Source organism: Rhodospirillales bacterium (genome assembly GCA_014323865.1).
Classification (GTDB): Bacteria; Pseudomonadota; Alphaproteobacteria; order SP197; family SP197; genus SP197.
This window is the reverse complement of the sequence record JACONG010000018.1, coordinates 57,672-115,342: the sequence shown is the minus strand read 5'-3', so window position 1 is coordinate 115,342 and position 57,671 is coordinate 57,672. Positions and strand designations below refer to the sequence as shown.

The window sequence follows — 57,671 nt, the reverse complement described above, 5'->3', positions numbered from 1 at the left end:
GGTCTGCTGACCGTCGATGTCGACAGCGGCGCCGTCGAGGCCTTGCTCGATCCCGCCCCCTACCAGCCGCGCAAGCGGCCCAAGGCGAAGCAACGCCTTCTGGGCGAGTTCCAGCGCCGGGTCGGCGATCCCACCGTGGGCGGCGGCCGCGGCCGCCCGATCATGACCGCCTACCGCCAGGACGCGCTGCGCTGTGCGGTCGAACTCTCACGGAACGGGCCGACCAGCCCGAAGGCACTGAAGGGCGCGACCGGCGTCGACCGCGCAGCATCGATCCTGCAGCGCGACGTCTATGGCTGGTTCGAACGGATCGAGCGCGGCGTTTACGTCGTCACACCCAAGGGCAAGGAGGCGCTCGCGACCTTCGCGGATGCTGTCGCTGCGATCGAGGCTGTAGCGCCGGTCGATGCCGCGGATCGAGGTCAAGACGTCACCTCCGGCGTGGCGTCCCGGGTGGCCGGCCTTGACGCTGCATCATGACTGCGATGGTTGAGGTAACGCTCGACGATCGCGCCGAAACGGAACGCGGAGAGCCGGAACAGAGATAGACCGCGAGAACCATGGCGAGCAGGCCTGGGAACGTCAGACCCGACCCATCCGAAGACGAGGCCAGGCACCGAGTCGGCGATTCAGTGGAACTTCGAGGACTGGATCGGATGTCCGGCAAGCAAACGCGTGCGCTCAATGAAACTCTCGCCGTAGCGAGGCCTGGCTCGGCCGTCACGCCACTCAGCCAGACAACCCTCCCGTACGATCTGCGTTCCACCACATATGACAACAACGCTGACCGAATGACAGTCTCGAAACACCGGCCCTTGGCCACGGGAACGTTGCACAGAAATTAGGCAAATGATGCCAATACTGTCACCCTATATTCATTTTATTTCTTATATCTTACACACAACTATATAAAATTCCTGAATTCTTGATAAATCGCCAACTTGGCACATATCCTGCTCATTGGCCTACGTGTTCAAAGGACGTGCGCCATGAAAAAGATCGAGGCCGTGATCAAACCGTTCAAGCTGGACGAGGTGAAGGAGGCGCTTCACGAGGTCGGGCTGCAGGGGCTGACAGTGACAGAAGCCAAGGGTTTCGGCCGTCAGAAGGGCCACACCGAGCTCTACCGCGGCGCCGAGTATGTCGTCGACTTCCTGCCCAAGGTGAAGATCGAACTGGTGGTGGACGACAACCTGGTCGACCGCGCCGTCCAGGCGATTGAGGACGCCGCACGAACGGGCCGCATTGGCGACGGCAAGATCTTCATCATCCCCGTCGAGGATGCGATCCGCATTCGCACCGGCGAGCGCGGACCGGACGCCGTTTGACGAATCATATCAACGACCTACCCCCCCCTCAACCCTGACTCAAGAGGAGAACCAACGTGTCGGACGCCGAAACCATTCTGAAGAAGATCAAGGACGAGGACATTCCCTACGTCGACCTGCGCTTCACCGACGCAAAGGGCAAGTGGCAGCACCTGACCATGGCGCAGCGCATGATCGACGAGGACATGTTTACCGACGGCATCATGTTCGATGGCTCTTCCATCGCCGGTTGGAAGGCGATCAACGAGTCCGACATGACGCTGATGCCCGATCCCACGTCTATCACCATGGACCCGTTCGAGCCGCAGCCGACACTGATCATCAACTGCGATATTCTCGAGCCCTCGACCGGCCAGGCCTACGAGCGCGACCCGCGTTCGCTCGCCAAGCGCGCCGAGGCCTATCTGCAGTACGCCGGCATCGGCGACACCGCCTACTTCGGCCCGGAGCTCGAGTTCTTCGTCTTCGACAGCGTGCGTTTCTCCACCGAGGCGCATTCGATGGGCTACCACCTTGACAGCGAGGAAGGCCCCTACAACGACGGCACGCACCATGACGACGGCAACCTGGCCCACCGTCCGCGCGCCAAGGGTGGATACTTCCCGGTTGCCCCGGTCGACACCGGCTCGGAACTGCGCTCGGAGATGCTGACCACCATGGCGGCCATGGGCATTCCGATCGACAAGCACCACCACGAGGTGGCACCGGCCCAGCACGAGCTCGGTATGACCTTCGACACGCTGCTGGCGTGCGCCGACAACGTGCAGGCCTACAAATACGTCGTGCACCGCATCGCGCAGAGCTACGGCAAGACGGCGACCTTCATGCCGAAGCCCGTCATGTTCGACAACGGCTCTGGCATGCACACCCACCAGTCGATCTGGAAGGACGGCAAGCCGCTCTTCGCCGGCAACGGCTATGCGGATCTGTCGGAGACCGCGCTGTTCTACATCGGCGGCATCATCAAGCATGCCAAGGCGCTGAACGCCTTCACCAACGCCTCGACCAACAGCTACAAGCGTCTGGTGCCGGGCTACGAGGCTCCGGTGCTGCTGGCCTACAGCTCGCGCAACCGTTCGGCCTCGTGCCGTATTCCGTTCGCGGCCTCGCCCAACGGCAAGCGTGTCGAGGTCCGTTTCCCCGATCCCACGGCCAACCCCTACCTCGCCTTCGCGGCCATGCTGATGGCCGGTCTCGATGGTATCGAGAACAAGATCCATCCGGGCGATGCCATGGACAAGAATCTTTACGACCTGCCGCCCGAGGAGCTGCAGGATATCCCGACCGTCTGCGCGAGCCTGCGCGAGGCGCTCGAGAACCTGGAAGCCGACAACGACTTCCTCAAGAAGGGCGAGGTCTTCAACGCCGAGATCCTGAGCGGCTACATGGAGCTCAAGTGGGAGGAAGTCTCGACCTTCGAGACCACCACCCATCCGATCGAGTTCGACATGTACTACAGCGTCTGACACTCAGGCCCAGACCGTTACAAGGAGCGCGCCGGCGACAACGTCGGCGCGCTTTCTTGTCGGCCCACCTCGCCATAGGTTGAACTTGTCAGCCCACCAAGAAAACATACGGCGATGAACCATGGGTTGGTCGAACAAACGCCGATTGCATCATTTTGGTGATAACGGGCCTTGTCGCCGCGCGTCAGACGATCGGCGGGTCACTTACGCTTTTCACTGCCGAGGCAGACCGCGACTGGAAGGCCGGTTCGATTGGTTGGACCTCGGGAGATACGCCCTACCAGGCTACGACATTCGCGAGAGCAACGGGAACGGGGGGTATGTTGCTTTCTGCGCCTATGCCCTTGCTGAGAACGACAATGTTTCCCACTCGACCGCCACAAGAATGTTCGATCTGAGCAATATCGAACTTGATGGGACATGCGTTTCCAGTGCGAGCTTCATCCGGGTTCACTCCATGTCGGTCGGATGGGACAGAACGGTGAACTGCGTTCAGAGCATGATCGCCTGGACCGCATTCCGGCGCGACGCCGACGTTCCTCTTGTCGGCCGACGGGGATAGAGTGCTGCAGGTGCCATCCCCGGCACGATCCGACACCAGCATCCGAGCAAGTATGACCATCGGTTCGACGAGCCCGACCCGTAACCTCACCCCCGCCCAGCGCACGCGGGGCCTTGCAGCTGTCCTGATCGGCATGGGCGTGATCGGTGTGAACGTCGGCCTTTTCAACCCGCTGATCGCGCTCAATCTCGAAGCTCAGGGCATCTCGACCACGTTCAACGGCATCAACGCGGCCATGCCCTATGTGGCGGCGATCATCTTCGCCCCACTGGTGCCGATCCTGACGCGGCGCATGAGCCTGCTGAGCGTGATCTTCATCTCCGGAGCCCTGGATATCGCGGTGATCCTGGCGTTCACGCTGTCGGACAACAGCTGGGTCTGGCTGGCCCTGCGATTCCTGATGGGGATTGGTATGCTGTTCCACTGGGTCGGTACCGAGATCTGGGTCAATGCGGCGGTGACCGACGCAAACCGCGGCAAGATTGTGGGTCTCAACGGCGCGCTGTTCTCGGCCGGCATGATCTGCGGCCCGCTTGTACTGGGGCAGGTCGGCACGGCCGGCAACCTGCCCTTCTACATCAGCGCCATGCTCGTTGCGGCCGCGATGTCACCTTTGCTGCTGGCCTTCGGCACCGCGCCCGATGCCGGCAGTTCCCACAAGACCACGCTGTTCGCCGCCATCCGCAAGGCACCGACGCCGATGCTGGGGGCCTTTGTAGAGGGCGTGCTCTTTGTCGCGTTGTTCGTGCAGTTGCCGGTCTATGGCGTGCGCAGCGGCATGATCGAGGCCGACGCGGTCAGTCTGCTGTCGGCGCTGGTGATCGGCGGCACCATCGCACCCGTCGGAATCGGCTGGCTGGCCGACCGGCTAGACCGGCGCCTGCTGCTGGTGGCATGCGGCGGGGTGTGCCTGACAACGATCCTTCTGCTCCCCCTTGTGTTCCACAACACGTGGCTGACCTGGGCGCTGCTGATCGTCTGGGGCGGTGCGGGCAGCGGTTTCTACACCGTGGGGCTGGTCCGCCTGGGCGAACTCTTCGGACCCGCCCAGCTCGGCCCGGCAACGGCGGCCTTCGTCATGACAACCCATATCGGCAGCATGACGGGCCCTGTACTGGCGGGCATCGGCATGGACCTGCTCGATCCTGATGGCTTCATCGTCGCCATGGCGGCATGCGCCGTGGTGTTCGTCGTGTTCGGGACCTGGCGCTACCGCAACGTTTCCGATGCGGCGCGGACGCGGGATTCCGCAACCGACGACCGATCGAGGACCGCCAACTGAGGCACGCCGGGACGATCGGCGGCTGCCACGCTTTTACCAGGCGCCCGGGTTCCCCGGCGTATCGTCGGATGCAGGATCTACCAATTGCCGGTAGACAAGGCTCATCAGCGCAACGACTACGGAAAACAACAGGATCAACACGGTGGTCGAGACGAAGCTGACGACGAGTTCGATCAACATGCCGTAGTTGGCAGCCACGATCGAGGTAACGATCCCGATCATCAGGAACTCGAAGACGATGATCGGTCCCAGCACCAGGAACAGGGCGGCGGCCGCGGTGAAGCCGTTGCCCTGCGTCGCCTGCCAGCTCATGGCGAGATCAGGGCCCTTGCCGAGCGCGATCGACGGGAACACCAGCATGCTGCGCGCCACGATCAGCGTCGCCGCGACCGGTGCCACGATCACCGCAAAGAGTTGAAATCCGCCGCCCCCGCCCTGAGACAACGCAACCGGTGCGAGACTGAGGCCCATGATGAGGCACATGGCGAAGAACACGCCGGTCACGCCGTAGAGACATTCGCGCGGGCCGAAGCGGAGATAGGCCCGTCGATCGGCAAAGGTCTCGCCGAGCAGGATCGCGCGATGCCACGCCACACCCACCATGGCGTGAACCAGGCCCGCACCGAGCGCCAGAAGCATCACCGTCGCCACAAAGCCCGGGGCAACCTGCTGCTCCGCGGATTCGAGAGATACCTCGGGTGCATCGAGCGAGACGATGCGTCCGAGCACGACCAGCGCCAGCACCGCGACCCAGGAGAAACGCAGAACCGTCTCGCTTTGACGGAACGTCAACGCGTAGGCCTGGATCGCGAGCGCGACGGGCTGCAAGCGTGTGCGGCGGGACGTGTGGTCTTCCATGATCGTGGAGGCCTAACACAGCGTGTTCGCATATGGCGACCCGGTTTTCTCAAACCGGATCCCCGCGCATTTCGACATCGCGCCGGGCGTGGATCAGGCCGAGCATCGCGGCAAGGACGACACGGGCAATGACGGCCACGGAGGCAAGCCACGTCCTCCAGACCGGAAGGGCCGTCATCGACCGGATTCGGGCAAGTGAGACGTTCCTTCGACCCGCAATAATACTGCGGGCCTGTCACACTCAAAGCCCATCATCTGTTTGCGATGCGGCGTTTGTTCCCCCTATAGTCCGCACGGCGATGGACGATCTTTTCGACACCCCTTCAGGCGCAAAACCGGGCTATACGGCGCGCGACATCGAGGTCCTGGAGGGCCTTGAGCCGGTGCGCCGGCGCCCTGCCATGTACATCGGCGGAACCGATGAGGGTGGCCTTCACCACCTCTTCGCCGAGGTCCTCGACAACGCCATGGACGAGGCCGTCGCGGGCCAAGCCAACCGCATCGAGGTCAGGCTTGAGGCGGACGGCACCTGCACCGTTGCCGACAACGGCCGTGGCATTCCGACCGACCCGCATCCGAAGAACAGGAAACTCTCCGCACTCGAGGTGATTCTCACCACACTGCATGCGGGCGGCAAGTTCTCGGGCAAGGTCTACGCCACCTCGGGTGGTCTTCACGGCGTGGGCGTCAGCGTCGTCAACGCGCTGTCGGATGTGCTGACCGTCGAGGTGGCACGTGACAAGGCCCTGTTCCGCCAGACCTACGCACGGGGGAAGCCCACGTCGAAGCTGAAGCAGGTCAGCAAGGTGTCGAACCGGCGCGGCACGACCGTCAGCTTCCATCCCGATCCCGAGATCTTCGGCGCTGACGCCCGGATGCGACCCGCACGCCTGTTCCGCATGACGCGTTCGAAGGCCTACCTCTATCGCGGCGTTGAGATCCGCTGGTCGTGCGACACCGCGCTGATCAGGGACGAGACGCCGGCCGAGGCGGTCTTCCACTTTCCCGGCGGCCTGGGCGACTTCCTCTCCGCCGTGGTCGAGAAGCGCCCCACGGCGAATCCCAAGCCGTTCCTGGGCTCGGCGGCGCTGGCCGACGAGACCGGCAGGGTCGAATGGGCAATCACGTGGCCCTATGACGGCGAAGGCTACATCTCGACCTATTGCAACACCGTGCCCACACCCGAGGGTGGAACCCATGAAAACGGCCTGCGCAACGCACTGACCAAGGCTCTGCGCGCCTATGGCGAGCGGGTCGGCGTGAAAAAGGCCGACAAGCTCTCGGCCGACGACGTGACAGGCGGCGCTGTGATCCTGCTGTCGGCCTTCATCCGGGACCCTCAGTTCCAGGGCCAGACCAAGGAAAAGCTGGTCAACGCGGACGTGAACCGCCTGGTCGACCAGGCCATCCGCGACCATGCCGACCACTTTCTGACCGGCGATCCCGAGGGCGCCAACGACCTGCTTCAGCTCGCCATCGAACGGCTGGAGGAACGCCGGCGCAAGAAGGCCGAGAAAGAGGTCAAGCGAAAAGCACCCGCGCGCAAGCTGCGCCTGCCCGGCAAGCTGGCCGACTGCACGCGCTCAGGCTCGGCCGGCACGGAGATCTTTCTCGTCGAGGGCGACTCGGCCGGCGGTTCGGCCAAGCAGGCACGCAGCCGCGAGACCCAGGCCGTGCTGCCCCTGCGCGGCAAGATCCTGAACGTCGCGAGCGCGTCTGACGACAGGAAGCGCGCGAACCAGGAACTGCAGGACCTGATGCAGGCGCTGGGCTGCACACCCGGCAAGGGTTACCGCGGCGACGACCTGCGCTACGACCGCGTGGTCATCATGACCGACGCCGATGTCGACGGCGCACATATCGCATCGCTACTCATGACCTATTTCTATCGCGAGATGCCGGAGCTGATCCGCAACGGCCATCTCTATCTCGCCGTGCCTCCGCTCTACCGCCTGGCGCGCGCCGGCGACGTGGTCTACGCGCGCGACGACCCCCACAAGGATGCGCTCCTGAAGGAGCACTTCAAGGGAGCGAAGGTGGAGATCAGCCGGTTCAAGGGCTTGGGCGAGATGCCGGTGGCGCAGCTCAGGGAAACCACCATGGACCCTGCGACGCGCACCATGCTGCGCGTCGAGATCCCCGAGGATGGCGAACGCGAGACGCTCAAGCGGGTCGAGAGCCTGATGGGCCGCAAGCCGGAGTTGCGCTTCAAGTTCATCCAGGAACACGCCGGCGAAGTCACCGACCTCGATATCTAGATCTGGTCGCCGACAATCGGCGACCGGCGAAGCGAGTCCGTCTCCAGAACCCGGAAGGTTCGGGTTGGCGCGGCATCGGGCGCTTCCCCAGTTGCCCTTGGCAGTGCCATCCGTGTTTTCCGGGGCGACCTCCTCCTCGTCGAACCAGCGGTCATCGCAGTGATCGCGCGCATCTCGCCATTGTTTGACTTGCAGGTGCGCCCGGGACCCAACATATCGCGGTCATGAGAGCCGCAATCCTGAGCCTGTGCACCCTGCTGCTTGCCGCATGCGCGACGGCGCTGAACGGCGTGACGGTGCGCAATGTCCAATACTACTCGCTCTACTCTCCGGAACTTCTGCGCTATGCCGCCGAGGGCCGGGACATGCCGCTGAGGCTGATCTCGAACGGGTCCGATGCGGAGATCGCCGGCCAGACTGCAATGGTCGAACAGGCGTTGCACGACATCCCGTGGCTTCCCTTCGGCCGGCTGACCGCCACACCAGACGGTTCGGAGCGGGGCAATTTCCACATCGCCGTCGTGATCGACGCCCCGGTTCAGGTCGACGACAGGGCCTGCTGCTCGGGTGATGTCGACCGCGAAACACTGGGCCCGATCGACGGCAAATCCCACGTGGTGATCACGTTCTGCAACGACGATCGGCCGATCAGCAGCGCCCGCGGCGTGGTTGCAGCCATCACAACGCCAACGGCACCGCAGCTTGGTATCGCGACGACGGCCGCGGCAAACAAGGCCTTTCCGCGTGTCGACCCGAACCGTCCGAACCGCTCGGTGCCGGAATTCCTTGTCCCTTGAACCCTGCGCGAAACGGCACGCCGGATTGACGATTCGGGTGCCAAACGGTATCTAGCCCGCACACCGGAGGCGAGACACGACACCTGTGACGCGATCGGCGCGTCGGAAGCCTTGACCACGTATGACATTCGAAGACTTGGGCCTGAGCCCGGAGGTCCTGGCGGCGATCGAACTCGCCGGTTACCGGGAACCCACCCCCATCCAACTGCAAGCCATTCCCGTCGCACTGCAGGGTCGCGATCTGCTGGGCTGCGCACAGACAGGCACCGGCAAGACGGCGGCCTTCGTGCTGCCCATGATCGACATCCTGACCGGCGGCAAGGCCAAGGCGCGCATGCCGCGTGCGCTGATCCTGTCGCCGACGCGTGAGCTGGCGCAGCAGACCCTCGAAAACTTCGGGATCTACGCCCAGCACACCGATCTGGCCGCAGCACTTCTGATCGGCGGCAACAACATGCGCCAGCAGGAACAGGCGCTGAGCGGCAACATCGACATCCTGATCGCCACCCCGGGCCGCCTGCTCGACATGGTCGAGCGTGGCAAGCTCCTGATGATGGGCGTGAAGCACCTCGTGATCGACGAGGCCGACCGCATGCTCGACATGGGCTTCATCCCCGACGTCGAGAAGATTTGCTCGCTTCTGCCGCCGCTGCGCCACACGCTGATGTTCTCGGCAACGATGCCCAAAGAGGTGCGCAAGCTCGCCGACCGCTTCCTGCACAATCCCAGGGAAGTCACGGTCGCCCCGCCCGCCTCACCCGCCGAAACGGTGGAGCAGTGGCTGGTCGCCGTCGGCAACGAACGTGACAAGGGCCGCGCCCTGCGCGAGCTGCTGAGTCATGAGAGCGTGACAAGCTCAATGATCTTCGCCAACCGCAAGAAGGACGTCGACAGCCTGCACCGCTCGCTCAAGCGCCACGGCCTCAACGCAGTCCGGATGCAGGGCGACATGGCACAGCCCGAACGCGAGGTGGCGCTGGCCGCTTTCAAGGACGGCGATGCCAATATGCTGGTGTGCACCGACGTGGCGGGGCGCGGCATCGACGTCTTCGGCGTCAGTCATGTCTTCTGCTTCGATGTCCCGGTCAACGCCGAGGACTATGTGCACCGCATCGGCCGTACGGGCCGGGCCGGCCATCGCGGCCGCGCCTATGTCTTCGCCACGCCCGAGGACGCGAAGCCGCTGCAGGCCGTCACCAACCTGATCAAGCGCGACCTGCCCATGGCCAGGTTCGAGGGCGTGAAGACGGTCAGCATCCCGGGCATCGCCACGGCCGCACCGGCGGCACCCGAGCCCGCGGCTGAGGACACACCGGACACGCCCGACGTCGCAGAGCTGTCGGCGGCCGAGGACAAGCCCAGGCGCAGCCGGCGACGCCGCGGCGGCAAGTCCGCCGACAAGGCGAAATCCGAGGAGACGACGGACGCCAAGCCCACCAGGAAAGCCGGGAAGTCCGACAAGGACAAGGTCCGTCCCGACCGTATACCGTTCGGCGAAGGCCCCTACGTGCCGGCCTTCCTTCTGCGTCCGACCTTTACCGAACAGGACGCCGATGCACGCTGACCTGATGAAAGGACGTTGACCATGCCTCGTGGCGACTCGATTCGCGATGCCCTGAACCAGGGTCGCAAGCTGCTGGGCGGCTGGGTCAACATGGAAAGCCCGATCGCGACCGAGATCATGGCGGGCGCAGGCTTCGACCTGATCATGATCGACCAGGAGCATGGCCCCGGCGACGCCATGACCGCGATCGGCCAGCAGCAGGCGATCCGCGCCGGCGGCGACAGCGCGGCCTTCCTTCGGGTCCCGGCCAACGACATCAACGTCGTCAAGAAAGCGCTCGACACCGGCGTCGATGGCCTGATGGTACCGATGGTCGAGACCGCCGAGGATGCGAAAGCCGTGGCCGACGCCTGCCTTTTGCCCCCGCTTGGATTGCGTGGCGTGGCACCTGGCAATGTGCGTGCGGCGCGCTACGGCTACGAGAAGGACCACTTCGTCGCGACCAGGGGCCGGGACATCTTTGTGATGACGCAGGTGGAGACTGCCCACACGGTGGACAATCTCGAAGCGATCGGCGCGATCGACGGCATCGACATGCTCTTCATCGGCCGCAACGACCTTTCGAGCTCGATTGGCAGGCTGGACGACCAGACATCGGCGGAAGCCGTCGACCTTCTGGAAACAGCCGAGCGCAAGATCAAGGCATCGGGCCGCTGGCTCGGCGGCATTCCAGCCGACCACGACGATGCCGCCGCCATGCTTGCGCGCGGCTACGACATGGTGCTCGCTGCCTCGGACCACGCCCTGGTGCGTGACGGCGCGCTTGCGTGCGTCAACGCTCTCAAGGATCGCTGAGCCGTGGCGACGTTCGCTTCGATCGAGAAGCGTGCCCTGAAACGCACCGGAGGCGCAGACAAGCTCGAGGCCCTCATGCCCGTGCCGAAAACGGCAGACGAGCTGACCGCGATGAGCGACGACCGCTATCTCTCCGACATGTGCCGGCGCGTGTTCCGCGCCGGCCTCAAGTACTCCATGGTCGACAACAAGTGGCCGGCCTTCGAGGAGGTCTTCCACGGCTTCGTCCCCGGACGCATCACGCTGATGGACGACGAGGAGATGGAAGCCTGCATGTCGAACACGGCGATCATCCGCCACTGGGCGAAGATCAGTTCCGTGCGCGCGAATGCCGCCGCAATGCAGCAGGTCATCCGGGACCACGGCAGCTTCGGCCGGTGGCTGGCCGACTGGCCCGGCGACGATGTCATGGGCCTGTGGGATCGGCTGGCGAAGGACTTCAAACAGCTCGGCGGCAACTCCGCCCCCTACTTCCTGCGCATGGTCGGCAAGGACACCTTCGTCCTCACCGGCGACGTCGTTCAGGGGCTGATCGACAACGGTGTCGTCGCGAAGAAGCCGACCGCCAGGGGCGACAGGAAGAAGGCCCGGGACGCCTTCAACGCCTGGTCCCGGGAGAGCGATCGCCCGCTCTGCCAGATCTCCCGTATCCTCGCGCTCTCCGTCGACTGACCGTGGCACGGATCACATCGTTCGATCATGCGAGCTTCGCCGTCGCCGACATCGACCGCGCGGTCTCCATGACCGATCCCGAAGGGCATCACCGTCGAGCTGGTCGAGGATCCGGCCGGCCAACCCTCAGGACAGCCGGCGGCAGATCCGGCACTTGGCAAGATAACTCTCCGCTGACACCCCGACATCCGGGAAGCGATTGCCGACGGACTGGAAGCCCCCGGACTTTGAGGGCATCGTGGCGACAACGCCGGGACAGGAGCAAGCATCATGTCGGTGACGATCTACCACAACCCGCGCTGCAGCAAATCGCGCCAGACCCTGGCGCTGCTGGAGGAGCGCGGCATCGCACCTGATGTCGTGCTCTATCTGGAAACACCGCCCGATGCCGCGACCTTGGACGGTCTGTTGACCGCGCTCGACATGGAACCGCGCGATCTCATGCGAAAGAAGGAAGAGCCCTACAAAGCACTGGGCCTGGCCGAAGACGGCAAGTCGCGCGACGACCTGATCGCCGCAATGGCGGCCAATCCAATCCTGATCGAGCGCCCGATCGTGACCAAAGGCGGCAAGGCTGCGCTGGGACGCCCGCCCGGGAACGTTCTCGACATCCTCTGAGTCAACATTTCGTGCATCATATCCGGTGACATTGATCACTGGCGGACCACAATCGAAAGATCGGCCACCTCTCAACGCTTGTTTCACGACAGGTTTCACGCGGCGTGGAGCTCGATCCCGATGGTTTCGCCGAGGCCTGCCTGAAGCCCGGCGACAGAAGCGTCTGCGAGGAAGACGAGGCCCGCGCCGGGGTGATTTCCGTCAAGTCGATGCTGTGACGCGACGCTCGCGCCAAGAGATGTAAATCCCGCTCGCCACGATGATGGCGATGCCGAGCCAGCTCCAGGCATCGGGGAAGTCTCCGAACACCGTAAGTCCGATGATCGTCGCCGCGACGATCTCGAAGTAGCCGAAGGGCGCCAGGAGCGAGGCCGGGGCGTGGGTATAGGCGCGGATAATCATGAAATGCCCGAGCGCCGACACCGCGCCGAGCGCGACCAGCAGCAGCCAGACCCCGGGATCGGGCATGCGCCAGTCGAGCGCCACCACGAACGACAGCGCCACGGCCGCGACGAGGCCTTGCAGGAAAATCGTCATGGTCGCGTCGGTGCTGAGTGCCACGCGGCGGGTGAGCAGGATGTAGAAGGCAAAGGCGATGCTGCCCGCGATCGAGAAGATCGCGCCGGCCTCAAGCCCGCCGAAGTCGGGCTTGATGACGAAGAGCGTGCCCGGAAAGCCGACGATGCAGGCGACCCAGCGACGCCAGCCGGCCCGCTCGCCCAGCATCAACGGCGCGACCGCGGTGACGACGAAGGGATAGACGAAGAAGATCGCGATGGCGTCAGCCAGCGGCATGCGGGCGAAGGCCATGAAGATCAGAAAGGTCGAGGTGGCGTGCAGCAGGCTGCGGGCCGCCTGTGCGGGCAGGTCGGTCGGACGCAACAGCGCACGACCGTGTTTGCGCCAGGCGAAGGGAAAGGTCAGCAGGGTCTGGAAGACATAACGTGCCCAGACGATCTGGAGAACGGAATAGCCGATGCCGGAGAGATACTTCGCCATCCCGTCGACGCCCGACAGGATCGAGACGGCCGGCAGCAACAGAACAAGCGCGGCCCCGAGCCCGCTGCGCGGCAGCGCCATCGGTTTCAGCTGTCGTGCTTCATGGTCTTGCGCACGAAGTCGAGCAGGCTGATGACGGCATGGTTGCGCAGACGGTTGCGGTCGCCGGACAGCGCCACAGTCGTCGCGTGCTCGCCGGATCCGTGAACCATGCCGAGGCAGACCGAGCCCTGCACCGCCTCGTCGGCCTCAACTGGCGCGACCGCGGCGATACCGAGGTCTGTGCCGAAGCGCTGGCGCGCCTTGCCCGCCGCGATCACGGCACGGACCTCGCACGGCCCCTCCTCCGTGACCGCACCGGCCACGATGGAGCCCCGAAACACGGCCATCTCCGGATCGCTCAAGGTCATGCGCGAGGCCAGCACGCCACCGGTCAGGCTCTCGTGGGCGGCGAGGCGCCAGCCACGCCGCCGTGCCTCGGCCAGCACGACAGTCTCCATCGTGTCGTCATCGACCGCGAAGAGATGATCGCCGACGATCCCGCGAACCAGGGCCTCCTCCTGATCGAGCAAGACGAACGCAGAGGCTTCGTCATCGGTCTTGGCGGTAACGCGGACCTTGATGCCTTCGATACCGCTGGCCTGGAAGGCGAGCGTCGGATTGCCCAGGGTATCGAGTTCGGTGAAACGGGCATCCATCATCCCGGCGAGGCCGGATTCGCTCAGCCCCCAGGTCTTCAGCACGCGACTGCGGATGACGGCAGCGGCACCCCTGCGGCGCTGCAGATCGGGCAGGATCGTGCCCAGCATCATCTCCTTCATCTCATGGGGTACACCGGGAACGGCATAGATCACCTTCTCACCCACGGGGCAGACCATGCCCGGCGCCGTGCCGGGCATCTCGGCGATCACGGCGGCACCTTCGGGAATGTCGGCCTGACGACGGTTGTTGTCGGTCATCTCGCGGCTGCGCTCGTCGAACATGGCCTTGATGCGTGCCACGATCCCTTCGTCGCGCACCAGCCTGACGCCCATGATGGCGGCGATGACATCACGGGTGATGTCGTCCTGGGTGGGGCCCAGCCCACCGCAGCAGATCACGGCATCGCTGCGCTCCAGCGCCTGACGCAAGGTCGCCTCCATCCGGGCGAAGTTGTCGCCGACCCTGGTCTGGTAAAGCGAATCGATACCGGCAAGCGCGAGCTGCTCGCCGATCCAGGACGAATTGCTGTCCACGATCTGGCCGAGCAACAGTTCGGTCCCGATCGCCACGACCTCACAACGCATGAAACCCCCGGAAGACAGTCGAAAGCCCGTATGGCACAGCGACGAATTGGTGCAAGCTTCGGTGCACCAACGATACGGGAGCGCCCATGGCCGAATTCTCCATCGAACCCCTGCATTCCGATTTCGGCGTGCGCATTCGCGGCATCGATCTCGGCGTGCCGCTGTCGCCCGAGAGCCTTGCGGCCGTGCGCGGCGCCATCGACAGCCACTCCTTCCTGGTCTTCCCCGACCAGAGCCTGAACGACGACACACAGCTCGCCTTCACGCGTCAGCTGGGCGAACCGGAGGTCGAGCACGTGAAGTTCGGGCGCGACGGCGTGGTTGACTACTTCGGCACCATCGGCAACATCGGCGACGACGGCAGTCAGCAGGGCAACGACCACGAGATGACAAAGTTCGGGCGCGGCAACGAGATGTGGCACTCCGACTCGTCGTTCCGCGAGATCCCGACCTTCGTCACGATCACCTATGCCTACGAGGTGCCCGACGAAGGCGGCGAGACGGAGTTCGTGAGCTGCCGCGCATCCTACGAACGCCTGTCCGACGAAACCCGGACCCGGATCGGCGATCTCACCGTGATCCACGACTACGTCTTCTCGCGCAGCAAGGTTGCACCGGTGAAGGCCTCGCTCGCCGCCTCGCTGCCGCCGATCGAGCAGAGACTTGTGCGCACCAATCCGGCCAACGGGCGCAGGAGCCACTACACGGGATCGCATGCGCGCGAGATCGTCGGCTGGTCGATGGAAGAAAGCCGGCAGCTGATCGACGACCTCAACGACCGGGCGACCCGCCCCGGGAACATCGTGCAGCACCGCTGGTCGCCGGGCGACCTGGTGATCTGGGACAACCGCTGCCTGCTGCACCGTGGTCGGCCCTATGACGCCGACCGCTACCGTCGCTACATGCGCCAGAACCGTGTCTGTGGCACCGGCCGGACGCTCGATGAATAGCGCCTGGAGCAGGTTTCAGACCGGTCAGAACCTGCCGATCGTGCGGTTCGGTTCCGCTGTTGCAACCGGTCGCAGCCTGTGCCCTGTGGAGGCTGGCCAGGTCGGTCTCGCTGCCGTCCCCGGTGGCCTTGATGACGGCGCGCCAGAGGCGACCGTCCTTTTCCAGGAAACCGGCCGGTCGCCGGCCTCGTACAGCGCGCCGTCACAGGGATAAGAACGCGCCCCGAACAGGCCTCGTTCGCGACAGCGCCGCGATAACATGGCGACGAAATCATCCGGAAGCATCGGACAATCAGACCTCAGCCGCGCGCTGCCGCAGCACGAACTTCTGAATCTTGCCGGTCGAGGTCTTGGGCAAGTCGGTGAAGACGACGCAGCGCGGGCATTTGAAGCTCGCGAGATTATCCCGGCAGAACGCGATGATCTCCTCGGCGCTCACCTCTTCGCCGGGACGCAGGGTGACGAAGGCGCAGGGGGTCTCGCCCCATGTCTCGTCGGGTTTGGCGACGACGGCGGCCTCGGCCACCGCCGGGTGTCTGTAGAGCACGCCCTCGACCTCGATGGTCGAGATGTTCTCGCCGCCGGAGATGATGATGTCCTTCGAGCGGTCCTTGATCTCAATGTAACCGTCGTCGTGCCAGACGGCGAGATCGCCGGAATGGAACCAGCCACCCTCGAACGAGCGCTCCGTGGTCGGCCCGTTCTTGAGGTAGCCCGCCATGGTGATGTTCCCGCGCATCATGATCTCACCCATGGTCTTGCCGTCCTGCGGCACCGGCTCAAGCGTCTGGGGATCGGCAATCATCAGGCCTTCCTGAACGACATAGGTGACCCCCTGCCGGGCCTTCACAGCGGACTTCTCGTCGGACGGCAGGTCGTCCCACTCCGGCTTCCAGGCGCAGACGGTGGCCGGGCCGTAGACTTCCGTGAGGCCATAGACATGCGTGACCTCGACGCCTCGGGCTTCCATGCGCTCGAGCACGGCCGCGGGCGGGGCGGCACCGGCGGTCATCATCCTTACCGGATGCCTGATCGCATCCCACAGCGCGTCGCCGCCGGTCATCATCATGTTCATCACGATCGGCGCGCCGCAGAGGTGAGTGACCTCGTGCTCGCCAATGGCCGAGAGGATGGCATCGGCCGTGAGGGCGCGCAGGCAGACATGGGTGCCGGCCATTGCCGTGACGGTCCAGGGGAAACACCAGCCGTTGCAGTGGAACATCGGCAGGGTCCAGAGGTAGACCGGGTAATGCGGCATCGCCCAGGTGACGATGTTGCCGAGTCCGTTCATGTAGGCGCCACGGTGGTGATAGACGACACCCTTGGGGTCGCCCGTGGTGCCCGAGGTGTAGTTGAGCGCGATGGCCTGCCACTCGTCGGCCGGCCCGCCGAAATGGGCCTTCGGTTCGCCCTCGGCGAGCAGGTCTTCGTAGGTCATCTCGCCGATCAGACGACCTGCGCCATCGGCCTGGGGATCGTCGATATCGACGACCAGCGGAGGGTTCTCCACACCCTTGAGGGCCTCGTCGATGACATCGGCGAAGGTGCGGTCGGTGATCAGAACCCTGGCTTCACCGTGGTTGAGAATGAAGGCGATAGCCTTGGCGTCGAGCCTTATGTTCAGCGAATTCAGCACACCATCCATCATCGGCACGCCGAAGCTCGCCTCCAGAAACTCCGGCACGTTGGGGGCCATGATGGCGATCGTGTCGCCCTTGCCGTAGCCGCGCTTCTGCAGGGCCGATGCCAGCCTGCGGCAGCGCTCGGCGGTCTCGCTCCAGCTACGGCGCAGGGGACCGTGGATCACGGCGGTGCGTTCGGGATGGACCGCCGCGGTGCGATTGAGGAAGGAAACGGGTGAGAGCGGAACATGGTTCGCCGGGTTCGGGCCCAGGCCCTGCTCGTAAATCCTGGTCACGGCATCCCTCCTCTTGAACGCATGCCGAATGTTCCCGATCGCGCGACGGATTTCCACTGTTGCCGCACCTGTTATGGTGCCGCCATGCGTATCACCACTCCCGATCGTCGTCCCGGTAGATGCCGAGCAAACGACGCCGCTCGTGAAAGCGTTCGGTGTTGGCAATCACATCCGGGCTGGCATCGGCGATCACGAAGGTGATCAGCGTTTCCAGCAACGCACCGGCCGCCACCGCTGACGTGAAGAACTGCGGCGTGCCGGTCTGCACGACAAAGCCGTGTTCGCTGCCGGCCACAACAGGTGACGCCGGGCTGTCGGAGATACCGATCACCGTGACACCCTGTTCGCGGGCCAGGGCAACGGCATCCAGGATCTCGGCGCGATAGGGCTTGAAGGTCATCGCCAGAACGACATCGTCGGAACCGGCCCGCGACACGTCATCAATGGCGAGGCTGCCGTGGCGCGGGATGGCAATCACGTTGTCGAGCGCCATGTCGGCGAGATAGGCGAAGTTGTGCGCCAGCGTATGGTTGATGCCCACGCCCAGCACATAGGTGTGCGACGCCGCCACGATGGCATCGGCCGCAGCCTTCACATGCTCCGGATCGGTCGCGGCGAAACTCTGCTCGATGTTCGCGATGATGCTTGCCGCCACCTCGGCGTAGAGCCCGCCCAGCGCACCGCGTTCCGAGAGCGACTGAAGCCAGCGTGCCCGGTCGGGAAAGGCTACGGCACCGCGCCGGATTTCCTGACGGAAGGGTTCGCGAAAATCGTCGTAGCCCTCGAAGCCGAAGTTGCGCACAAGCCGCACCAGCGTGTTCGGCTTGACCCGCGCGGCACCGGCGAGCTCGCGCATGGAACTGACACCCACATCGTTGGGGTTTTCCAGAACATAGGCGGCTGCTTTCCGCGTTTCCGGCGTGAGGTCGGTCAGGCCGTCGGCCATCGCCGCCAGGACGGTCTGGGGATCGCCGCGCCGCTTGTTTGGTATGATTGTTTGATTCATGATTGACGAACGTACATTTGTACCATAACGCTTCGCAACAGATTTCGACTCGCGCGAAGGAGCCCTGTTGTGGCGACCTCTCTTCCCGGAACCGCCCGCGTTGTCATCGTGGGCGGCGGCGTCATGGGCTGCGGCCTTGCCTATCATCTGGCTCACGAAGGCTGGACCGACGTGGTCCTGCTCGAAAAGGCGGAGCTGACATCGGGTTCGACCTGGCATGCTGCCGGTCAGATCACGCACTCGACCTCGAGCTTCACGCTGGGCAAGTGCGTCGACTACAACATCAGGCTCTATTCGGGTGCGCTCGAAAAAGAGACCGGTCATTCGGTGACCTGGCACGGCTGCGGCTCATTCCGCCTAGCCTACACCGTGGACGAGATGGACTGGCTGCGCCAGACGCTGTCGGTCGGCGCGGCGCTCGGTTTCCCGATCGAGCTGGTCGGCAGGGAGCGCATCGCCGAACTCCATCCCTTCTACAATCTCGATGGCGTGCTGGGTGCGCTCCACACGCCCGAAGACGGCCATGTCGACCCCTCGGGTGTCACCCAGGCGATGGCGGCCGGTGCGCGCCAGCGCGGCGTGAAGATCATCCGTCGCTGCCGGGCGACCGACATCAGGCGGCAGGCCAACGGCGAATGGAAGGTCTCGACCGGGCAGGGCGACATCCTGTGCGAGCATGTCGTGAATGCCGGGGGCACCTATGCCCGCCAGATGGGCGAGTGGAGCGGCCTGCAGCTGCCGATGACCTCGATGACCCATCATTACTTCGTCACCGACACGGTGCCGGAGTTCAGGGAACTCGACCATGAGCTTCCCGTCGTGCGCGACGACAAGCTTGTCTCGGGCTACATCCGCATGGAGCAGAAATCGGGCCTGATCGGAATCTACGAGAAGGAGAACCCGAACACGGTGTGGCTCGACCACTGCCCGTGGGAGGCCGAGAACGAGCTGTTCGAGGCCGACTACGAGCGCATCATGCCCTGGCTTGAGAATGCCATGGGCCGCATGCCGATTTTCTCGGAGCTCGGCATCAGGCGTGAGGTGCACGGCGCGATCTCCCATCCGCCCGACGGCAACCCGCTGATCGGCCCGGCGCCGGGCGCGAAGAACTACTGGTGTTGCTGCGGCACCCAGATCGGCATCGGCTGGGGCCCCGGACTTTCCCGCGAACTGGCGCGCTGGATGGTGCACGGCGCTGCCGACCTCTCGATGCGCGACTACGATCCGCGACGTTTCGGTGACTATGCCGACAAGGACTGGCAGGTGATCAAGGCGAAGGAGGACTACTGCCTGCGCCACGAAATCCCCTTCCCCCACTTCAACCGCCTGGCTGGCCGCCCCGTGAAACCCTCCCCGCTCTACGAACGTCTGAAGGAGAAGGGTGCGGTCTACGAAGAGGTCTTCGGCCACGAACGTCCGCGCTGGTTCGCGCGCGACGGCGTCGCCCGGGAGGACCGTTACTCGTTCCGCCGCAACGTGGTGCACGACATGATCGCCGCCGAGGTGAAGGCCGTGCGCGAAGGTGTCGGCATCATGGATATCTCGGCCTTCACCAAGATTGAGGTTGCCGGCCCCGACGCCGAGGCCTTTCTCGACCGCCTGGTGGCCAACCGCCTGCCGCGCAGGATCGGCGGTATCGCGCTGACGCACATGCTGAACCGGCGTGGCCGGATCGAACTGGAGCTGACGGTGGTGCGACTGGCCGGCGACCGCTTCTACCTGGTCTGCGCCGCCTTCTTTGAGCAGCGCCTTCTGGACCACCTTGCGAACCATCGCGAGGGGGAGGACGTGGGGGTCATCGACCGCTCGACGGCGTGGTCGGCGATCGCGCTGCAGGGCCCGAAATCGCGCGAGGTACTGGCGGCCAACACCGACGCCGGTCTCGACAACGCGTCGTTCCGCTGGCTGACCGCCCGCGAGATCACCGTTGCGGGGCATCCGATATGGGCCTTGCGCATGTCCTATGCCGGTGAACTGGGCTGGGAAATCCACGGCCCGCGCGAGGCGATGCTGGCTGTCTACGACGCGCTCTGGGCCTCGGGCGAAGCCCATGGCGTGGCCGACTACGGCAGTTTCGCGATGAACGCCATGCGCATGGAAAAGGGCTTCAAGGGTGCCGGCGAACTGACCAACGAGGTGACCCTGCCGGAAGCCGACGTGATGCGCTTCGTGAAGCTCGACAAGGGCGAGTTCGTCGGCAAGGTCCGGACCGAAGCCAGCGCGGCCGCCAACCGCCTGCCCTGGGTCTGCGCCTATCTCGAGATCGAACCCGACGGCGACACGGACGGCCATGGCGGCGAGGCGGTCCAGCTTGGCGGCAGGACGGTGGGTACGACAAGCTCGATCGCCTTCGGTCACACCGTGGGCAAGATTCTGGCCTTCGCCTATGTGCAGCCCGAAGCGGCCGAACCCGGCACCGAGCTCGATGTCGTGATCATGGGCAAACCACGCAGGGCTCGCGTTCTGGCGGAACCGGCATACGATCCCGCAAGCACCCTGCCCCGCACCGACGCCTGACAAGGAGGCCCCGATGGTGAACGTGAAACCGCAACTGGAAAGCTGGCGGGAGCGCGCCAGGCAGGTCCTGCCCGCCGGCGGCTTCGGCAACTTCGATCCCGGTATCGTGATCCGCGAGGGCAAGGGCGCCCGCGTCCGCGACGAGGACGGCAACGAGTTCATCGACTATCTGATCGGTTCGGGTCCGATGCTGCTGGGTCACGGCCACCCCGAGGTCGTCGAGGCGTCGATCGAGCAGATTCACCGGGGCATGACCTTCTTCGCGACCAACGCGACCGGCATCAAGCTGGCCGAGGAGATTTGCACCGCGGTGGCCTGTGCCGAGCATGTGCGTTTCGTCAGCACCGGCGGCGAGGCCGATATGTATGCGATCCGGCTGGCGCGCGCCCATACCGGCCGCGACAAGATCGTGAAGTTCGAGGGCGGCTACCACGGCATGTCGGCCGAGGCACAGATGAGCCTGGCGCCCCAGACCATGGTCAACTTCCCCCAACCGGTGCCTGACTCCGCCGGCATTCCCGAGACGGTGCGCGACGCGGTTCTCGTCGCGCCGTTCAATGATCCCGACTTCATTCGCCCGTTGCTCGACGAACACGGTGACGAGATCGCAGCGGTGATCGTGGAGCCCTTGCAGCGTCTGATTCCGCCCGCACCGGGCTATCTCGAATGCCTGCGCGAGGAGACGGCGAAACACGGCATCGTCCTGATCTTCGACGAGATCGTCACGGGCTTCCGCCTCGCCTACGGCGGCGCACAGGAGCTTTACGGTGTGACGCCCGATGTCTGCACCCTGGGCAAGATCGTCGGCGGCGGGTTCCCGCTGGCGGCGATCGCCGGTGGTGCAGAGATCATGGCGCATTTCGACAAGGCGACCGCGGGCGACCGCTTCCTCATGCAGGTCGGCACGCTGAGCGGCAATCCGGTCGCCTCGGCAGCCGGACTCAAGACCATGGAAATCCTGCGTCGGCCAGGCGCCTACGAGCACATCCGCGGCTGCGGCGAGCGAATCATGGCGGCGCTTGGCGAGAATCTCGACACTGCCGGCATCGCACACCGGATCGTTGGCGATCCCACGCTGTTCGACGTCGTGTTCACCGACAAACCGGTGGCCAACTACCGTGACGTGCTGCAGAGCGACACGGCACGCACAAATCGCTTCAATACCCTGTTGCGTGAGCGCGGTATCCTGAAGGCCCCGGGCAAGATCTATACGTGCCTGGCGCTGACGGAGGACGACATGGCGCAGACCATCGACGCGATCGCCGACGCGGCACGACATCTCGACGCATGAACGACTCGAGTTCCGCAGTTGCAGCGACGGGGAATCTGCGCCGCCGCCCCACGCGCCAAAGGTCCAATCCGTACCAACGCCCCCATATCTGCCTCCCGTGTCACTTGCGGGTACAGAATCATGGGGTGGAACGAATGGGAATAACCTTGTTCGATTCAGATCGAGAGGAAGACCCTCTAAGTTTTAGCCACGAGCCGTGCTGCGGAAGCCGAGCTCATCAGGCCGGGACGCGGACGATCTCTCGCAGCCGCTCGCGAACGCGCTCATAGACCGGTACAGCGACATTCTGACCAACTTCCAGGGTTGCGACCACGGCATAGGTGATCGGATCGTCCAGCTCACCGGCTGCCGGTAAGCATGTGATATCGAGTACGAGATTGCCGTCATCAACGAACTCCGCGGCCTCTTCGCCTTCCCAGCGCCGGTGATAGATGGCACCTTTGCCGAGCGCGTTGTACGACGGCTGTTGCTTCGCGTTGCTGGCACCGATAGAGAACTTCTCGTCGCCGCTGGGACCAGCCTGGAACTTCGCCAGGCGGTACATGCGGTGCAAATGCGTGATAGGCGTCAGCCACGCGATTGTGACCGACAGCGCCCGGAACCCGGCCGTTCCTTCCAGCTCAGCGGGAAGCGGCACCGCGAACCGATCCGTTTCCTTTGATCCGATCGTGTTCCAGCCGATCAAGGTTGCACGGTTCTCGGCGCAATCGACGACGCGCTCGATATCCGGACACCCGAAGCCGAGAAATCGGCTGACTTCGTCCCGCTCGTGTTCCCAGTGCAGTTTCCCGTTCTCGGCGATAATGGTCTTCTTGAGCGCGTCCGTAGCGTTCCTGTCCCAGCGGGCGCTGTGAACGAGCAACGCCTTGAGGACAACGGCGAGATATTTTCGGTTGATTTCCTCCGGATGCGCCGGATCGTCCTCTGGGAGGTCTTCCAGCGCTTCGAGGATGCGCAAGGCATTGTGTGTCGCCAGCGCCGTGGCGACGCTGGTGCCGCTCATATTGCCCTTGCGGTTTGTCACGCCGGCAGGTCCAGGACTGGCCACGCCGATGCCGAAAAAATCCCCCGGCGGCGTTACGGGGCTGACCTCGATAGGCGCATGGGTTGAACTCGCGCGAACCTGTTCCGAGCCGCCGGGAAAAAGGATCTCCGGTTTGATCGCGCGTTTGAAGCCCAGCCCCAGCGCCGAACTCATATTCGGGAGCGCCGGACTTGTATACGGATCGACTGTCATCTCACGTTGTCCGTTCGACGCGAGGTTATCGTTATGAGCGGCACCGACCGTCAGTGCATTGACGGCTTCCGAAGGTGCGAGCAATCGTCGGTTCGCACGCTGACGCAGTATCGAGCGGAGCAACATAGCCTGACGTTCATCAGCGTCCGCATTCTCGAAATGCGTCAATTGATCGACATTCTCAAGCGGCACGCGCTCCGTGATGTTCCCGGCGCTGACAAGGATCAAGACGTTGTGCCGCCAGGCAAGGCGGTCGATCAGGCGCGCCCACGGGCTCATCACACCGGCAAAGCGCCGTTTGGCGTCACCGAGAGATAGGTTGACGATACACACCGTCGGCGCTGTCGGATCTTCTCCGCCTTCGCCGTCGAACATGCGAATGAAGACGCGCCAGATAAGGTCGATGCAGAGACGGTCCGGCGGCATGGCTTCCCTGACATCGCCAAACCCGTACGGCTGCGGGTACATGACCGGCCGGACATACAGCGGACGCCTGATCGGCGGTTCGGGGTTCGGCGTGTTCAGGTCGCCGTGCAGGATCAGCGACGCCATTGCGGTGCCGTGTCGTTGTTCCCCCGCTGCGCCATATTTGTTCGCGAAACTGTCCGGATCGTCTATGACAAGCCGGTTCGCGAGCAGTTTGTGCTGCGCCATCGGTACGCCGTCGAGCAAGGCTGCTACCGGTACATCTGCTTCCGCGCTGCCTTCGACTCCGCCCGCCTCTGCAGCGTCCTCAAGATCGTCTTCGACCGGCCCGGACACCATGGATTGCGGCCTTAACATCATCACGGCGTCGAAGGCTACAAGGCCGACATCGGGATGGTCGAGCACATCCCGAATGATTTTGGGCGACACCTCGACCAGAGCGGCATGGTAACAAATGTCGCCTATCACCGCGCGATCAAGCACCCGGCCACCCAGTTCGCGCAGGTTCTCCGTGAACTTGGTTTCTGCTGTCTCGCGGCGTGCTGCGTCATCGCGATACCAGAACTCAACCTCAAACCGGATCGGCGTATCAGACGCAAATTGCAGCCGTTCCCGCCAGTCCTCAACCGCTTCAGCGGTCAGGCGGTCTCGCGGTCCCCACGGACGCACATCCGCCAGATGACCGAACACGTCGCGCCACGCAGTGCGACCGCGTCCGAGCACTTCGCCCCGTTGGAACCGTTGCCAAAGGCTCACCAGCTCCCTGAGCGCAGTCTGGTCCGGGATCGTAAAATAGAATCTGCGAGGAACCCGTTTGTCTTCCCTTGGATCGCCATCCTTGTCCGGCACGTAAAAGTCCTCGTCAGGCGCGGCGTCACCTTCGTCCTCGCCGAGAAATTCCAAGCCCGACACGCCGCGCACCGCGCGGTAGAAGTCGGCGATTTTACTGGCGACCTCGAAAACGAGTGCGCGTTCGGGAACGATTGCGGACGGATCGTCGCGAAGCTCGCCGAGTGCCTCCGGGTCGTCCAGCGCCCGTTCCAACCGTTCGAATTTCGGGCCGAGCCTTCCGGCCTGGCGGCCTGCATCGGCTGAGGGGATGTTTTCCCTTGGCGGCCGCCCCGCCTTGGGCGCTTGCCGCTCCGGGCGCGGCATCGCCAGAAGGGGACGTTCAGCCATTGGACAACCCTTGCTCCGCGTCGTCCGAACGGATCGGCTGGACACGCTCTTGCCAAAGCTTCAGTTGTTCCTCGATGGTTTTCTTCAGGGGCCGTTCCTTCATCGTCATCACGTCGCTGCGGCGCACGTCGAGTGTGAATTCCTCCGCCTCGGCATAGCTGATCGCGCCGAGACGTTTGGTGATGGAGGGGGCCTTAATGCCGGGACGCTGGTCGAGCGATGCCAGAAACCTGTCGAAGTATTCCGTCAGTTCCTTCTCACCCGGCGCGGGCAACCCTAGACGAAGCTGGAACCGACGCCAGACCGCACGGTCCAGAAGTTCGGAATGGTTGGTGGCGGCGATGGCGACTGCGTAGCTCGGCAGGTCATCGACGTGCATCAACAGCGATGTGACGACGCGTTTGATTTCCCCGGTTTCGTGGATATCGCCACGTTCTTTGCCGATGGCATCGAATTCATCGAAAAACAGGACACACGGCGTTGTCCGCACATAGTCGAAAACACGTTTGAGACGGCCGGCTGTTTCGCCGAGATAGCTGCCGATCATGGCCTCGTAGCGGACCATGAAGAACGGCACTGCCAAGGATGCGGCGATTGCTTCGGCCAGCGAGGTCTTGCCGTTGCCCGGCGGCCCGACAAGAAGAAGGCGGTGTCGCGGGTCGAGACCGTGCGCGCGTAGCAGGCTGGACCGCTGCTGTTCCTCTATCAGTTGGTCTACAGCCGTGCGGCATGTTTCGGACAGAACCATATCGCCCAGTTCTCGCCGGGGCGTGATCTCGGCAATGAACTCACGTCCCTTGTGCGCATTGTCCGAAACAGAAGGGTGCTTGTTTATGCCGTTCCCGTTGGCCTGCATCGCTCGGGTGAGTCTGTCCGCCAGAACCGTGTGCTGCTTGTTCTTCTCTTCGGCGATGATCGTCTCGACCGCCGAACGCATCGCGTTCTTGTCACCGGCTACGCTTGCTCTCACAAGATTTATCAGAAGATCACCGCGCGCCATTTGACCCGCCTCCGGCGCCGGTTAAATGATCCAGTGGTTACCCGAGAGCGGCACGTCCTCTTGATCGAGAGACGCGTCGATCTGCCTGGGAATGTGTTCCGGGATTCTCACGGCTACCAAAACACACTCCTTGTCGTTGGTGGCTGATTTCATGGATCTGAATCACTTTGATATCACTCTGTAATCATATCGATACCACGGCTCGACGTCGATGATTTTCCGGAGCGCGTCCGACCGCCGGACCCGGCGCCTCCCTTTCCAGGGAAAGGCGCGCGCAGGAGACCAGAGGGAGCCGTAGCCATGGAGCCGTGAACCTCACACACCAGCGCAGGCGGAAAGCATGGGTGCAAAAGGACACGGCCGCACCAAGGTCGCGGCGCAGCCGAACCTCTACGACGAGGTGACGGAGCGAATTGTCGCCGAGCTTGAGGCGGGCCGCGCGCCGTGGGCTCAGCCTTGGGGAACGCCGGGCGCGAAGGCCGGCCTTGGGCTCCCTAGAGCGCAATCAATTTCATCGGGATCATATCTCCTGCGGCGGCGAAGACGTTCGTGCCGTGCTGTGGCATGAAGATATCGATGATCGTTGCGATGGCCTCCCGGAGGTCATTGACGGTTCTGGCGGCGGCCTTTCGGAGCGGGGCCTTGAGCCCAGAGAACGACATCCCGATGGGATTGACGTCCGGGCTGCAGGGCGGGAGGTCAAGCAGCACGGCAAAGGCGGCTTGGATGGCGTGGCGGACACCAGCGACCTTATGGGCCGGAAGATTGTCCATCACCAGGCATCCATGCCGACCGCGAGCTCAACTTCAAGAGCTTTGCCGGGGGCGCGGAGATCGGCTGGCCACAGGAAGGCACGCCGGCTGCAAAGCGGAAATCGATCGACCGCTACTCGGACCACGCGTTGATCTACGGTGAGATTCGCGACTGAAGGTCGTCGGTGTCAGTGTCATCGGTCTCAGTGTTGCCTGCGCCAGGACCGGATCTCTGCCATCGTGTACCGCGACGCGGTGCTCGGCATCACGACGTTGCTGATCGAGGCGACGCAGCGGCAGCCCGCAGTCCGGGGAATCCCGAAACGGGACAAGGCATGGACATAGTCGCGATCGTCGACCACGACGGCCCGACCCTCGGCCATTGTCCCGTCGTCACCGGACAGCTCAAGTACCCGGGCTTCGAAAGCCAGAGAGCTGTCGTGAAGCTGCGCAAGGATGAAGGACTGTCGTGCCAACCGTTCGCAAAGGCGCTCAACCCTCAGTCTCTGGAGGATGTCGCCACCCGATCGCACTGGAATACCCGTGCCGAAGCGTCACGCAGGCGCGCGCGATAGTCCTTGATTCAGGTCAAGCAATCCCGCATTGATCACGGAAAGAAGCGCCGCTTACGGAGACGTGATGTCCCGCTTCCGGATTCTGCCCGAGGCCGCGACGAGCGAGGAGACCGCCACGCTCATGCCGTGCGCGGCCTGTGATGTGCGGGAATTGTCGATCTGCTCGGTCCTGAACGGCAGCGAACTCGACCGGCTTTCCCGGATCGTGGCGCGCATTCCGGTCGGATCCGGCCAGTCGATCTTCCAGGAAGGCGACGAGGCCGATCACGTCTTCAACATCGTCGCGGGCTGTGTCCGGCTCTTCAAGCTTCTGCCCGACGGCCGTCGGCAGATCACGGGCTTCCTGTTCGATTCCGACTTCCTGGGCCTGGCGCTGAAGGAACACTACGCCTACAGCGCCGAAGCGGTCGGCGAGGCCGTCATCTGCCGCTTCCCCCGGGGCAAGCTCGAACGCCTGTTCGATGACATGCCCAAGCTCGAGAAGCGGCTGTTGAGCGAGGCCTCCAACGAACTCATCGCCGCCCAGGACCAGATGTTGCTTCTGGGCCGCAAGACCGCGCTGGAGCGGCTGTCGTCGTTCCTCCATGCCCTGGCGGAACGGCAGGGCAAAGACACCGTCGAACTTCCGATGACACGGACCGACATCGCCGATCATCTCGGGCTGACGATCGAAACGGTGAGCCGCACGTTCACGCGCCTGCGGAAGTCCGGACTTATCGACACGCCCGACCCGCATTCGGTGGTGATCAGGGATCTCGCGGGCCTCGAAGGCCTGACAGAGGGCGAATAGCGCCCCGGAGCATATCTCGTTCAGATCGAATCAAACTGAACGGGATATGCTCTGAGTCCTCGGATAGAGAGCGGATTCACGCATTTGGTTGGAACCGCTCCAACACCTCGCCCGGAGTCGCAAGGCTTCACGTTCGGAACCGGCACCCGTGCCGGCTTCAGCTCACTGCGGTTTGCTGTCGTCGTCGTGCAGAATACGCTCGGCAGCGCCGTCAAGGTCCTCATACTGCCCCGATCGCAGCGTCCACAGAAACGCGCCCAGCGCCAGAAGACCCAGCACCAGCGCGATCGGGATCAGGATGACCAGGTTGTTCATGGCTTCTTCCAACCGAGCCGCAGCGCGTTGCCCACGACGGTGAGCGACGACGCCGACATGGCGAGCGCGGCAACCAGCGGTGTGACAAGACCGGCAATCGCGAGCGGCACCGCAATCATATTGTAACCCAGTGAAAGGGCAAAGTTCTGCCGCACCAGCTTCCGCGCACTGCTGGCGACGCCGAGCGCCATGGTCACAGGGCCGAGATGACCGCCCTGGAAGACCACGTCGGCGGCATTCTGGCTGATGTCTGCCGCGCTGCCGGGCGACATTGAGGCATGGGCCGCCGCCAGCGCGGGAGCGTCGTTCAGGCCGTCACCGACGAAGAGCACCATGCGCCCGTCCGCTGCAAGCGCCTCGATCCTGGAGAACTTGTCGGCCGGCGACTGGCGAGCCTGCCAGGTTTCGATGCCGAGTTCCGTGGCCATCGCCGAAACGGTCGCGGCACGATCGCCGGAGAGCAGCTCGACTGCGTAACCCTTGCCGAGCAATGCGGCGATCGTGTCGGCGGCATCCTCCCGGGCGCGGTCACGGAACCGGAAGCGGACAGGTTCATGGCCGGCAGACCGCAACCAGAGTTCCATGGCGTCATCGTCGCCATCGCCTGCAATCCCACACCAGACACGACTGCCCAGACGTGTCTCGCCATGTTCGAGGCCGCGACCCGCGACCTCCTCGACACCCTGCTCAGGCGTGACAGCCTCGCCCGCAGCACGCACGAGTGCCCGGGCCAGGGGATGGCCGCTGGCAGCGGCGAGCGAGGCCGCCCGATTGAGGTCCTCATCGGCGATTGTTGCGCGATCGAGCAGTTCGGGACGTCCCTCGGTGAGCGTGCCGGTCTTGTCGAAGACGATCGTGTCGACCTCCGCAAGACGTTCGAGCGCGGTCGCGTTCTTGAGCAGAATGCCGGCCTGCATCAGGCGTCCGCTCGCCACGACCTGCACGGCCGGCACCGCCAGGCCCAGCGCGCAGGGGCAGGTCACGATCAGAACGGCGACGGCGATCAGAAGCGATGGCTGCCACGCCAGCCCGCCCAGGATGATCCAGCCGAGGAACGTACCAGCCGCCAGGCCGTGGACCGCCGGCGCATAGGCCGTGGCCAGACGATCGGCCAGCGCGACGTAACGCGAGCGCTTCTGCTCCGCCGATTCGACCAGCCGGACGATCTCGGCCAGCACGGTGTTGTCGCCGGCCGCCCCGGCGCGCACGACAAGAGTGCTGCCGATGTTGAGCGATCCCGCGAGCACCGTATCGCCCGTCATGACGACCTGCGGCAGGGTCTCGCCGGTGATCAGGCTGGTGTCGACCTCGGATTCGCCGTCCTCGACCACGCCGTCCGCGGGGAAGCGGCTGCCCGTCGCGACCAGAAGTGCCATGCCGGGCCGAATGCGCGAAGCCGCGACGGTCTGCTGCCGGCCGTCTTCGCCGATGACCACGGCGGGCTCCCGTCCGAGGGCAAGCAGCCGCTCGGCCGAACGCCGGACAATTCCGCGCGCCCGATGATCGAGGTAACGACCGATCAGCAGGAAGAAGAGCAGCGAGATCGACGAATCGAAATAGGCGTGGCGCGCGCCGTCAATGGTCTGCATCAGACTCATGCCGGCAGCCAGCACGACCGCAAGCGTGATCGGCACATCCATGTTGATCCGCCGTGCCGCCACGGCCCGCAGCGCGGAACGGAAGAAGGGCCGCCCGGCATAGGCCACGGCAGGCAGGGCGATCAGCGCGGAAATCCAGTGCATCAGGCTCCGCGTCGCCTCGTCCATGTCCTGGGCGTGCCCGGACCAGACCGAGACCGAAAGCAGCATCACGTTGCCGGCCGCAAAGCCCGCGACAGCCATGGTGCGCAGGAGCTCCCTGCCCTGCTTCTCGTGTTCGCTGACGGCAACATCGGGATCGAACGGAACTGCCCGGAAGCCGAGCGACTCCACCGTGTTCACGATCGTCCGGGCATGGGCTGCCGCGCCCGACCAGTGCGCCGTCATCCGCCGCGTCGAGAGATTGACGCGGGCGTCGACGACGGTCGCGTCATCGGCCAGAGCAGACTCGATCTTGCGGACACACCCACCGCAATGAACGCCCTCGACCAGCAGATGAATGCCGAAAGTGCCGTCGGGCGCGGCGACGATGAAGTCCGTCAGCGCATCGCTGTCATCGGCGGCAGAGAGATCACGAGGCACCCCGGTTGCGGCGAGATCGGTCATGACCCCAGGATCAGCCTGTGTTCAGCCGCGATGGCATGGCCGTCGCGCGCGATCACAAGGCGAAGCTCCCAGAGACCGGGCGCGGGGTCGGGAACCTCGGCAACCCAGACGCCGCTGCCCCGATGGACGAAGACGACGTCGGTGTCCTGCTCCTCGTCAGCCGGTCGCAGCAAGCGGCCCGTGACAGTCGCACCCGGCAATGGCGACCCGTCGCGGCCGATTGCCGTGACCGTAATGCGCTCGACGTCGCCGGCGCGCTCGACCACGACATCGGCAGACCAGCCGAGTTCGGCCATCGCCTCGGCGGTGGCAAGGGTCTCGTTGTAGGTACGGCCCCGGTCGTAGTAGTCGCCGGTCGCAAGTCCGCCGAAGCTGCCGACAGCAAGCCAGATCATGGTCAGATTGACCAACAGGACGACGAGAAAACCGCCGACAAAAAGCGCTGGAATCCAGCGATCGCCTTTCCTGAGCCATGCGACAGCGGTCATGATCCCGGCCCTCTCAGCACGGTGGAATGGCGCGCCTCCTCACCGGTCTCACGCTCCGTCAGGACAAAGTCGAAGTCAATCTGTCCGAAGTCGGCAAGTTCGGGGGGCGTTGTCAGGAAGACCCTGTAGGTCGTTACCGAATCGGCGATCGAGGTCAGCCGCGCGACGTTCCGCGATGCCGAGTCTTCCTGTCCGACCACCGTCATGACGGCATAATCAAGCCCGTCGAACGCGAGCCTGTAGACACGATCCTCGCGGGTCTTGTTCAGCACCTTGATCGTGTAACCGTTGCGGACGCTGCCGTCCGACAGCGTGACGAAGACCGGGTTACGGTCGTGCAGAACATTCACATCGACCGTCGTGCGCGAGAACAGGCCCCAGACCATCGCCGCGCTTATCAGGATGAAAACGATCGTGTAGACGATGGTGCGCGGACGGACGAAGCGATGTTTCGGCTTCTGGCCGGCAGCGATCGCGGCCTCCCGGCCGGGGCTGTCGTAGCCGATCAGGCCCTTGGGCAGGTCGAGCTTGCCCATGATCTTGTCGCAGGCATCGATGCACAGACCGCAACCGATGCATTCGAGCTGGACACCATCGCGGATGTCGATGCCCATGGGGCAGACCGCGACACAATGGCGGCAGTCGACGCAGTGTCCCCGGCCTTCCCAGGTCTCGCCCTTCCTGTGCTTGCCGCGCGGCTCGCCCCGCCTCTCGCGATAGGTCACGATCAGCGTGTCCTCGTCGTACATGGCAGACTGGAAGCGCGGCCACGGGCACATGTAGATGCAGACCTGCTCGCGCGCCCAACCGGCAAGCAGGTAAGTGAGGAAGGTGAAAAGCCCGAGGAAGAAGTAGACCGCCGGCCCGGCCTGGCCCGTGACGATGGCGGGAACCACCGTCATGGCGTCGTTGAAATACATGATCCAGGCGCCGCCGGTCAGCGCGGCGATGACCATCCAGGCGCTGTGCTTGGCGATCTTCCTGCCGGATTTGCCGACCGACATCGGTGCCTTGTCGAGGCGGATGCGCTGGTTGCGATCGCCCTCGATCAGGCGTTCGACCCACATGAAGAGGTCGGTCCAGACTGTCTGCGGACAGGTGTAGCCGCACCAGATACGCCCGAAGAGGCTGGTCACGAAGAACATGCCGAGCGCGCCGAGGATCAGCAGCCCGACCAGGAAGTAGAGCTCCTGGGGCCAGATCTCGATCCACAGGAAGTAGGCCCGCCGGTGGGGCATGTCGATCAGGAAGGCCTGATCGGGGGCGGCCGGCCCGCGATCCCAGCGCAGCCAGGGCGCGATGTAGTAGATGCCGAGCAGCACGATCAGCACCGCCCACTTGATACGCCTTACATTGCCTTCGATCTTCCTGGGATAGACCTTGACCCTGTCGGCATAGAGCGACTGCTCCTTGCGTGAAAGCGCATCCTGGTCGGCATGGACATCGGCCATTTTTGGCTCCTACTGACCTCCGCCAAGGGTGTGAACGTAGACCGTCAGCATCTTGATCGTCGTCTCATCGAGACGGTCGGCCCAAGGCGGCATGACGCCGTGCCTGGGATCGTGGATCTGCGCCACGACCTCTTCGAAGGTTCCGCCGTAGAGCCAGACCGCATCGTTCAGACGCGGTGCACCCTGGAACATGTCGCCTTCGCCGGAATCACCGTGACAGGCGGCACACTGCTCAAGGTAGATCTGCTCACCGCGGGCGGCAGCCTCCGGATCGTCGTCGATCCCGCTCATCGCAAGCGTGAAATGGGCGACATCGTCGATCTCGGCATCCGTGAGAATGCCGTCACGGCCGAAGGCGATCATCTCCGACCATCGGCTGTCGATGTCCTCGTTGCGGATACCGTGAACGATGGTGAGGTGGATGTCGTCCAGCGTACCGCCCCAGATCCAGACATCATCGACCAGCGCCGGGAAACCGGGCACGCCCGCGCCCCCCGCACCGTGGCACGGCGCGCAGTTCTCGGCGAAGGCACTGCCGCCACCGGCGCGCACGAAGTCGCGCAGGCCGGCATCGGCACGGATCTCTTCGAGCGAGAGTTCGGCGATACGGGTGAGCTGCTCGCCCTGGGCCGCACGCGCATCGGCAATATCCTGACGCACGACGCTGCGCGTGTTGTCCAGGATGCCGGGCACGCCGGGGATCGGCGGCACGAACAGGCTGTAGATCACCGAGAACACGATTGTGGCATAGAGCACGTAGAGCCACCACTTCGGCAGTGGATTGTTGAGCTCCCTGAGCCCGTCCCACTCGTGACCGGTGGTTTCGACGCCGGTCAGTTCGTCACGTTCCGTCGCCATGGCTCAACGCTCCTCGGTATCATCCTTGAAGGGAAGGTTCGCGCAGTCGCGGAAACGCTCGCGATTGCGCGGCAGAAACACCCAGATCATCAGTCCGGCAAACAGCAGGACAAGCCAGACGACCCAGAGCTGGCGGATATAGCCGTAGATACCCTCGATGCTCATCGCGTCGCCTCCAGGTCCTCGACTGCCGCATCCGCGAAGTCGACCATGCGACCCAGGATCTGCATGTAGGCAATCATGGCGTCCATCTCGGTCAGGCGTGTCGGATCGCCGTCGAAGTCGCCGACCGCCGCCTTGGGATAACGCGCCAGAAGACCGTCATGATCGGCATTCGGGTCGGCCTGGGCGTGGAGATCCGCCATGGCGTTCTCGACCATCTCGGGCTCGTAGGGCACGCCGACGGCGATGTTGGCCTCGAGCCGGGCAACGATGTCGTCGGTTTCGAGCAGGGTCCCGGCGAGGAACGGATAGGACGGCATGATCGATTCGGGCACGACGCCGCGCGGGTCGGTCATGTGTTCGACATGCCATTCGTTCGAGTACTTGCCACCCACACGCGCCAGATCGGGACCGGTGCGTTTCGAACCCCACTGGAACGGGTGGTCGTACATGCTCTCGGCCGCCAGGCTGTAGTGACCGTAGCGCTCCACCTCGTCGCGGAACGGGCGGATCATCTGGCTGTGGCAGACGTAACATCCCTCGCGGATGTAGAGGTCGCGGCCGCGCAGTTCCAGAGGACTGTAGGGACGCACACCCTGAACCTCCTCGATGGTCGACTTGATCAGATAGAGCGGCACGATCTCCACCAGACCGCCGATCGAAATCGTGATCAGGACCAGGACCGCCATCAGCGTGACGTTCCGTTCGATCTTTCCGTGGTGCTTCATCAACATCGGTCGCGTCCCCCCTTACTCGGCAGGCTGCGCAGCCGCGAGCGGCGGCCGGGCGACCCGTTCCTCGCGCACGTCGCCGCGCACGGTCCGCCACAGGTTGTAAACCATGATCAGTGAACCCAGCAGGAAGAGCACGCCTCCCAGGGCACGCACGATGTAGAACGGGTGCTTCGCATCGACAGTCTCGATGAAGGCGTACTGCAGAAAGCCGTTGGCATCGTAAGTGCGCCACATCAGGCCTTCCATGATGCCTGTCACCCACATCGTCGCGATGTAGAGCAGGATACCGACGGTCGAGATCCAGAAGTGCCAGTTGACCAGCTGGATCGAGTAGAGACGGTCGCGCTTCCAGAGCTTCGGGAAAAGGTAGTACATCGCGCCGAAGCTGATGTAGGCGACCCAGCCCAGGGCACCGGAGTGTACATGGCCGATCGTCCAGTCGGTGTAATGGCTCAGGCTGTTGACCGCGCGGATCGACATCATCGGGCCCTCGAAGGTCGACATGCCGTAGAAGCCGACCGAGACGACCATCATGCGCAGCACGGGGTCGGTCCTGAGTTTCCACCAGGCGCCCTTCAGCGTCATCAGGCCGTTGATCATGCCGCCCCAGCTCGGCATCCACAGCATGACCGAGAAGATCATGCCCAGGGTCTGCGACCATTCGGGCAGAGCCGTATAGTGGAGGTGATGGGGCCCGGCCCAGATGTACAGGAAGATGAGCGACCAGAAGTGCACGATCGACAGGCGGTACGAATAGATCGGCCGCTCCGCCTGTTTGGGCACGAAGTAGTACATGATGCCCAGGAAGCCCGCGGTCAGGAAGAAACCCACCGCGTTGTGTGCATACCACCACTGGGTCAGCGCATCCTGAACGCCGGCATAGAGCGAGTAGCTCTTCATGCCGACCACACTGACCGGCACCGTCAGGTTGTTGACGATGTGGAGCACCGCCACGGTCAGAATGAAGGCTAGGAAAAACCAGTTCGCCACATAGATATGCGGCTCCCTGCGCTTCATGATCGTGCCCGCGAAGACGACCAGGTAGACCACCCAGACGACCGTCAGCCAGAGATCGGCCATCCACTCGGGCTCGGCATATTCACGGCCCTGCGTTATGCCGTTCACATAACCCCAGGCCGCCATGACGATGAAGAACTGGTAGCCCCAGAACAGGAAGCTGGCAGCCGTAGGCCCGCCGAAGAGTGCGGCCCGACAGGTCCTCTGGACGCAGTAGAGCGATGTCGCAAAAAGCGCATTGCCGCCGAACGCGAAGATCGCGGCCGACGTGTGAAGCGGGCGAAGCCGTCCGAAGCTGGTGTATTCGAGGCCCAGATTGAGCTGCGGCCAGGCAAGCTGCAGGGCGATGTAGACACCCGCGAGAAAGGCCACGACCCCCCAGAAAACCGTGGCGATCGAAAACAGGCGGATGACCTGCTCATTGTAGACGACCGGAGCCTCGGCCGTTTGTATCGCCTCGCTCATGCGGCACCTCCATTGAAACCGGGCCTTGAGACCGGACATTGAAGCCAGGCGCGTCAGGATGAACCGACCGAACGGATCCCTGGACGGCCTGGATTCCCGTCAATGCCGATCTTCGCAAATGCAGCCGGCAGCAGCATTGATGCAGGTCAAGTTGTCGTTTCCGTGGGCCGGCACACAAGCGCCGGTCCCGTCGCGGAACACGATCGGCCGCGCCGTCAGGCGACCCGACGGCGGGCGGTCGTGGTGCCCTTCGGGACGTTCCAGAGGACGGCGCACCTCAGCCATGTCCGACATCGACACCTCCCCACACCGTTTCAATCGGATCAGCCGCCACTCGGAACCGTCAATTCGGGACTGTCAGTTCGGGACCGTCATGTCGATGTCCATCAAGCCTCCTGAAACGCGAACGAGGCCTCGAAAGGCGCAAGCTGCGGTTTGCCGAGAATCCAGTCGGCCGCGCGCGCGGCGATCATCTGCGTCGGCGCGTTGAGATTCGCGCTGATCACGCGCGGCATGATGGAGGCATCGACCACGCGCAGCGCCTCCATGCCGTGAACCCTGAGTTCCGAATCCACGACGGCATCAGCATCGTCGCCCATGCGGCACGTTCCACACGGGTGGTAATCGGTGGTGACGAGCGCACGAACGGCATTCGCGATCTCCTCATCCGTCCTGACGTCGGGTCCGGGTGAGATTTCCACACCGCGCAGTTCGTCGAAGGCCGGCTGCGCCACAAGCTCGCGCATCTTCTTCACACCCTCGACCAGCTCGGCAAGGTCGTGCGGATCGCTGAGATAGCGGAAGAACATGGCCGGTTTCTCGCCGGGATCCGGCGAACGCAGTTCCAGGTGGCCTTTGCTGCGCGGGCGCAACTGGTCGGTCTGCAGCATGAACTGCTGTTTCAGCCGAATCGTCGTGCCCTCATACTCGTAGCCGGTCGGTCCGAAGTGATACTGCAGATTGGGATAGGCGACGTTCTCGTTACCCCGGATCAGGCCTCCGGCCTCCCAGATATTCGATGCCGCAAGCCCCTTCCGGGTCAGCATCCACTGCACACCGGCCGCCAGCCTGTTGAGCGGACGATCGACACGGTGCATCGCGAACGACTTCGTGCACGACCACGAGAGAGCAACCGTGCCATGGTCCTGCAGGTTCTGACCCACGCCGGGAAGTTCGCAGCGCACATCGATGCCATGCGCGCGCAGGTGATCGCCCGGCCCGATGCCCGAGAGCATCAGCGCCTGGGGCGAGTTGATCGCGCCGCCCGACAGGATCACCTCCTTCCCGGCCTCGACCGTGTGCCGCTCGCCGCGATGATCGAACACCACGCCTGAGGCGCGATTGCCGTCGATGACGATGCGCTGAACCATCGCCCCGGTCCGAAGCGTCAGGTTGGAGCGCGCGAGCGACGGCCGCAGATGCGCAACCGCGGCACTGCAACGCCGGCCGTTGCGCCTGGTGGCATCGAGGCGCGTCACCCCTTCCGGCTGATAGCCGTTTGCGTCGTCGGTCTGTCCCTGCCCGGCCTGGCCGCCGGCTTCGAGAAAGGTGTCGTAGAGCGGGTTTTCGGTCGATCCGCGCGTCACGCCGAGCGGGCCGTCGCCGCCGCGCCAGTCGCTCGCGCCCCGGTCGCTGGTCTCACCTGCCTTGAAATACGGCAGACAGTTCGCGTAGCGCCATTCCGTTAAGCCCGGTTCGTCGGCCCAGCGGTCGTAGTCCTGCGGCTGACCGCGCATGTAGACCATCGAGTTGATCGATGACGAGCCGCCGACCACCCTGCCGCGGGGCATCTCGATCTGGCGGTTGTGTGCGTCCGGTTCCGGTTCGGTCCGGTAGTTCCAGTTGATCGCAGGGTCCTTGTGTGCCTTGTAGACCCCGGCGGGCATGTGGATCATCAGGCTGCGATCCATCGGCCCGGCCTCGAGAACCAGAACCGAATGGTACCCGTCGGCACTCAGTTTGCTGGCCAGCACACAGCCCGCCGAACCGGCACCGATGATGATGTAGTCGTAGCTTGCCATCTCACCCCTTGCCATCCCGACCGGGCATCAGGCCCCGGCCCCGTTACGGTTTGCCTTGATCCCCGGGCAGGGTCAGCGCGGCACAAGTGGGCGATCCATGGCGCGCACGGCCAACCGAGAAGGCCCCAGACGCGGGCCTACATCAGGCCTTCGCGGGCGACCTCGTCCATGCTCGCCCGGATCGCGGCGCGCATGGTCTGTTCGATGAAATCGATCTCGGACTGGCCCAGGATGAGCGGCGGCGACAGCACCGCCATGTGACCCAGCGGGCGGACGATCAGGCCACGCTGCTGGGCATGTCCGGCGATGCGACCGCCGATGTTGGCCTCCAGCGGGAACGGCTCCCTGGTCTTTTTGTCCCTGACGAACTCCACGCCCTGCATGAAGTGGCTGCCGCGCACCTCGCCGACGACGTCGAGGTCCTCAAGCTTGTGGAGCGCGGTCTCGAACTTCGGCCCGAACTCCCGGACATGGCCGCAAAGGTCCTCGTTCTCCATGATCGCAATGTTGGCGAGACCCGCCGCGCAGGCTGCGGGATGGCCGGAATAGGTCATGCCATGGAGGAAGACGCCGCCCTCGCCCGAGACGACGTCGAAGATCTCCTCACTGAGGAATGTGCCCGACAGCGGCTGATAGCCTGACGTCAGGCCCTTCGCGGAAGAAATGATATCGGGCTGGATGCCGTAGACATCCCGGGATGCGAAGAAATGGCCGAGGCGGCCGAAGGCGGTGACGACCTCGTCGGCGATCATCTTGATGTCGTATTCGGCGCAGATCTCGCGGGTGCGCTTGTGATAGCCGTCGGGCGGCACGATGACGCCGCCGGCACCCATGATCGGTTCCGCAATGAAGGCCGCGATGTTCTCCGCACCTATTGCCTCGATGGTGTCGCGCATCTCCTGGCACAGGTGATCGCAGAACGCCTCGACCGTCATGCCGTCGGGCCGACGGTAGGGATAGGGCGACGAGAGGTGATGCACCAGGTCTTCGGCCGAATACCAGCCGTCGCGATAGGCCGGCGTCGTCATGGCGATCGCGAGATGCGTCGAACCGTGATAGGCGCCGACCCGCGACAGAATCCTGCGCTTCGAGGGCTGGCCCTTGCGCATATGATAGTGGTGCAGGATACGGATGGCGGTATCGTTCGCGACCGAGCCCGAGTTGCCGAAATAGACGTGGTTGAGATCGCCCGGTGCCAGCGAGGTGACCTTCTCCGAGAGCCGTGCGGCCGAAGGATGTGTCAGGTTGTAAAAGGTCGAGTAGTAGTCGAGCTTCCGGAGCTGTTCGGCAATGGCATCGATGATCTCGCGCCGGCCATGCCCGACATTCACACACCACAGCCCGCCGATTCCGTCGAGCATGCGGTTGCCGTCGCCGTCGTAGACATAGGCACCATCGGCCTCGGCGATGACGGTCCGCGCGCCGTCCTGCTTCAGGCCGTGAAGGTCCGCGAAGGAATGAACGAGATGTTCGTCGAGCTTGAGAATCTCGTCGGTCAGGTTCTGGCTGACGTGGCCGTCGTCCATGGTCTGCCCCTCTTCGGCCGGCATCGCGGCCTTTCGTCGTCAGGCCGGAACCTTAGGCGCAATCGCGCATGGGTGGCAACAGTATACAGTATAAGGCGATTGCCCGATGCATTCCCCGTGCCCTAACATTGCACCGACAGCACCTGTCTATCGACATTGGGCTCTGACGTTCGAGCTATAGAGGATGTGCGTGAGCGAGGTATGCGTGAACGTCAGTCGACCGAACCCCCTGGATCAGGAATCAATATGGTTGAGGAGACGAGAGAATGACTGGCACCGGGACACGGGATGTGCGTGGCAGGATCCGACACGGAATCGCGGGCGCCATGCTGGCAACGCTTATGCTGGGCTGCACGGCCGGGGTGGAGACCGACAGAACGGCCGGGGTGGAGACCGACAGAACGGCCGGGGTGGAGACCGACAGAACGGCCGGGGTGGAGACCGACGGATGCGACTGGACAGAAGAAGCGTTCCGGGACGGCGCGGGCCCGCTGGCCGTGGAACGCTGCATCGCCGCCGGGACCGATCTTGATGCGCGGGACAACGAATATGGAGGGACACTGTTGCACTGGGCGGCGGTTGGCGGCAGGGCGGAGACCGTGGAAGCCCTGATCGAAGCCGGGGCCGATCTCGATGCGCAGGACGCCGAATACGGAGGGACACCGCTGCACTGGGCGGCGAGTGAGGGCACAGCGGAGACCGTGCAGGCCCTGATCGACGCAGGGGCAGACATCCGCGCGCAGAGCAAAGACGGATGGACACCGCTGCACTTCGCGGTGGAATTCGGCACAGCGGAGACCGTGCAGGCCCTGATCGAGGCCGGGGCAGACATCCGCGCGCGGAGCGAAGACGGATGGACAGCGCTGCACTTCGCGGCACAATTCAGCACAGCGGAGACTGTGAAGGCCCTGATCGAGGCCGGGGCCGATCTCGATGCGCAGGACGCCGAATACGGAGGGACACCGCTGCACTGGGCCGCGCGTGACGGCACAGCGGAGACCGTGCAGACCCTGATCGACGCAGGGGCAGACATCCGTGCGCGGAGCGAAGACGGATGGACAGCGCTGCACTTCGCGGCACAATTCAGCACAGCGGAGACTGTGAAGGCACTGATCGACGCAGGGGCCGATATCGGGGCGCAGGACGACGAAGACGGAGCGACACCGCTGCACTGGGCCGCGCGTGACGGCACAGCGGAGAGCGTGAAGGCCCTGATCGACGCAGGGGCCGATATCCGCGCGCGGGACAAATACGGATGGACAGCGCTGCACTTCGCGGCACAATTCAGCAGAGTGGAGAGCGTGAAGGCCCTGATCGACGCAGGGGCAGACATCCGCGCGCGGGACGACGAAGACGGAGCGACACCGCTGCACTGGGCCGCGAGTAACGGCACAGCGGAGACCGTGAAGGCCCTGATCGACGCAGGGGCCGATATCAGGGCGCGGGACAAATACGGATGGACAGCGCTGCACTTCGCGGCACAATTCAGCAGAGCGGAGAGCGTGAAGGCCCTGATCGACGCAGGGGCCGATATCGGAGCGCGGAACGACGAAGGCGGAGCGACACCGCTGCACTGGGCCGCGAGTCGCGGCACAGCGGAGACCGTGCAGACCCTGATCGACGCCGGAGCCGATATCGGGGCGCGGGACGACGAATACGGAGCGACACCGCTGCACTGGGCGGCGAGTGGCGGCACAGCGGAGACCGTGCAGACCCTGATCGACGCAGGGGCCGATATCCGCGCGCGGGACAGATACGGCGCGCTTCCTGTCGATCTCGCCAGGAATAACGAAGCCATTCTCGATCATGCCGTGTTCGAGAAACTCAAGGAGGCGACCGGGGAGACGAGCGAATGAGCATCGCCCAGCCTGGCATGACCCCGCTGCACATGGCAGCGGCTTCCGGCGACATGGAAGCCGGCGACATGGTAAGGAATCGATGCCTCGGTCGCCGCCGGGGCCGAGCCGCCGGGGCCGAATTGCACGATCGACGGCACGATCTTCCAGCCGGAAGCCCGGGCGCAATCGCGCATGGGTGGCAACAGAGTGAGGCGATTGACCGATGCATCCCCGTGCCCTAGATTGCGCCGGCAGCGAACATGGATCGAACACAGATCGACATCGGCTCCTGACGTTCGGGCTGTTCAGGGGTGCGTGAATGTCAAGCCACCGAACCATTTGGATGAACATGCCCTTTGGATCGACATGAGGAGACGAGAGAATGATTTGCACCGGAACACGGGGCACCGAAACACAAGATGTGCGTGGCAGGACCCGCCACGGAATCGTGGGCGCAATCCTGGCAACACTGATGCTGACCGGCCAGGCCGGGGCGCAGGTCGTCGGATGCAACTGGACGGAGGAGGCGTTCTGGGACGGTGCGGACCTGCCGGCCGTGGAACGCTGCATCGCCGCCGGGGCCGATATCGGAGCGCGGGACACACACGGAGGGACACCGCTGCACTTGGCGGCGGGTAGCGGCACAGTGGAGACCGTGCAGGCCCTGATCGACGCAGGGGCCAACATTGAGGCGCGAGCCGGATCCGGATGGACACCGCTGCACCGGGCGGCAGCCTTCGGCACAGCGGAGATGGTGGAGGCCCTGATCGCCGCCGGGGCCGACATCGGGGTGCGGGAAGGCATCTTTGAATTTACACCGCTGCACTTGGCAGCGGCGGAGACCGTGCAGGCTCTGACCGCCGCCGGGGCCGACATTGAGGCGCGGGGTACTATCGACGGATGGACACCGCTGCACCGGGCGGCGGCTTACGACACAGCGGAGACCGTGGAGGCCCTGATCGCCGCCGGGGCCGACATCAGGGCGCAGACCGAAGACGGCAGGCTCGCCGTCGATCTTGCCGAAGACAACGAAGCGGTGCGCAACCATCCCGTCTTCTGGACGCTGAACGAAGCGCGGTATGACTGACCGGCGGGGCCGGGATCGCGGCGCGAAACGACGGCGGCACACGTCCTGTCGATCTTGCTGCACAGGCCACGGCTTCGCGCTCTTTCATGCGGTAACGCCACACCCTCGCGGTCGGCCCAGCGTTGCACCGTGAGCGCACACAGACCCGGATGGCCGGGGCGCCCCGGACAGGTGCTCGGATCGGCCGGCGTCACGCCGCCGAAGGCGATCCGAAAGCGGCTGTCTGACGTATCGGATGCCGATCGTCGGGACGGGCAATGATGCGTCTTCCGGTATCCATTCTTGCCGCACACGGCTCGCTCGCCTTTCCCCTGGCAGCGATCTTTCTGTGCCTGCAGGTCCATGTTCCAACCTTCTATGCCACAAATCCCGGCATGAGCCTGACCGCCGTGGGCGGGATCCTGCTGATGGCCCGGCTCTGGGACGCCGTGACGGATCCCGTCATTGGCTACTTCTCGGACCGGACACCCGGCTGTCTGGGGCGTCGCCGTGCCTGGATCGTCGTCGGTTGTCCCGTCATCGCCCTTGCCACGATGCAGCTCTTCATGCCGCCCGAGGGTGCGGGAGCCGGCCATCTCATGATCTGGACGGCGGTTCTCTACCTCGCTGGCACCATGGTGATCGTGCCCATGAACGCCTGGGGTGCCGAGCTGTCGCCGGATTACCACCAGCGCAGCAGGGTGACCGGAACCCGCGCGGCATTCGGTCTCATGGGGACGCTTGGCGTTCTGAGCGTGCCGGCCTTCATGTCCGGAAACAGCGCGACCGGGCTTGGCCCGACACTCTCGACAAGCGCGATCATCGGCTCGACCCTCCTGATCGTCGCCGTCGTCTGGACTGTGCTGGTCGTGCCTGACCGGGCGCGTGTCTCGATGCCTGAGGCTGGCTGGCGCGCCACCTGGAACCTGTTGCGCCAACGCTCGCCGTTCCGCTCCCTCCTGACGGCCTTCCTCGTGAACGGCACGGCGAACGCGATTCCCGCGACCCTGTTCGTGCTCTATGTCGGCCATGTGCTGGAGCGGCCCGAAGCGATGCCGCTCCTCCTGCTGCTCTACTTCGGTGCCGCAGCCGTGTCGGTGCCGTTCTGGGTTGCTGCCTCGCGCCGCTGGGGCAAGTGCGCAAGCTGGCGCACCGCGATGGTGGCCGCCTCACTCTCGTTTGTCTGGGCCGTCTTCCTGGGGCCCGGCGACCTCGCCAGCTTTATCGCCATCACGCTGGCGGTCGGCCTGCTGGCCGGGGCGGATTTGGTTCTTCCGTCGGCGCTTCAGGCCGACCTGATCGAATGGGACGAACACCGCACCGGCCACCGGCGGGCAGGCCTGTTCTTTGCGCTCTGGGGCATGGCGACAAAGCTCTCGTTCGCTTTTGCGGTCGGCCTCGCGTTTCCGCTCCTCGACCTCGCCGGTTTCGACGCCGCAGGCGTCAACCGCGAGGACTCCGTCTTCGTTCTGGCCCTGCTCTATGGCGGTCTGCCGATTGCGCTCAAGCTGGCGGCCGTCGCCATGCTGCGGAACTATGCCATCACGCGCGATGTGCATGACAGCATACGTTCAGAGCTCGCCCTGCGCAGTGCCGGTCAGGTTCGGTGAGCGACCCGCGAATGCTGCAAGGATTGACGATCCCAGGGTCATCCGCCTGTTCAACTGACGCGTAGCACAGTCCATGACATCGCAAACCGAAACGCTCTTGCCGACCCCGCTGTCCTTCGCCTGGCGTCCGATCGCCAAGGGCATGGCGCGACGCGCGGCGTACGGCTCGATCCACCTTTCGCTTCCCGGCATGGCCGGCGTGACGATCCAGCATCGGTTGCCCGGCCCGGCTGCCGAGCTGGAGGTGCGTTCACCGCGTCTGCTTTGGCGTATCCGGCGGCGCGGCGTCGTGGGTTTCGCTGAGTCCTACATGGCCGGCGAGTGCAACACGCCCGATCTGCGGGCCGTCATGGAATGGGCCATCGTGAACGAAGCCTCGCTGGTGCCGGTTCTGAAGGGTGGCTTCTCCAACCGCCTCTCGACCCTGGGGCACCGCCTGCGGCCGAACACGCGTAGCGGCTCGCGCAGGAATATCCGTCGCCACTACGACCTTTCGAACGCGTTCTACGGTGCCTGGCTCGACCCGACGATGACCTATTCGTCCGCGCTCTTCGAAGGCGACTTCAGCCGCCCTCTGGAGGATGCCCAGAACGCGAAGTATGCCCGCATCGCCGAGATGGCCGAAATCGAACCGCACCATCATGTGCTCGAGGTCGGCTGCGGCTGGGGCGGGTTCGCCATCCGGTCTGCCAGCACGATCGGCTGCCGTGTCACCGCCATCACCATCTCCCGGGCTCAGTACGACGCGACATGCGCACACGTCTCCGCAGCGGGCCTGGATGACAGGATCGACGTGCGGCTCGTCGATTATCGCGATATCGACGGCCAGTTCGACCGGATCGTCTCGATCGAAATGATGGAGGCCGTCGGCGAGCGTTTCTGGCCGGTCTATGCCCGGGCGCTTCACGATCGTCTGACACCCGGCGGTCGTGCCGTTCTCCAGGTCATCACGATCCACGAGGACATGTTCGAGACCTACCGCCGGCGTGCCGACTTCATACAGACCTACATCTTCCCCGGTGGCATGCTTCCGACGCCCTCCCGCATCGAAGCCGCGGGGCGTGACGTAGGGCTCGATTGCACCGCGATCCACAGCTTCGGTGCCGATTACGCGGAGACCCTTCGCCGTTGGCGCCATGCGTTCGAAGAGGCCTGGCCCTCCATCGAGTCGGCGTCGTTCGACGAGCGGTTCCGTCGCATGTGGCTCTACTACCTGACCTACTGCGAAGTGGGATTCGACACCGGCCGCATCAATGTCGGCCTCTTTGCACTGGATCGATCGTGACCGAACCGATGACCTTCCCCCAGCGGCTCGAGCTGGCGCGATTCTTCGATGGATCGACGACGGCCTGGGGCATGGTGATCGATCGGAGAGGCCGGGTCCGCCGCCGCTTCCGGGCCGGCATTGTCGGCACGAGATACGACGACCGTCTCGTGCTTGATGAGTCCTTCGTATTCGACGATGGCGAGCGTGACACGCGCGTCTGGACGATTGAGCAGGATGGTGCATCGCTGTCCGGCGTGGCTGACGATATCCTCGACCAAGCCAGCGGCAGGCTTGAAGGACCGATGCTGCGGTGGAGCTACGACATGATGCTGCCGGTGGGCGGTCGCCGGGTAAAGGTGTCGTTCGACGACTGGATGGTGCTGGCCGACCACGACATCATGCTCAGCCGTGCCGACATCAGGAAGTTCGGTATCCGGTTCGGCGAGATCGTCATCGCCTTCAGGCGCGACGAGACCGCCAGTCACTGATCACGATTGGCCGCCCGTGCAATGCGGGTGTTGATCGCACGGAGGATGGAACGCAGGACGGGAACATGCGTCAGGATCGTGGATGCGGAGTCCCAGCGATCGAGGTGTTCGGCAATTCGGTCATCGCCTCCAAACACCACAACGCTCGCACCGTCGATGACGAGACACCGCCGACGAACAGTCCCCGTCATGGTCCAGCTCAGAAATCCCTGTTCATCGCCCACGGCCAGATCATGAACCCGGAACCGCACGTCGGGTGACATGCGCAGCATCGACGCCAGAACCCTCTTCATGGCCTCACGGCCCCGTATGTCATGGAAGGGATCGACAAAACGCACGCCGTCGGTCACCAGATCGTCCAGGCGGACGAGCGTTTCTGTTTCTACCGTGAGTTTCTCGAAGAACTCGGCGTAAGCGCGGAGGGTTTCGAGCCGCGTCAAGACCCCACCATTCGTCGCGTAACTGCGAAGGCCAGGAATCGCGGCAGCTTGCCGAGAAGACCCATCGCGCATGACATTTGCCAGGGAAATGCCACCTCGAACCGATCGCCGTGCAGGCGCTCGGCAATGATCCCGGCGGCACGGTCGACGGGGACGAGAAACGGCATGGGGAAGCTGTTCTTGTCGGTCAGGGGCGTCTTCACGAAACCAGGGTTCACGATCTGGATCGTGATTCCGTCCCGTGCGCATTCGACCCGAAGCGCTTCGGCCAGGTTGACCAGTGCCGCTTTGGTAGCGCCATAAACACCGGCATTGGGCAAGCCGAAACGGCTGGTGAGCGAACCGACAAGTGCGATGTGACCCCGTTGCCGGGCGCACATGCGCTCGAGCAGAGGCTCAAGCGCGTTGACGATCCCACCGAGATTGACATCAATCTGCCGGCGCGCCTCGTCGGCACTGAACGCCGTCGCGGCCATGGACTGGTAAGTGCCCGCGTTCAGGACAGCCGTGTGGAGTTCACCACAATGCCGTTCGATCTCTTCGACCGTCTCCGCGACCTTGGCGGCATCGGTGACATCGAGCGGAAACGGTACGATCCGGCCGAGCCTCGGCGTATCCGCAAGGGCGGCCAAAGCGTCGGCGTTGCGCGCGCTGACCGCAACCACGTAGCCATCGGCCGCCAGGCGCTTGGCAAGCGCTTCGCCAATACCGCTGCTCGCGCCCGTGACCCAGACACAACGCTTGCCCGAGGAATCGATCGGCATGCGATCAGATCGTTGTCTGCGCGACAATGGCGTTCCAGGCCATGTCATCGGGGCGGGTCCGCACACGGTAGTCGATGTCGGAGCCCCGGGCATCAAACGCCATTCCGTTCCATAGGCCGTCGGCACCGTACCACATGGTCATCCGGAGATCGCCCGAGACGTCGAAGCGGCGTGCCTCTGCCGGCGCACCGGCCACCGTGATCGTCTCACTGCCCTGGGCGCGATACGCGATCTTGAGGATCCGGCCCTTCTGCGTGCCGACCAGCATCGACTGCTCGGGCGTCCCGGGATGCCAATAGCCGGTCGTGAGCAGGTGACCGGGTGCGACGTTGCGGGTGCCGTCAGCATCGATGACGAGCTCGTCGGCCTCACGCCGGATGGAAACGATGTGATCGGTACCGTCATCGTGGGTCGCGGAATCCAGACGCTGCAGCCGGCCATCGCGCCACACTTCGCGGTTCTGATGGGTGTAGCGGAACACCGTCACCCACGCGAAGACGACCTCCAGGTCGATCGTGATGTCAACGACCAGATCGTCCCCTTCCCGGTGGAAGCTGAGGCCGTGGACGCCGATGGGTTCATCGTCTCGATAGACGTCGAACACAAGCTCGCTATCGGTTGCTGCCGAGACGGCCGGGCGATGCAGCAAGGCGCAGGTCGCAGCGCCGAGGAACGTACGACGAGATGTCCTGGTCATCCTGATGCTCCGGTTTCAGCGACGATGTCCGGCGCGGCGGCCGGGCGATGTCGGAACAGGGGGACGCGCTTGAACCAGAGGCGCAGCGCTTCGAAATGGATCGCGGCAATCACCTTGAACGTCATCAGGGGGAACCGGGCCAGTGCGCGGGCCAGCGCCCCGTCTTCCAGTGCGCGCCGCTCACCGGTCTGCACGGCGATCAGTCTTGTATCGCCGTCGAGTGCATAGCGGATCTGTACGTTGAACCTCTCGTCCGGCGGGGTCAGGCGAAAGCTGTAGCTTCCGTCGACCGGGAAGAACGGAGAAACATGAAGCGCCTTGGGGCATGACTGGCGCACGACGTCCTCGTCACCCGAAACCGGGATCAGATAACTCCGGCGTTCCCCGAAGGTGTTGCGGACCTCGTAGATCACCACGGCCAGGCGGTCGTCGCGGTCGTGGCAGAGCCAGATTGTCAAGGGGTTGAAGGCGAAGCCGAGGACACGCGGCAGGCAAAGCAAACGGATCGGGCCACCCGGAACCGGCAGTCCCGCACGCCTGATTCCGCTTTCGGCCCAGTCCCGCAGGCTCGTGCCGTCACACGGACCGTGGTCACGATCATGGAAGGCGATCGGCGCAGGGCGGTTGTGGCCGAACAGCCGCGAGCTCGCGTCGAGCGATACCATCTCGTCGATGTCGAGCAACATGGTGAACGCATCATAGACAAAGCGGTGTCGGCGAGGCACCAGGCGATGGTGCATGACCTGCCCGACGTAGACACAGCTGCTCCAGCGCGACATCACGCAGCCTTGGCCGGCGGCGCAGGCGCGGCGATCCACGGTGCCAGCCGGTCGTCCGCCGCGCTCCACCACGGCGCAGGCGATCCCAGCGCGGCGGCCACCTGGAGGCCGGAGCGAAGACCGTCCTCGTGAAATCCGTTACCGGTGTAGCTGCCGCAGAACCAGAGACCGTCACGGCCCTGCAGGCCGCCAAGGCTCTCCCGGGCACGCAAGGCACCGAGATCGAACTGCGGGTGATCGTAGGTCATGCGTGCGAACACGAGCTCATCGCGAGGCGCTCGCGGCGGGTTGAGCGTGACAAGGATGTCCTGCGTGGTGTCGAGCTCCTGCAAGCGGTTCATCCAGTAGCTCACAGCGATCCTGCGATCACCCTCGCCCGTCCTGCTGCCGAGGTAGTTCCAGCTCGACCAGAGGCGCTGGCGCCTGGGCATCAGCGCGGGGTCGCGATGGAGCCAGGCCTCGTTGGGCTGATAGCGGAAAGCGCCGAGCACCGACGACCGCTCCCGATCGGGGTCACCGGCCAGAAGACGCGCCGACTGATCTCCATGCGTGGCCATGACCACCGCATCATAGGACACACTGTAGCCATTGGCCAATTCAACACACGGACGCCCCGCCTCGACGCGGACCGCGGCAACGGGTGCAGAGAGATGCAATCCGCCGTCGAAGTCGTCGAGCAGGCGGGAGACGTAGTTTGCGCTGCCGCCGGAGACTGTTCGCCAACGAACCCGTCCTGAGAACTTCAGCAGCTGATGATTGCGAAAGAACGCAACGAAGGAACGCACGGGATAGTCCATGATGTCATTGAGACTGGACGACCAGATCGCACCGGCCATGGGCGCGAGGAAGCGCCGCACGAAGTGTTCGTGGTAGCCATGTCGTGCGAGCCAGGGGCCCAGCGCCTCACTGTCCGTGGCAGGATCGTCCAGCACAGCCTCGGCCTGCCGGAAGAACCGCACGGCATTGGCCAGGAGGGCCCAGTGCGATCGGCTGACAAGCTGTCCGGGGGAGCCGAAGAGCCCCAGGGGACGCCCTGCCATCTCCCAACCGCCGTCATCAAGCGAGACGGCAAACGACATGTCGCTTTCCATGTTGGGCACCGCGAGGTGCTCGAAGAGACGGTTCAGGTGCGGGTAATTCAACGTGTTGTAGACAATGAAACCCGTGTCGACGGACACGGGCTTGCCAGCCACCGAAATGTCCTGCGTATGGGCATGGCCACCCGGCCGCCCTTCCGCTTCGAGCAGCGTCACGGCGTGGCCACGGGACAGGGCCCAAGCCGCACCGAGACCGGCGATTCCGGCACCGATGACTGCAATTTTCATGGTGTGACCCCGCAACTCCAATGTTGTTCGCATATCCCAAGACCACGGATCACACCTTATTCTGATCCATGTCGCCGCCGTATGCGTAATGCTTTTGTTGTTCGGGAGGCAAAATGCTTGATCACAGCGTCGAAAGTGGATTTGCTGGTGGCAATCCAGCCGGTTTAGACAGGTTCATGCTCTGCGGCCCGGAACAGCGCGTATCCAAGCTTGGACCGCACGAAAGCGATCTCGTGGCCGTTGGTCGCAATGGCGATCGGGTGGCGTTTCGCCGCCTTTTCGAGCACTTTGCGCCGCGTCTGCATTCCTTTCTCCTACGCAAGAACAGTTCGCCTGCCCTGGCGGAGGACGTGGTTCAGGACGTGTTCGCCAGCGTATGGCGCCGTTCATCGACCTTCGATCCGTCGAAGGCGTCGGCGTCGACCTGGATTTTCACCATTGCCCGCAACCGCAGGATCGATCTGGCGCGACGGGCGCGTCCCGAGGTCGACATCAACGATCCGGCGACGGTTCCGGAGGAGGCCGACCACAGCCCGCTTCCCGATGAGCGGGCCAATCACAGCCAAATGTCACGCCTGCTGGCCAATGCGGTCACAACGCTGCCGAAGGAGCAATCCGATCTGATTGCCATGGCGTACCAGCGTGACATGTCACATTCGGAAATCGCTGACGAGCTTGGCCTGCCCCTGGGAACCGTGAAATCGCGGCTTCGCCTGGCTCTCAACAAGCTGCGTCATGCCATGGAGGGACTGCAGTGAACGCTTCTCACCATCCCGATCATGCCCTGCTGCTCGACTATGCAACGGGGAACATGAGCGAGGATTTCTCGCTGATCATCGCGACCCATCTGGCGCTCTGCCCTATGTGCCGCCGTGAGGTGGCCACAATGGAAGAGATCGGCGGCGCTCTGGTCGAGACCAGCGACGCCCCCGCTTCTGCTGCCCAAGGGTTTGATGCGCTGATGGCCCGGCTCGCTGATGAGCCGCGCGATGCGCCACTCGTTACTGCGCCTGTGCCGGCTCCGCCGTCACTCTCCCGTTTCCCTCGACCGCTGCGGGATCGTCTGTCGGCTTTTGGCGACGAGTTGCCCTGGAGCCGTCGCGGTTCGGTCGAAACCGTGTTCCTGCCCGCAAGCGAGGATGACCACAAGGTTCGTCTGTTTCGCATCGCTCCGGGACAGGGCGTGCCCCAGCACAGCCACCACGGCAGCGAGTTGACCCTTGTCCTGGACGGTGGCTTCAGCGATGCCACCGGCCACTACCTGCGCGGCGATCTCCAGCTGGCGGACGGCGAGCTCGACCATCGGCCTGTTGCCGACGAGGGCGGGCCCTGCATCTGCCTTGCGGTCACGTCGGCCCCGCTTCGACTGACCGGCCCGCTTGGCCGCCTGATCAATCCGTTCGTACGGATCTAGGTGCAAGGCACGGTCAAGGGACGGCGCAGCAGTCTACAGGGTGGATCGCGCTTGTCGTGAACACGGCGTCGCTCTGCGGCCTTACGCCCCGGTACGAGGCTCTGCAGTTCCTGTGGCAGCGTTGCGCCGACGATGGTCTGGTGGTTCCCGGCGTTCCCTCGGACGACTTCGGCAGCCAAGAGTATGCGAGCGACAGTGAAATCAAGTCGTTCTGCGAGATCAACTACGGCACCAACTTCCCGATGCTCACGGGTCAGGCGGCGAAGCGTGACGATGCCCATCGCCTGTTCGCCTGGATCGCCCGGGAGTCGGGGTTCCTCGGACAGCCACGCTGGAACTTCTGCAAGTACCTGATCGGGAGCCACGGTCACTCGGTGGCCTTGTACTCCCGTGTCAAGGCGCCGGATTCGGCATTCTTGGTTGAAGAAATCGAACGCCAGCTCCAGGACGGCTGAGCGATCCACACCGGGGCGCTGATCCAGCATCTTTGCCGCCGCGTATCATCTTGAGCCCTGGTATGGGCGATCATGGTCGTGCTGGACATCTGCCTCCCCCGCCCCCGCTCAAGGTGTCCAGCACGCCCTCCTGCTCACGAACGCCGTAGTCGTTCAGATTGACCGACGCGTAGCCGCACCTATCAGATCCGCACTCGGTCGCCACACCGGCATTGGCTGCCCATGGGTTCCCGCCGCGCCTGCCCCCTGGCAGGTTTTGGGCCTGAGGCGTACCGGCCGGCGGCTCGGAGCATACGTGGACCTTCAGTTCGCAAAGGCCACCCAGGCGTTCAGGGTCGCAGCGATGCAGACCCATGCTAGGTAGGGAAGCATCACAAGCGATGCGAACGGCGCGACCCACCATGCCATGCGGATCGACCAGACGATGGTGCCAATCAGCGTTGCGATTTCGAGAAGTGCCGGAAACGGCGCCTGGAGACCGAAGAAGATCCAAGTCCACGCCACATTGAGCGAGAACTGCAGAGCAAAGACCCAAAGCGCCGCATTGCGCGGCTCACCGGGCCCTGCCGTCCAGATCATCCAAAGCGCGATACCTAGCAGGGTGTAGAGGATTCCCCAGACGGCAGGGAAAAACCACGATCCGGGGTTCCATGGTGCGATGCTGAGTTCGTCGTACCAGGCCATGGCCTCGGCATCGACCGGTATCCTGGCAAGGCCTGACGCCGCCATCGTGAGGGCGACAAAACCGACCAGCAAGAACCAGCGCCGCATTCTCGGCCTGCAGGCAAGCCTCTCGTCCATGGGAATGGCTGACGCCCGTCAGGCTTTCAGCGCGTCACCTTCTCAGTCTTCTTGCGACCACGCCGCAACTTCTTCGTGTCGCCCTTCATGAAATCGCGCGTCAGAAACTCGAAGTCGAGCGTGTCGTTCTCACCGGCGATGACGCGAACCCGTCCGCCGCCGACAAGATTACCGAACAGCAGTTCATCGGCGAGCGGCTTCTTGATCTTCTCCTGGATCACGCGTGCCAGGGGCCGGGCACCGAAGTTCTCGTCGTAGCCGTGGCGTCCGAGCCAGTCGCGCGCCTCGTCGGAAAGCTCGATCGTGACACCACGATCGGCGAGCTGCACCTCAAGCCCCTTGACGAACTTGTCGACCACGTGGCCAATCGTCTCACGCGACAGCGCGGCAAAACTCACGACCGCATCGAGCCGGTTCCGGAACTCGGGCGTGAACAGCTTCTCGATCGCCTCGGTGTCCTCGCCCTCGCGCCTGGTGCGGCCAAAGCCCACCGCGGGGCGCGCAAGATCGACCGCGCCAGCGTTGGTCGTCATGATCAGGATGACGTTGCGGAAGTCGATCTTCTTGCCGTTGTGATCGGTCAGCTTGCCGTAGTCCATGATCTGCAGCAGCACGTTGAAGAGATCGGGATGGGCCTTCTCGATCTCGTCGAGCAGCAGCACGACATGGGGATTCTGGTCGACGGCGTCGGTCAGCAGGCCGCCCTGATCGAAGCCGACATAGCCCGGAGGTGCACCGATCAGGCGGGAGACCGTGTGGCGCTCCATGTATTCGGACATGTCGAAGCGCACGAGCTCGACGCCCATGATGTCGGCGAGCTGACGGGCGACCTCGGTCTTGCCGACACCGGTCGGTCCTGCGAAGAGGTAGCTGCCGATCGGCTTCTCGGGCTCTCGCAAGCCGGCACGCGACAGCTTGATGGCGTCCGCCAACGCGTCGATCGCATTGTCCTGGCCAAAGACCACGGACTTGAGCTGTTCTGACAACGTCGCGAGCGAGGCCTTGTCCTGACGCGAGACGTTCTTCGGGGGGATGCGGGCCATGCGCGCGATGACCGTCTCGACGTCACGCACACCGATCGTCTTCCTGCGACGGTTCTCCGGCACCAGCATCTGCGCGGCACCGACCTCGTCCATCACGTCGATAGCCTTGTCCGGCAGCTTGCGATCGTGGATGTACTTGTCGCTCAACTCGACGGCAGCTCTGATGGCGTCGTTCGTGTAGCGGATCTGGTGGAAGTCCTCATAGCAGGGCTTCAGGCCCTTGAGGATCTTCACCGCATCCGGCACCGAGGGTTCGGCCACATCGATCTTCTGGAAGCGGCGGGCCAGCGCGCGGTCCTTTTCGAAATTGTTGCGGAACTCCTTGTAGGTGGTTGACCCCATGCAGCGCAGCGAGCCGGCCTGCAACGCCGGCTTCAGCATGTTCGATGCATCCATGGCGCCGCCTGACGTGGCGCCCGCACCGATCACCGTGTGGATCTCGTCGATGAACATGATCGCACTGGGATCCGACTCCAGCGACGAGACAACAGCCTTCAGGCGTTCTTCGAAATCACCGCGGTAGCGGGTTCCCGCGAGAAGCGCGCCCATGTCAAGCGCGTAGATGGTGCAACCCTGCAGAACGGTCGGAACATCGTTCTCGACGATACGCTTGGCCAGGCCTTCGGCGATGGCGGTCTTGCCGACGCCGGGATCACCGACGTAGAGCGGATTGTTCTTCGTGCGGCGACACAGCACCTGGATGGTGCGCTCGACCTCCCGGTCACGACCGACAAGCGGATCAATCCTGCCGGATTCCGCCTTGGCGTTGAGGTTGACGCAGTACGCGTCGAGCGCCTCGGCACCCTGCCTGACCGGCTCTTCTTCCTCCTCGGTGCCCCGCACCGTCCTGGGCTCGCTCTCGCCCGGAACCTTGGCGACACCGTGGCTGATGTAGCTCACCGCATTGAGACGGGTCATATCCTGCTGCTGCAGGAAGTAGACCGCATGGCTCTCGCGTTCGGAGAAAAGGGCCACCAGCACGTTCGCCCCGGTCACCTCGTCCCGGCCCGAAGACTGCACATGCATCGCGGCGCGCTGCAGCGCGCGCTGGAACCCGGCCGTCGGCTTGGCCTCGACGAAGCCATCGACCACCAGGCCAGCAAGCTCGTGATCGACGAAGTCTTCAACCTCGTCACGAATGCGGTCGACGTCGACGTTGCAGGCACGCATGACCGAGATCGCGTCATCATCCTCTGTCAACGCCAGCAGAAGATGCTCAAGCGTAGCGTACTCGTGCTTACGCTCGTTGGCGAAGGCCAGAGCGTTGCGCAGTGTGCGTTCCAGATTGGCCGAGAGCATGAATTCTCAGTCCTTTTCGAGGGTCGCCTGCAGAGGATGCTCGTTCTGCCGGGCATAGTCTATGACTTGGGTAACTTTGGTTTCCGCAACATCAAACGGATAGACGCCGCAGATTCCGACGCCGTGCTGATGGACATGCAGCATGATGGTCGTGGCGTCGTCAGTGTTCTTGTGGAAGAACTTCTGCAGAACATGAACGACAAACTCCATCGGTGTGTAGTCATCGTTCAACAGCAGAACCTTGTACATCGAAGGCTTCTGCGTCTTCGGACGAGTCCGTGTGACAACACCGGTTTCCGGGCGGCTGTCATCGCGGCGCTTGTCATCGCTCATGGAACGGATCGTAAGCATGTCGGCAGGTTCGATCACCGTGCGGGCATCCATCGGGACCGATCATATTGGAAGTCCCGCTTCGTTTGAAAGGGTTGACAGGGCTTGCGCCTCATTCCGTCCACGATGTCGACCGATGGCGTGGTCACGAGCCAACGGGATGACTACGCGATCGCCGTTGGAAGCGATCAGTAAATTGTTGCGATACTTTACGCTGCAGAAGAAGGCATCACCATGCGACAGAAGCAGACCGACACGCTGCTCATTTCGCGGCGCTTCGCGCTCGCGGGGACCATGGCGTTTGCAGCAACGCCGACCTTCTCCGGCCTTTCGACCAATCCCGACGTCGTTGTGATCGGGGGCCGGCGCCGCAGGTCTCAGCGCCGCCAGAACACTGATCGATCGGGGCGTTTCGATCGCGTTAGCGCATCCCACGGGAACCGATCATCTGGGACGCGATATGCTGTCCCTTGTGATGGCAGGTGTGATGGCAGGTGTGATGGCAGGAAGTCGCGTGACCATGCAGGTGACACAGATCGTGTTGGTCCTGACGCCGGTCACCGGGCTGGTCGCGAAAATGGCGGCGGTCTCTGTGACTGGCTGGATCCGCTCTCGGGCAAGATCGACAGCGAGTCCATGACCGGCTGACCAGGCGGCAAAACAAAAGGCCCGGGATCATGGCCCGGGCCTTTCGCAACAGGTACAGAACTTAACTCGTCAGGCAGCCTTCTGGCCGGCCTCGGCGATCATGTCCGACACGCGGCGGCCGATCGGCTCACCGGCTTCGGTCGCAACTTTCATCCAGGCATTCGAGAACTCGATGCCGTCGTGCATGGCGCGGTCCATCGACTTCTTGACGAAATCCTGCTGGATCTCCATCGCTTCCTGGAAGGTCTTGGCGCCGAAAATGGCTTTCTGCGTCTCGACTCCCTCGTTGATCTGGACGCGGGCGATCTCGAACATGCGGCCGTTCATGACATCAATGCCCTTCACGAAGGCATTGCCGGCCTCGACCATGGCCTCGAAATTGGCCTTCGGAAGATCGGCAACCTTTTCGAAGCCCTTGACCTCGCCGCCAGCCTTGCAGGCGTTATCGATGGCCTCACGGCCCATGGAAACGATGGTCTCGAAGCCCTTCTGGGCGGCTTCGGTGTTCGACTTCACGACGTTCTCGGCAACCTTCATGCCGGTGTCGATCGCTTCGTCAATCTGCGGAACGGCGTTCTGAGCCGTCTTGGTCTTGGTGGTGGCCATGTGAGCGTACTCCTGTCTGGTTTATGTTGCACTGCAACATTGAGATCCATATGCCCCTAAGGAGATTATGATTCAAGAGGAAATTGTGCGGCGCAGCAAATTTGTGCAGTGCAGCATTCTCAGTTTATCCAACGTGCCGTGATGCTGTCCTCGCCGACCGCGGCAGAGTAATAGAGTTCGCTGCCGCCCTGCCGCACGCCTCTGTTCCTCCCCTGCTGCCCGACGGAGTTCAGCGGCGGCAGGCTCTTGAGGACGACCGGCGGCAGCGGACGTCCGATCGGATCAAGGGCCTTCAAGGCCTGCGTGAAGGCAACCCGATCGAGCCTGTCTCTCGGATAGGCCTGGACCATGAATTGTCCGTCGAGGCAGGCAACGCTCGACCAGAAGTCGTCGTCGGACCGCAACGTCGTGCCCACTGGCGGCGATCCGTAGAAGTCGCTGGCATCAAGCGCCGTGACGAGACCGTTCATCTGATCCGGTGTGACGGCTGCGTTGGCGCTCTGGGGCTCAAGCGCGCCGAGAATGCTGCTGCCGGTTGCAACGAACGTCCCAGCGGTCGACCAGCGCTGCGACGTCAACGATGCCCCGCCGCCTGGCTGCGCGACAAAATCGAAGGTCCGGGTCTCGTTGTTGAAGTCGGCGTTGTAGATCAGACACAGGCGGTCATGGGATCCATTGACATTGTAGTCGCACGCCAGATGCAACGCAGTTTCCATACCGGTGGAGCCACCGCCGATCACGGCAACTTCGCAGCGTGCATCCGAGGACAGCGGCCCCCAGCCTTCGACCTCCAGCCCGGCACACGCGGCCGAGCAGCTGTCAACGTGGCTGTCAGCCTTGTAGATCGAGGAGTGATAGAGCTCTGCCATGGCGCGGATCACAGGATCGCAACGTGTTCGGGCAAGCGGCGATTGACAGCCAAACCGTGGGGCGCCGATAAGCACGCGATCCTTCTCCGACAGACGAAAGACAACAACGATGATTGCGCCCTTCTCCTTCGATGCGCCCGCCCCGATCACCTTCGGTGAGGGCCGGCTCGGCCTGATCGCCAAGGACGTCAAGCGCCTGATCGGCGGCCCGTCGCCCGTGCTGCTCGTTGCCGATCCCTTCCTGGTGTCATCGGGTCTTTGCGTACAGGCCGAAGCGCCGCTGACCGACGCGGGCTACGACGTGATGGTCTACAGCGAGATCCGGAGCGACACTCTGGCGTCGTCGATCGACGCAATCGTCGCCCTGGCGCGCGAAAGCGGAGCAAAATGCATCGTCGCGATGGGCGGCGGCTCCACCATGGATGCCTCGAAGCTGGCTGCGGCGCTCGCTGTCGATGGTGCCCGGGCGGAAAGCTACGCGCTCGGCGCCGAGCGGCTGCCGCGACAAGGCCTGCCGAAGATCGCCGTGCCAACCACCTCGGGTACCGGCTCGGAGGTCACCCGC

53 protein-coding genes (2 of these 53 cut by a window edge) are annotated in these 57,671 nt (G+C 64.0%); 25 read left to right on the top strand and 28 right to left on the bottom strand.

Annotated elements, in window-relative coordinates:
- The 4 genes from GDA49_14200 to GDA49_14185 all read left to right on the top strand — a co-directional run.
- Positions 1-480: the 3' portion of a hypothetical protein gene (locus GDA49_14200; protein ID MBC6441525.1), read on the top strand. The gene continues 345 nt to the left of window position 1, outside the view; 480 of the gene's 825 nt are visible here — the last part of the coding sequence; its start codon lies off the left edge, out of view; the stop codon is at positions 478-480.
- 509 nt (positions 481-989) lie between these two features.
- Complete coding sequence (locus GDA49_14195) at positions 990-1,328, top strand: P-II family nitrogen regulator (GenBank protein ID MBC6441524.1); 339 nt, start codon at positions 990-992, stop codon at positions 1,326-1,328.
- A 56-nt stretch (positions 1,329-1,384) separates the two neighbouring features.
- Complete coding sequence (gene glnA / locus GDA49_14190; GenBank protein MBC6441523.1) at positions 1,385-2,794, top strand: type I glutamate--ammonia ligase; 1,410 nt, start codon at positions 1,385-1,387, stop codon at positions 2,792-2,794.
- Between the two features lie 614 nt (positions 2,795-3,408).
- Positions 3,409-4,638 (top strand): MFS transporter, encoded by a 1,230-nt coding sequence (locus GDA49_14185; GenBank protein ID MBC6441522.1) that lies wholly within the window; start codon positions 3,409-3,411, stop codon positions 4,636-4,638.
- A gap of 33 nt (positions 4,639-4,671) precedes the next feature.
- Here the strand turns inward: GDA49_14185 and GDA49_14180 are convergent, their stop codons facing one another.
- The gene (locus GDA49_14180; protein ID MBC6441521.1) at positions 4,672-5,496 is read right to left on the bottom strand and encodes a hypothetical protein; all 825 of its coding nucleotides are present in this window, start codon (positions 5,494-5,496) and stop codon (positions 4,672-4,674) included.
- A gap of 299 nt (positions 5,497-5,795) precedes the next feature.
- Here GDA49_14180 and parE point away from each other — a divergent pair, with 299 nt between their 5' ends.
- From parE to arsC, 6 genes are all read left to right on the top strand, one after another.
- A complete protein-coding gene (gene parE, locus GDA49_14175) occupies positions 5,796-7,754 on the top strand; it encodes a DNA topoisomerase IV subunit B (GenBank protein MBC6441520.1) in 1,959 nt (652 codons plus the stop codon).
- Positions 7,755-7,978: 224 nt separating this feature from the next.
- Positions 7,979-8,551: a hypothetical protein gene (locus GDA49_14170; protein MBC6441519.1), complete on the top strand. Its 573-nt coding sequence runs from the start codon at positions 7,979-7,981 to the stop codon at positions 8,549-8,551.
- Positions 8,552-8,672: 121 nt separating this feature from the next.
- Positions 8,673-10,115 (top strand): DEAD/DEAH box helicase, encoded by a 1,443-nt coding sequence (locus tag GDA49_14165; GenBank protein ID MBC6441518.1) that lies wholly within the window; start codon positions 8,673-8,675, stop codon positions 10,113-10,115.
- 21 nt (positions 10,116-10,136) lie between these two features.
- Positions 10,137-10,910, top strand: a complete 774-nt coding sequence (locus GDA49_14160) for a hypothetical protein (protein MBC6441517.1) — start codon at positions 10,137-10,139, stop codon at positions 10,908-10,910.
- 75 nt (positions 10,911-10,985) lie between these two features.
- Entirely contained in the window at positions 10,986-11,582 is a 597-nt protein-coding gene (locus tag GDA49_14155; GenBank protein MBC6441516.1) for a DNA-3-methyladenine glycosylase I, read from the top strand.
- Positions 11,583-11,852: 270 nt separating this feature from the next.
- On the top strand, positions 11,853-12,200 hold the full coding sequence (gene arsC, locus GDA49_14150) for an arsenate reductase (glutaredoxin) (protein ID MBC6441515.1): 348 nt from the start codon (positions 11,853-11,855) through the stop codon (positions 12,198-12,200).
- 201 nt (positions 12,201-12,401) lie between these two features.
- Here the strand turns inward: arsC and GDA49_14145 are convergent, their stop codons facing one another.
- Positions 12,402-13,280 (bottom strand): DMT family transporter, encoded by an 879-nt coding sequence (locus GDA49_14145; GenBank protein MBC6441514.1) that lies wholly within the window; start codon positions 13,278-13,280, stop codon positions 12,402-12,404.
- Between the two features lie 5 nt (positions 13,281-13,285).
- Positions 13,286-14,485, bottom strand: coding sequence for a CinA family nicotinamide mononucleotide deamidase-related protein (locus GDA49_14140; protein MBC6441513.1), 1,200 nt, complete (start codon positions 14,483-14,485; stop codon positions 13,286-13,288).
- Between the two features lie 86 nt (positions 14,486-14,571).
- Here GDA49_14140 and GDA49_14135 point away from each other — a divergent pair, with 86 nt between their 5' ends.
- Entirely contained in the window at positions 14,572-15,435 is an 864-nt protein-coding gene (locus GDA49_14135; protein ID MBC6441512.1) for a TauD/TfdA family dioxygenase, read from the top strand.
- A gap of 292 nt (positions 15,436-15,727) precedes the next feature.
- Here the strand turns inward: GDA49_14135 and GDA49_14130 are convergent, their stop codons facing one another.
- Both GDA49_14130 and GDA49_14125 read right to left on the bottom strand, forming a co-directional pair.
- On the bottom strand, positions 15,728-17,353 hold the full coding sequence (locus tag GDA49_14130; protein ID MBC6441511.1) for an acyl-CoA synthetase: 1,626 nt from the start codon (positions 17,351-17,353) through the stop codon (positions 15,728-15,730).
- Positions 17,354-17,444: 91 nt separating this feature from the next.
- Positions 17,445-18,359 carry a MurR/RpiR family transcriptional regulator gene (locus GDA49_14125; protein MBC6441510.1) on the bottom strand — a complete coding sequence of 305 codons (915 nt, stop codon included), beginning with the start codon at positions 18,357-18,359 and terminating at the stop codon, positions 17,445-17,447.
- Between the two features lie 69 nt (positions 18,360-18,428).
- Between GDA49_14125 and GDA49_14120 the strand changes: the two genes are divergently transcribed.
- Together GDA49_14120 and GDA49_14115 are read left to right on the top strand one after the other, a co-directional pair.
- Positions 18,429-20,876 carry an FAD-dependent oxidoreductase gene (locus tag GDA49_14120; protein MBC6441509.1) on the top strand — a complete coding sequence of 816 codons (2,448 nt, stop codon included), beginning with the start codon at positions 18,429-18,431 and terminating at the stop codon, positions 20,874-20,876.
- Between the two features lie 13 nt (positions 20,877-20,889).
- Positions 20,890-22,167, top strand: coding sequence for an aminotransferase class III-fold pyridoxal phosphate-dependent enzyme (locus GDA49_14115; GenBank protein MBC6441508.1), 1,278 nt, complete (start codon positions 20,890-20,892; stop codon positions 22,165-22,167).
- A 217-nt stretch (positions 22,168-22,384) separates the two neighbouring features.
- Here the strand turns inward: GDA49_14115 and GDA49_14110 are convergent, their stop codons facing one another.
- Both GDA49_14110 and GDA49_14105 read right to left on the bottom strand, forming a co-directional pair.
- Positions 22,385-25,009: a S8 family peptidase gene (locus tag GDA49_14110; GenBank protein ID MBC6441507.1), complete on the bottom strand. Its 2,625-nt coding sequence runs from the start codon at positions 25,007-25,009 to the stop codon at positions 22,385-22,387.
- Positions 25,002-26,009, bottom strand: coding sequence for an AAA family ATPase (locus GDA49_14105; protein MBC6441506.1), 1,008 nt, complete (start codon positions 26,007-26,009; stop codon positions 25,002-25,004). The genes GDA49_14110 and GDA49_14105 overlap by 8 nt, the downstream gene beginning before the upstream one ends.
- A 340-nt stretch (positions 26,010-26,349) precedes the next feature.
- Between GDA49_14105 and GDA49_14100 the strand changes: the two genes are divergently transcribed.
- Positions 26,350-26,577, top strand: coding sequence for a DUF1738 domain-containing protein (locus tag GDA49_14100; protein ID MBC6441505.1), 228 nt, complete (start codon positions 26,350-26,352; stop codon positions 26,575-26,577).
- Here GDA49_14100 and GDA49_14095 read toward each other — a convergent pair.
- Positions 26,504-26,782 carry a transposase gene (locus GDA49_14095; protein MBC6441504.1) on the bottom strand — a complete coding sequence of 93 codons (279 nt, stop codon included), beginning with the start codon at positions 26,780-26,782 and terminating at the stop codon, positions 26,504-26,506. The two genes, GDA49_14100 and GDA49_14095, sit on opposite strands and share 74 nt — an antisense overlap.
- A 314-nt stretch (positions 26,783-27,096) precedes the next feature.
- Between GDA49_14095 and GDA49_14090 the strand changes: the two genes are divergently transcribed.
- Together GDA49_14090 and GDA49_14085 are read left to right on the top strand one after the other, a co-directional pair.
- Positions 27,097-27,336 carry a hypothetical protein gene (locus GDA49_14090; GenBank protein ID MBC6441503.1) on the top strand — a complete coding sequence of 80 codons (240 nt, stop codon included), beginning with the start codon at positions 27,097-27,099 and terminating at the stop codon, positions 27,334-27,336.
- A gap of 121 nt (positions 27,337-27,457) precedes the next feature.
- Complete coding sequence (locus GDA49_14085; protein MBC6441502.1) at positions 27,458-28,126, top strand: helix-turn-helix domain-containing protein; 669 nt, start codon at positions 27,458-27,460, stop codon at positions 28,124-28,126.
- Positions 28,127-28,288: 162 nt separating this feature from the next.
- On the opposite strand, the gene ccoS is transcribed toward GDA49_14085, so the two are convergent.
- The 10 genes from ccoS to GDA49_14035 form a co-directional block, all read right to left on the bottom strand.
- Entirely contained in the window at positions 28,289-28,441 is a 153-nt protein-coding gene (gene ccoS, locus GDA49_14080; protein ID MBC6441501.1) for a cbb3-type cytochrome oxidase assembly protein CcoS, read from the bottom strand.
- Complete coding sequence (locus tag GDA49_14075; GenBank protein ID MBC6441500.1) at positions 28,438-30,645, bottom strand: heavy metal translocating P-type ATPase; 2,208 nt, start codon at positions 30,643-30,645, stop codon at positions 28,438-28,440. Before GDA49_14075 ends, ccoS begins: the two co-directional genes overlap by 4 nt.
- Entirely contained in the window at positions 30,642-31,133 is a 492-nt protein-coding gene (locus GDA49_14070) for a FixH family protein (protein MBC6441499.1), read from the bottom strand. The genes GDA49_14075 and GDA49_14070 overlap by 4 nt, the downstream gene beginning before the upstream one ends.
- Positions 31,130-32,584 carry a cytochrome c oxidase accessory protein CcoG gene (gene ccoG / locus GDA49_14065; protein ID MBC6441498.1) on the bottom strand — a complete coding sequence of 485 codons (1,455 nt, stop codon included), beginning with the start codon at positions 32,582-32,584 and terminating at the stop codon, positions 31,130-31,132. The genes GDA49_14070 and ccoG overlap by 4 nt, the downstream gene beginning before the upstream one ends.
- A 9-nt stretch (positions 32,585-32,593) precedes the next feature.
- A complete protein-coding gene (ccoP, locus tag GDA49_14060) occupies positions 32,594-33,442 on the bottom strand; it encodes a cytochrome-c oxidase, cbb3-type subunit III (GenBank protein MBC6441497.1) in 849 nt (282 codons plus the stop codon).
- Positions 33,443-33,445: 3 nt separating this feature from the next.
- Entirely contained in the window at positions 33,446-33,607 is a 162-nt protein-coding gene (locus tag GDA49_14055) for a cbb3-type cytochrome c oxidase subunit 3 (GenBank protein MBC6441496.1), read from the bottom strand.
- Positions 33,604-34,338: a cytochrome-c oxidase, cbb3-type subunit II gene (gene ccoO, locus GDA49_14050; protein ID MBC6441495.1), complete on the bottom strand. Its 735-nt coding sequence runs from the start codon at positions 34,336-34,338 to the stop codon at positions 33,604-33,606. Before ccoO ends, GDA49_14055 begins: the two co-directional genes overlap by 4 nt.
- Positions 34,339-34,353: 15 nt before the next feature.
- Positions 34,354-35,820, bottom strand: coding sequence for a cytochrome-c oxidase, cbb3-type subunit I (gene ccoN, locus GDA49_14045; protein ID MBC6441494.1), 1,467 nt, complete (start codon positions 35,818-35,820; stop codon positions 34,354-34,356).
- Positions 35,821-36,206: 386 nt separating this feature from the next.
- Positions 36,207-37,841 (bottom strand): choline dehydrogenase, encoded by a 1,635-nt coding sequence (locus GDA49_14040; GenBank protein MBC6441493.1) that lies wholly within the window; start codon positions 37,839-37,841, stop codon positions 36,207-36,209.
- 137 nt (positions 37,842-37,978) lie between these two features.
- Positions 37,979-39,367 (bottom strand): aminotransferase, encoded by a 1,389-nt coding sequence (locus GDA49_14035; protein MBC6441492.1) that lies wholly within the window; start codon positions 39,365-39,367, stop codon positions 37,979-37,981.
- 326 nt (positions 39,368-39,693) lie between these two features.
- On the opposite strand from GDA49_14035, the gene GDA49_14030 reads away from it, so the two are divergent.
- From GDA49_14030 to GDA49_14010, 5 genes are all read left to right on the top strand, one after another.
- Positions 39,694-41,223, top strand: a complete 1,530-nt coding sequence (locus tag GDA49_14030; protein MBC6441491.1) for an ankyrin repeat domain-containing protein — start codon at positions 39,694-39,696, stop codon at positions 41,221-41,223.
- Between the two features lie 364 nt (positions 41,224-41,587).
- Complete coding sequence (locus GDA49_14025; GenBank protein ID MBC6441490.1) at positions 41,588-42,292, top strand: ankyrin repeat domain-containing protein; 705 nt, start codon at positions 41,588-41,590, stop codon at positions 42,290-42,292.
- 257 nt (positions 42,293-42,549) lie between these two features.
- Positions 42,550-43,881, top strand: a complete 1,332-nt coding sequence (locus tag GDA49_14020; protein ID MBC6441489.1) for an MFS transporter — start codon at positions 42,550-42,552, stop codon at positions 43,879-43,881.
- Positions 43,882-43,954: 73 nt separating this feature from the next.
- Entirely contained in the window at positions 43,955-45,166 is a 1,212-nt protein-coding gene (locus GDA49_14015) for a class I SAM-dependent methyltransferase (GenBank protein ID MBC6441488.1), read from the top strand.
- Positions 45,163-45,636 (top strand): DUF3833 family protein, encoded by a 474-nt coding sequence (locus GDA49_14010; GenBank protein ID MBC6441487.1) that lies wholly within the window; start codon positions 45,163-45,165, stop codon positions 45,634-45,636. Before GDA49_14015 ends, GDA49_14010 begins: the two co-directional genes overlap by 4 nt.
- Here GDA49_14010 and GDA49_14005 read toward each other — a convergent pair.
- The 5 genes from GDA49_14005 to GDA49_13985 are packed head-to-tail and all read right to left on the bottom strand — an operon-like array spanning position 45,630 to position 49,641.
- Positions 45,630-46,076, bottom strand: coding sequence for a nuclear transport factor 2 family protein (locus GDA49_14005; protein MBC6441486.1), 447 nt, complete (start codon positions 46,074-46,076; stop codon positions 45,630-45,632). The genes GDA49_14010 and GDA49_14005 overlap by 7 nt on opposite strands.
- Positions 46,073-46,840: an SDR family NAD(P)-dependent oxidoreductase gene (locus GDA49_14000; GenBank protein MBC6441485.1), complete on the bottom strand. Its 768-nt coding sequence runs from the start codon at positions 46,838-46,840 to the stop codon at positions 46,073-46,075. The genes GDA49_14005 and GDA49_14000 overlap by 4 nt, the downstream gene beginning before the upstream one ends.
- A 4-nt stretch (positions 46,841-46,844) precedes the next feature.
- Complete coding sequence (locus GDA49_13995) at positions 46,845-47,537, bottom strand: hypothetical protein (GenBank protein MBC6441484.1); 693 nt, start codon at positions 47,535-47,537, stop codon at positions 46,845-46,847.
- Positions 47,534-48,316 carry a DUF1365 domain-containing protein gene (locus tag GDA49_13990; GenBank protein ID MBC6441483.1) on the bottom strand — a complete coding sequence of 261 codons (783 nt, stop codon included), beginning with the start codon at positions 48,314-48,316 and terminating at the stop codon, positions 47,534-47,536. The genes GDA49_13995 and GDA49_13990 overlap by 4 nt, the downstream gene beginning before the upstream one ends.
- Positions 48,316-49,641 (bottom strand): FAD-dependent oxidoreductase, encoded by a 1,326-nt coding sequence (locus tag GDA49_13985; protein ID MBC6441482.1) that lies wholly within the window; start codon positions 49,639-49,641, stop codon positions 48,316-48,318. Before GDA49_13985 ends, GDA49_13990 begins: the two co-directional genes overlap by 1 nt.
- Before the next feature lie 176 nt (positions 49,642-49,817).
- On the opposite strand from GDA49_13985, the gene GDA49_13980 reads away from it, so the two are divergent.
- Genes GDA49_13980 through GDA49_13970 form a run of 3 tightly spaced genes read left to right on the top strand, consistent with a single transcriptional unit; the run spans position 49,818 to position 51,510 of the window.
- The gene (locus GDA49_13980; protein MBC6441481.1) at positions 49,818-50,399 is read left to right on the top strand and encodes a sigma-70 family RNA polymerase sigma factor; all 582 of its coding nucleotides are present in this window, start codon (positions 49,818-49,820) and stop codon (positions 50,397-50,399) included.
- 53 nt (positions 50,400-50,452) lie between these two features.
- On the top strand, positions 50,453-51,055 hold the full coding sequence (locus GDA49_13975) for a cupin domain-containing protein (protein ID MBC6441480.1): 603 nt from the start codon (positions 50,453-50,455) through the stop codon (positions 51,053-51,055).
- Positions 51,056-51,111: 56 nt separating this feature from the next.
- Positions 51,112-51,510, top strand: coding sequence for a glutathione peroxidase (locus GDA49_13970; protein ID MBC6441479.1), 399 nt, complete (start codon positions 51,112-51,114; stop codon positions 51,508-51,510).
- A gap of 303 nt (positions 51,511-51,813) precedes the next feature.
- Here the strand turns inward: GDA49_13970 and GDA49_13965 are convergent, their stop codons facing one another.
- The 5 genes from GDA49_13965 to GDA49_13945 all read right to left on the bottom strand — a co-directional run bounded on the left by GDA49_13965 (position 51,814) and on the right by GDA49_13945 (position 57,106).
- On the bottom strand, positions 51,814-52,281 hold the full coding sequence (locus tag GDA49_13965) for a tryptophan-rich sensory protein (protein ID MBC6441478.1): 468 nt from the start codon (positions 52,279-52,281) through the stop codon (positions 51,814-51,816).
- 56 nt (positions 52,282-52,337) lie between these two features.
- Positions 52,338-54,653, bottom strand: coding sequence for an ATP-dependent Clp protease ATP-binding subunit ClpA (gene clpA / locus GDA49_13960; protein ID MBC6441477.1), 2,316 nt, complete (start codon positions 54,651-54,653; stop codon positions 52,338-52,340).
- A gap of 6 nt (positions 54,654-54,659) precedes the next feature.
- Complete coding sequence (gene clpS, locus GDA49_13955) at positions 54,660-54,986, bottom strand: ATP-dependent Clp protease adapter ClpS (GenBank protein ID MBC6441476.1); 327 nt, start codon at positions 54,984-54,986, stop codon at positions 54,660-54,662.
- A gap of 714 nt (positions 54,987-55,700) precedes the next feature.
- Positions 55,701-56,237, bottom strand: a complete 537-nt coding sequence (locus GDA49_13950) for a phasin family protein (protein MBC6441475.1) — start codon at positions 56,235-56,237, stop codon at positions 55,701-55,703.
- A gap of 119 nt (positions 56,238-56,356) precedes the next feature.
- Entirely contained in the window at positions 56,357-57,106 is a 750-nt protein-coding gene (locus tag GDA49_13945) for a hypothetical protein (protein ID MBC6441474.1), read from the bottom strand.
- Positions 57,107-57,215: 109 nt separating this feature from the next.
- Here GDA49_13945 and GDA49_13940 point away from each other — a divergent pair, with 109 nt between their 5' ends.
- On the top strand, positions 57,216-57,671 hold the 5' portion of the coding sequence (locus GDA49_13940; GenBank protein ID MBC6441473.1) for an iron-containing alcohol dehydrogenase. It continues 720 nt past the right edge of the window; only the first 456 of its 1,176 coding nucleotides appear in the window; it begins with the start codon at positions 57,216-57,218; the stop codon falls past the right edge of the window.

Coding starts and splice junctions, on each gene's coding strand:
- GDA49_14140 (MBC6441513.1), bottom strand. CDS start 14,485: ATGCGTTGTGAGGTCGTGGCGATCGGGACCGAACTGTTGCTCGGCCAG.
- clpA (MBC6441477.1), bottom strand. CDS start 54,653: ATGCTCTCGGCCAATCTGGAACGCACACTGCGCAACGCTCTGGCCTTC.
- GDA49_14035 (MBC6441492.1), bottom strand. CDS start 39,367: ATGGACGACGGCCACGTCAGCCAGAACCTGACCGACGAGATTCTCAAG.
- ccoP (MBC6441497.1), bottom strand. CDS start 33,442: ATGGCGACGGAACGTGACGAACTGACCGGCGTCGAAACCACCGGTCAC.
- GDA49_14015 (MBC6441488.1), top strand. CDS start 43,955: ATGACATCGCAAACCGAAACGCTCTTGCCGACCCCGCTGTCCTTCGCC.
- GDA49_14195 (MBC6441524.1), top strand. CDS start 990: ATGAAAAAGATCGAGGCCGTGATCAAACCGTTCAAGCTGGACGAGGTG.
- GDA49_14020 (MBC6441489.1), top strand. CDS start 42,550: ATGATGCGTCTTCCGGTATCCATTCTTGCCGCACACGGCTCGCTCGCC.
- arsC (MBC6441515.1), top strand. CDS start 11,853: ATGTCGGTGACGATCTACCACAACCCGCGCTGCAGCAAATCGCGCCAG.
- GDA49_14105 (MBC6441506.1), bottom strand. CDS start 26,009: ATGGCGCGCGGTGATCTTCTGATAAATCTTGTGAGAGCAAGCGTAGCC.
- GDA49_13980 (MBC6441481.1), top strand. CDS start 49,818: ATGCTCTGCGGCCCGGAACAGCGCGTATCCAAGCTTGGACCGCACGAA.
- GDA49_13975 (MBC6441480.1), top strand. CDS start 50,453: ATGAGCGAGGATTTCTCGCTGATCATCGCGACCCATCTGGCGCTCTGC.
- ccoO (MBC6441495.1), bottom strand. CDS start 34,338: ATGTTGATGAAGCACCACGGAAAGATCGAACGGAACGTCACGCTGATG.
- GDA49_14040 (MBC6441493.1), bottom strand. CDS start 37,841: ATGGCAAGCTACGACTACATCATCATCGGTGCCGGTTCGGCGGGCTGT.
- parE (MBC6441520.1), top strand. CDS start 5,796: ATGGACGATCTTTTCGACACCCCTTCAGGCGCAAAACCGGGCTATACG.
- GDA49_14165 (MBC6441518.1), top strand. CDS start 8,673: ATGACATTCGAAGACTTGGGCCTGAGCCCGGAGGTCCTGGCGGCGATC.
- GDA49_14185 (MBC6441522.1), top strand. CDS start 3,409: ATGACCATCGGTTCGACGAGCCCGACCCGTAACCTCACCCCCGCCCAG.
- ccoG (MBC6441498.1), bottom strand. CDS start 32,584: ATGGCCGATGTCCATGCCGACCAGGATGCGCTTTCACGCAAGGAGCAG.
- GDA49_13945 (MBC6441474.1), bottom strand. CDS start 57,106: ATGGCAGAGCTCTATCACTCCTCGATCTACAAGGCTGACAGCCACGTT.
- GDA49_14070 (MBC6441499.1), bottom strand. CDS start 31,133: ATGACCGCTGTCGCATGGCTCAGGAAAGGCGATCGCTGGATTCCAGCG.
- GDA49_14000 (MBC6441485.1), bottom strand. CDS start 46,840: ATGCCGATCGATTCCTCGGGCAAGCGTTGTGTCTGGGTCACGGGCGCG.
- GDA49_14160 (MBC6441517.1), top strand. CDS start 10,137: ATGCCTCGTGGCGACTCGATTCGCGATGCCCTGAACCAGGGTCGCAAG.
- GDA49_14025 (MBC6441490.1), top strand. CDS start 41,588: ATGATTTGCACCGGAACACGGGGCACCGAAACACAAGATGTGCGTGGC.
- GDA49_14030 (MBC6441491.1), top strand. CDS start 39,694: ATGCTGGCAACGCTTATGCTGGGCTGCACGGCCGGGGTGGAGACCGAC.
- GDA49_13965 (MBC6441478.1), bottom strand. CDS start 52,281: ATGCGGCGCTGGTTCTTGCTGGTCGGTTTTGTCGCCCTCACGATGGCG.
- GDA49_14115 (MBC6441508.1), top strand. CDS start 20,890: ATGGTGAACGTGAAACCGCAACTGGAAAGCTGGCGGGAGCGCGCCAGG.
- GDA49_14095 (MBC6441504.1), bottom strand. CDS start 26,782: ATGGACAATCTTCCGGCCCATAAGGTCGCTGGTGTCCGCCACGCCATC.
- GDA49_14110 (MBC6441507.1), bottom strand. CDS start 25,009: ATGGCTGAACGTCCCCTTCTGGCGATGCCGCGCCCGGAGCGGCAAGCG.
- GDA49_13950 (MBC6441475.1), bottom strand. CDS start 56,237: ATGGCCACCACCAAGACCAAGACGGCTCAGAACGCCGTTCCGCAGATT.
- GDA49_13985 (MBC6441482.1), bottom strand. CDS start 49,641: ATGAAAATTGCAGTCATCGGTGCCGGAATCGCCGGTCTCGGTGCGGCT.
- GDA49_14090 (MBC6441503.1), top strand. CDS start 27,097: ATGGACATAGTCGCGATCGTCGACCACGACGGCCCGACCCTCGGCCAT.
- GDA49_14075 (MBC6441500.1), bottom strand. CDS start 30,645: ATGACCGATCTCGCCGCAACCGGGGTGCCTCGTGATCTCTCTGCCGCC.
- GDA49_14055 (MBC6441496.1), bottom strand. CDS start 33,607: ATGAGCATCGAGGGTATCTACGGCTATATCCGCCAGCTCTGGGTCGTC.
- GDA49_14155 (MBC6441516.1), top strand. CDS start 10,986: ATGCCCGTGCCGAAAACGGCAGACGAGCTGACCGCGATGAGCGACGAC.
- ccoS (MBC6441501.1), bottom strand. CDS start 28,441: ATGAACAACCTGGTCATCCTGATCCCGATCGCGCTGGTGCTGGGTCTT.
- GDA49_13990 (MBC6441483.1), bottom strand. CDS start 48,316: ATGTCGCGCTGGAGCAGCTGTGTCTACGTCGGGCAGGTCATGCACCAT.
- GDA49_14085 (MBC6441502.1), top strand. CDS start 27,458: ATGCCGTGCGCGGCCTGTGATGTGCGGGAATTGTCGATCTGCTCGGTC.
- GDA49_14135 (MBC6441512.1), top strand. CDS start 14,572: ATGGCCGAATTCTCCATCGAACCCCTGCATTCCGATTTCGGCGTGCGC.
- GDA49_14145 (MBC6441514.1), bottom strand. CDS start 13,280: ATGGCGCTGCCGCGCAGCGGGCTCGGGGCCGCGCTTGTTCTGTTGCTG.
- GDA49_14100 (MBC6441505.1), top strand. CDS start 26,350: ATGGGTGCAAAAGGACACGGCCGCACCAAGGTCGCGGCGCAGCCGAAC.
- GDA49_14180 (MBC6441521.1), bottom strand. CDS start 5,496: ATGGAAGACCACACGTCCCGCCGCACACGCTTGCAGCCCGTCGCGCTC.
- GDA49_14125 (MBC6441510.1), bottom strand. CDS start 18,359: ATGAATCAAACAATCATACCAAACAAGCGGCGCGGCGATCCCCAGACC.
- GDA49_14170 (MBC6441519.1), top strand. CDS start 7,979: ATGAGAGCCGCAATCCTGAGCCTGTGCACCCTGCTGCTTGCCGCATGC.
- ccoN (MBC6441494.1), bottom strand. CDS start 35,820: ATGAGCGAGGCGATACAAACGGCCGAGGCTCCGGTCGTCTACAATGAG.
- GDA49_13995 (MBC6441484.1), bottom strand. CDS start 47,537: ATGACCAGGACATCTCGTCGTACGTTCCTCGGCGCTGCGACCTGCGCC.
- clpS (MBC6441476.1), bottom strand. CDS start 54,986: ATGAGCGATGACAAGCGCCGCGATGACAGCCGCCCGGAAACCGGTGTT.